57 protein-coding genes (2 of these 57 running past the window's edge) are annotated in these 57,042 nt (G+C 56.8%); 18 read left to right on the top strand and 39 right to left on the bottom strand.

All coding sequences use genetic code 11. The annotated features are described in order from the left end of the window. The 3 genes in view from argS to mnmE are tightly spaced (at most 48 nt apart) and all read right to left on the bottom strand, a layout consistent with a single transcriptional unit that may run on beyond the window. Window positions 1-893: the 5' portion of an arginine--tRNA ligase gene (argS, locus tag BL107_RS02795; RefSeq protein WP_009788750.1), read on the bottom strand. The gene continues 880 nt to the left of window position 1, outside the view; only the first 893 of its 1,773 coding nucleotides appear in the window; its start codon is at window positions 891-893; its stop codon lies off the left edge, out of view. A gap of 48 nt (window positions 894-941) precedes the next feature. Beyond that, window positions 942-1,781, bottom strand: a complete 840-nt coding sequence (nadC, locus tag BL107_RS02790; protein WP_009788749.1) for a carboxylating nicotinate-nucleotide diphosphorylase — start codon at window positions 1,779-1,781, stop codon at window positions 942-944. 25 nt (window positions 1,782-1,806) lie between these two features. After that, a complete protein-coding gene (gene mnmE, locus BL107_RS02785) occupies window positions 1,807-3,162 on the bottom strand; it encodes a tRNA uridine-5-carboxymethylaminomethyl(34) synthesis GTPase MnmE (protein ID WP_009788748.1) in 1,356 nt (451 codons plus the stop codon). A 62-nt stretch (window positions 3,163-3,224) separates the two neighbouring features. Between mnmE and BL107_RS02780 the strand changes: the two genes are divergently transcribed. Continuing rightward, window positions 3,225-3,713: a DUF2062 domain-containing protein gene (locus tag BL107_RS02780; protein WP_050749822.1), complete on the top strand. Its 489-nt coding sequence runs from the start codon at window positions 3,225-3,227 to the stop codon at window positions 3,711-3,713. Here BL107_RS02780 and BL107_RS02775 read toward each other — a convergent pair. After that, window positions 3,671-5,107 carry a YdiU family protein gene (locus BL107_RS02775; protein ID WP_009788746.1) on the bottom strand — a complete coding sequence of 479 codons (1,437 nt, stop codon included), beginning with the start codon at window positions 5,105-5,107 and terminating at the stop codon, window positions 3,671-3,673. The genes BL107_RS02780 and BL107_RS02775 overlap by 43 nt on opposite strands. 10 nt (window positions 5,108-5,117) lie before the next feature. Continuing rightward, window positions 5,118-7,448: a bifunctional (p)ppGpp synthetase/guanosine-3',5'-bis(diphosphate) 3'-pyrophosphohydrolase gene (locus BL107_RS02770; protein WP_009788745.1), complete on the bottom strand. Its 2,331-nt coding sequence runs from the start codon at window positions 7,446-7,448 to the stop codon at window positions 5,118-5,120. Window positions 7,449-7,468: 20 nt separating this feature from the next. Here BL107_RS02770 and BL107_RS02765 point away from each other — a divergent pair, with 20 nt between their 5' ends. Further along, window positions 7,469-9,109: an ABC transporter ATP-binding protein gene (locus tag BL107_RS02765; RefSeq protein ID WP_037987962.1), complete on the top strand. Its 1,641-nt coding sequence runs from the start codon at window positions 7,469-7,471 to the stop codon at window positions 9,107-9,109. A gap of 27 nt (window positions 9,110-9,136) precedes the next feature. Here BL107_RS02765 and BL107_RS02760 read toward each other — a convergent pair whose 3' ends face one another. The 3 genes from BL107_RS02760 to BL107_RS02750 are packed head-to-tail and all read right to left on the bottom strand — an operon-like array spanning window position 9,137 to window position 11,225. After that, a complete protein-coding gene (locus BL107_RS02760; RefSeq protein ID WP_009788743.1) occupies window positions 9,137-10,156 on the bottom strand; it encodes an RluA family pseudouridine synthase in 1,020 nt (339 codons plus the stop codon). Further along, window positions 10,153-11,031, bottom strand: a complete 879-nt coding sequence (gene ylqF, locus BL107_RS02755; protein ID WP_009788742.1) for a ribosome biogenesis GTPase YlqF — start codon at window positions 11,029-11,031, stop codon at window positions 10,153-10,155. Before ylqF ends, BL107_RS02760 begins: the two co-directional genes overlap by 4 nt. Beyond that, the gene (locus tag BL107_RS02750) at window positions 11,028-11,225 is read right to left on the bottom strand and encodes a hypothetical protein (RefSeq protein WP_009788741.1); all 198 of its coding nucleotides are present in this window, start codon (window positions 11,223-11,225) and stop codon (window positions 11,028-11,030) included. Before BL107_RS02750 ends, ylqF begins: the two co-directional genes overlap by 4 nt. A gap of 85 nt (window positions 11,226-11,310) precedes the next feature. Between BL107_RS02750 and pgk the strand changes: the two genes are divergently transcribed. Then, window positions 11,311-12,516 (top strand): phosphoglycerate kinase, encoded by a 1,206-nt coding sequence (gene pgk, locus BL107_RS02745; RefSeq protein ID WP_009788740.1) that lies wholly within the window; start codon window positions 11,311-11,313, stop codon window positions 12,514-12,516. A gap of 97 nt (window positions 12,517-12,613) precedes the next feature. Here pgk and BL107_RS02740 read toward each other — a convergent pair whose 3' ends face one another. Continuing rightward, window positions 12,614-12,955, bottom strand: coding sequence for a hypothetical protein (locus BL107_RS02740; protein WP_009788739.1), 342 nt, complete (start codon window positions 12,953-12,955; stop codon window positions 12,614-12,616). 71 nt (window positions 12,956-13,026) lie between these two features. On the opposite strand from BL107_RS02740, the gene BL107_RS02735 reads away from it, so the two are divergent. After that, on the top strand, window positions 13,027-13,908 hold the full coding sequence (locus tag BL107_RS02735) for an NAD(P)-dependent oxidoreductase (protein WP_009788738.1): 882 nt from the start codon (window positions 13,027-13,029) through the stop codon (window positions 13,906-13,908). A 32-nt stretch (window positions 13,909-13,940) separates the two neighbouring features. Here BL107_RS02735 and BL107_RS02730 read toward each other — a convergent pair whose 3' ends face one another. Further along, window positions 13,941-14,678 (bottom strand): hypothetical protein, encoded by a 738-nt coding sequence (locus BL107_RS02730; RefSeq protein ID WP_009788737.1) that lies wholly within the window; start codon window positions 14,676-14,678, stop codon window positions 13,941-13,943. Window positions 14,679-14,753: 75 nt separating this feature from the next. Here BL107_RS02730 and BL107_RS02725 point away from each other — a divergent pair, with 75 nt between their 5' ends. After that, on the top strand, window positions 14,754-15,830 hold the full coding sequence (locus tag BL107_RS02725; RefSeq protein WP_009788736.1) for a glycosyltransferase: 1,077 nt from the start codon (window positions 14,754-14,756) through the stop codon (window positions 15,828-15,830). A 2-nt stretch (window positions 15,831-15,832) separates the two neighbouring features. Here BL107_RS02725 and BL107_RS02720 read toward each other — a convergent pair whose 3' ends face one another. Then, window positions 15,833-16,906 (bottom strand): aminotransferase class I/II-fold pyridoxal phosphate-dependent enzyme, encoded by a 1,074-nt coding sequence (locus BL107_RS02720; RefSeq protein WP_009788735.1) that lies wholly within the window; start codon window positions 16,904-16,906, stop codon window positions 15,833-15,835. An 86-nt stretch (window positions 16,907-16,992) separates the two neighbouring features. Here BL107_RS02720 and BL107_RS13290 point away from each other — a divergent pair, with 86 nt between their 5' ends. Genes BL107_RS13290 through BL107_RS02695 form a run of 5 tightly spaced genes read left to right on the top strand, consistent with a single transcriptional unit; the run spans window position 16,993 to window position 22,758 of the window. Then, a complete protein-coding gene (locus BL107_RS13290; RefSeq protein WP_304412109.1) occupies window positions 16,993-17,610 on the top strand; it encodes a prepilin-type N-terminal cleavage/methylation domain-containing protein in 618 nt (205 codons plus the stop codon). Window positions 17,611-17,616: 6 nt separating this feature from the next. After that, a complete protein-coding gene (locus tag BL107_RS02710) occupies window positions 17,617-18,879 on the top strand; it encodes a type II secretion system protein (protein ID WP_037987958.1) in 1,263 nt (420 codons plus the stop codon). Beyond that, window positions 18,879-20,525, top strand: a complete 1,647-nt coding sequence (locus BL107_RS02705; protein WP_009788732.1) for a GspE/PulE family protein — start codon at window positions 18,879-18,881, stop codon at window positions 20,523-20,525. Before BL107_RS02710 ends, BL107_RS02705 begins: the two co-directional genes overlap by 1 nt. 23 nt (window positions 20,526-20,548) lie before the next feature. Further along, window positions 20,549-21,595 (top strand): type IV pilus twitching motility protein PilT, encoded by a 1,047-nt coding sequence (locus tag BL107_RS02700; protein WP_009788731.1) that lies wholly within the window; start codon window positions 20,549-20,551, stop codon window positions 21,593-21,595. Between the two features lie 2 nt (window positions 21,596-21,597). Next, window positions 21,598-22,758 (top strand): type II secretion system F family protein, encoded by a 1,161-nt coding sequence (locus BL107_RS02695; RefSeq protein ID WP_232192725.1) that lies wholly within the window; start codon window positions 21,598-21,600, stop codon window positions 22,756-22,758. Between the two features lie 23 nt (window positions 22,759-22,781). Here the strand turns inward: BL107_RS02695 and pilM are convergent, their stop codons facing one another. Genes pilM through BL107_RS02665 form a run of 6 tightly spaced genes read right to left on the bottom strand, consistent with a single transcriptional unit; the run spans window position 22,782 to window position 27,317 of the window. Next, window positions 22,782-24,620, bottom strand: a complete 1,839-nt coding sequence (pilM, locus tag BL107_RS12020) for a type IV pilus biogenesis protein PilM (protein ID WP_083772463.1) — start codon at window positions 24,618-24,620, stop codon at window positions 22,782-22,784. 4 nt (window positions 24,621-24,624) lie between these two features. Then, window positions 24,625-25,119: a hypothetical protein gene (locus BL107_RS02685; RefSeq protein WP_009788728.1), complete on the bottom strand. Its 495-nt coding sequence runs from the start codon at window positions 25,117-25,119 to the stop codon at window positions 24,625-24,627. Between the two features lie 35 nt (window positions 25,120-25,154). After that, entirely contained in the window at window positions 25,155-25,415 is a 261-nt protein-coding gene (locus BL107_RS02680; protein ID WP_037987954.1) for a hypothetical protein, read from the bottom strand. A 5-nt stretch (window positions 25,416-25,420) separates the two neighbouring features. After that, window positions 25,421-25,840 (bottom strand): hypothetical protein, encoded by a 420-nt coding sequence (locus BL107_RS02675; protein ID WP_009788727.1) that lies wholly within the window; start codon window positions 25,838-25,840, stop codon window positions 25,421-25,423. Beyond that, window positions 25,840-26,613: a hypothetical protein gene (locus tag BL107_RS02670; protein WP_009788726.1), complete on the bottom strand. Its 774-nt coding sequence runs from the start codon at window positions 26,611-26,613 to the stop codon at window positions 25,840-25,842. Before BL107_RS02670 ends, BL107_RS02675 begins: the two co-directional genes overlap by 1 nt. After that, on the bottom strand, window positions 26,610-27,317 hold the full coding sequence (locus tag BL107_RS02665) for a PilN domain-containing protein (RefSeq protein ID WP_009788725.1): 708 nt from the start codon (window positions 27,315-27,317) through the stop codon (window positions 26,610-26,612). Before BL107_RS02665 ends, BL107_RS02670 begins: the two co-directional genes overlap by 4 nt. 80 nt (window positions 27,318-27,397) lie before the next feature. Between BL107_RS02665 and BL107_RS02660 the strand changes: the two genes are divergently transcribed. The 3 genes from BL107_RS02660 to BL107_RS02650 are packed head-to-tail and all read left to right on the top strand — an operon-like array spanning window position 27,398 to window position 29,444. After that, complete coding sequence (locus BL107_RS02660) at window positions 27,398-28,126, top strand: thioredoxin domain-containing protein (RefSeq protein WP_009788724.1); 729 nt, start codon at window positions 27,398-27,400, stop codon at window positions 28,124-28,126. 46 nt (window positions 28,127-28,172) lie between these two features. Further along, window positions 28,173-28,589 carry a hypothetical protein gene (locus BL107_RS02655; RefSeq protein ID WP_037987952.1) on the top strand — a complete coding sequence of 139 codons (417 nt, stop codon included), beginning with the start codon at window positions 28,173-28,175 and terminating at the stop codon, window positions 28,587-28,589. Window positions 28,590-28,643: 54 nt separating this feature from the next. Further along, window positions 28,644-29,444: a pentapeptide repeat-containing protein gene (locus BL107_RS02650; RefSeq protein ID WP_009788721.1), complete on the top strand. Its 801-nt coding sequence runs from the start codon at window positions 28,644-28,646 to the stop codon at window positions 29,442-29,444. A gap of 16 nt (window positions 29,445-29,460) precedes the next feature. Here BL107_RS02650 and BL107_RS02645 read toward each other — a convergent pair whose 3' ends face one another. The 6 genes from BL107_RS02645 to BL107_RS02630 form a co-directional block, all read right to left on the bottom strand. Continuing rightward, the gene (locus BL107_RS02645) at window positions 29,461-31,746 is read right to left on the bottom strand and encodes a type II secretion system protein GspD (protein WP_369791563.1); all 2,286 of its coding nucleotides are present in this window, start codon (window positions 31,744-31,746) and stop codon (window positions 29,461-29,463) included. A 13-nt stretch (window positions 31,747-31,759) separates the two neighbouring features. Continuing rightward, the gene (locus tag BL107_RS12550; protein WP_156779371.1) at window positions 31,760-31,900 is read right to left on the bottom strand and encodes a hypothetical protein; all 141 of its coding nucleotides are present in this window, start codon (window positions 31,898-31,900) and stop codon (window positions 31,760-31,762) included. After that, window positions 31,900-32,688 carry a hypothetical protein gene (locus BL107_RS02640; RefSeq protein WP_009788719.1) on the bottom strand — a complete coding sequence of 263 codons (789 nt, stop codon included), beginning with the start codon at window positions 32,686-32,688 and terminating at the stop codon, window positions 31,900-31,902. The genes BL107_RS12550 and BL107_RS02640 overlap by 1 nt, the downstream gene beginning before the upstream one ends. After that, window positions 32,610-32,858, bottom strand: a complete 249-nt coding sequence (locus tag BL107_RS12545; protein ID WP_156779370.1) for a hypothetical protein — start codon at window positions 32,856-32,858, stop codon at window positions 32,610-32,612. Before BL107_RS12545 ends, BL107_RS02640 begins: the two co-directional genes overlap by 79 nt. A gap of 65 nt (window positions 32,859-32,923) precedes the next feature. Next, window positions 32,924-34,105: a quinone-dependent dihydroorotate dehydrogenase gene (locus BL107_RS02635; RefSeq protein WP_009788718.1), complete on the bottom strand. Its 1,182-nt coding sequence runs from the start codon at window positions 34,103-34,105 to the stop codon at window positions 32,924-32,926. 8 nt (window positions 34,106-34,113) lie between these two features. Further along, window positions 34,114-34,857, bottom strand: a complete 744-nt coding sequence (locus BL107_RS02630; protein WP_009788717.1) for a ribonuclease H — start codon at window positions 34,855-34,857, stop codon at window positions 34,114-34,116. Window positions 34,858-34,938: 81 nt separating this feature from the next. Here BL107_RS02630 and BL107_RS02625 point away from each other — a divergent pair, with 81 nt between their 5' ends. Further along, on the top strand, window positions 34,939-35,682 hold the full coding sequence (locus BL107_RS02625; protein WP_009788716.1) for a DUF3747 domain-containing protein: 744 nt from the start codon (window positions 34,939-34,941) through the stop codon (window positions 35,680-35,682). A 270-nt stretch (window positions 35,683-35,952) separates the two neighbouring features. Here BL107_RS02625 and rplL read toward each other — a convergent pair whose 3' ends face one another. The 8 genes from rplL to gloA all read right to left on the bottom strand — a co-directional run bounded on the left by rplL (window position 35,953) and on the right by gloA (window position 42,714). After that, window positions 35,953-36,339 (bottom strand): 50S ribosomal protein L7/L12, encoded by a 387-nt coding sequence (rplL, locus tag BL107_RS02620; protein ID WP_006169762.1) that lies wholly within the window; start codon window positions 36,337-36,339, stop codon window positions 35,953-35,955. Between the two features lie 50 nt (window positions 36,340-36,389). Further along, complete coding sequence (gene rplJ, locus BL107_RS02615; protein ID WP_009788715.1) at window positions 36,390-36,917, bottom strand: 50S ribosomal protein L10; 528 nt, start codon at window positions 36,915-36,917, stop codon at window positions 36,390-36,392. Between the two features lie 236 nt (window positions 36,918-37,153). Continuing rightward, a complete protein-coding gene (rplA, locus tag BL107_RS02610) occupies window positions 37,154-37,861 on the bottom strand; it encodes a 50S ribosomal protein L1 (protein ID WP_009788714.1) in 708 nt (235 codons plus the stop codon). An 84-nt stretch (window positions 37,862-37,945) separates the two neighbouring features. Beyond that, window positions 37,946-38,371 carry a 50S ribosomal protein L11 gene (gene rplK, locus BL107_RS02605; RefSeq protein ID WP_009788713.1) on the bottom strand — a complete coding sequence of 142 codons (426 nt, stop codon included), beginning with the start codon at window positions 38,369-38,371 and terminating at the stop codon, window positions 37,946-37,948. A 109-nt stretch (window positions 38,372-38,480) separates the two neighbouring features. Further along, window positions 38,481-39,149, bottom strand: a complete 669-nt coding sequence (gene nusG, locus BL107_RS02600; protein ID WP_009788712.1) for a transcription termination/antitermination protein NusG — start codon at window positions 39,147-39,149, stop codon at window positions 38,481-38,483. A gap of 19 nt (window positions 39,150-39,168) precedes the next feature. Continuing rightward, window positions 39,169-39,408 carry a preprotein translocase subunit SecE gene (gene secE / locus BL107_RS02595; RefSeq protein ID WP_037988703.1) on the bottom strand — a complete coding sequence of 80 codons (240 nt, stop codon included), beginning with the start codon at window positions 39,406-39,408 and terminating at the stop codon, window positions 39,169-39,171. Window positions 39,409-39,486: 78 nt separating this feature from the next. After that, complete coding sequence (locus tag BL107_RS02590) at window positions 39,487-42,309, bottom strand: ATP-dependent Clp protease ATP-binding subunit (RefSeq protein WP_009788710.1); 2,823 nt, start codon at window positions 42,307-42,309, stop codon at window positions 39,487-39,489. A gap of 6 nt (window positions 42,310-42,315) precedes the next feature. Next, window positions 42,316-42,714 (bottom strand): lactoylglutathione lyase, encoded by a 399-nt coding sequence (gene gloA, locus BL107_RS02585; protein WP_009788709.1) that lies wholly within the window; start codon window positions 42,712-42,714, stop codon window positions 42,316-42,318. Window positions 42,715-42,829: 115 nt separating this feature from the next. Here gloA and eno point away from each other — a divergent pair, with 115 nt between their 5' ends. Next, complete coding sequence (eno, locus tag BL107_RS02580) at window positions 42,830-44,122, top strand: phosphopyruvate hydratase (RefSeq protein ID WP_009788708.1); 1,293 nt, start codon at window positions 42,830-42,832, stop codon at window positions 44,120-44,122. 17 nt (window positions 44,123-44,139) lie between these two features. Here the strand turns inward: eno and BL107_RS02575 are convergent, their stop codons facing one another. The 4 genes from BL107_RS02575 to argJ form a co-directional block, all read right to left on the bottom strand. Beyond that, window positions 44,140-45,819 carry an AarF/ABC1/UbiB kinase family protein gene (locus BL107_RS02575; RefSeq protein ID WP_009788707.1) on the bottom strand — a complete coding sequence of 560 codons (1,680 nt, stop codon included), beginning with the start codon at window positions 45,817-45,819 and terminating at the stop codon, window positions 44,140-44,142. Then, a complete protein-coding gene (locus tag BL107_RS02570) occupies window positions 45,819-46,133 on the bottom strand; it encodes a hypothetical protein (protein WP_009788706.1) in 315 nt (104 codons plus the stop codon). Before BL107_RS02570 ends, BL107_RS02575 begins: the two co-directional genes overlap by 1 nt. A 52-nt stretch (window positions 46,134-46,185) precedes the next feature. Then, window positions 46,186-46,713 (bottom strand): hypothetical protein, encoded by a 528-nt coding sequence (locus BL107_RS02565; protein WP_156779369.1) that lies wholly within the window; start codon window positions 46,711-46,713, stop codon window positions 46,186-46,188. Between the two features lie 228 nt (window positions 46,714-46,941). Then, on the bottom strand, window positions 46,942-48,180 hold the full coding sequence (gene argJ, locus BL107_RS02560; protein WP_009788704.1) for a bifunctional glutamate N-acetyltransferase/amino-acid acetyltransferase ArgJ: 1,239 nt from the start codon (window positions 48,178-48,180) through the stop codon (window positions 46,942-46,944). Between the two features lie 14 nt (window positions 48,181-48,194). Here argJ and coaE point away from each other — a divergent pair, with 14 nt between their 5' ends. Then, window positions 48,195-48,794 (top strand): dephospho-CoA kinase, encoded by a 600-nt coding sequence (coaE, locus tag BL107_RS02555; RefSeq protein ID WP_009788703.1) that lies wholly within the window; start codon window positions 48,195-48,197, stop codon window positions 48,792-48,794. Window positions 48,795-48,936: 142 nt separating this feature from the next. On the opposite strand, the gene BL107_RS02550 is transcribed toward coaE, so the two are convergent. Then, the gene (locus tag BL107_RS02550) at window positions 48,937-49,770 is read right to left on the bottom strand and encodes a 2OG-Fe(II) oxygenase (protein ID WP_009788702.1); all 834 of its coding nucleotides are present in this window, start codon (window positions 49,768-49,770) and stop codon (window positions 48,937-48,939) included. Continuing rightward, window positions 49,767-51,251, bottom strand: a complete 1,485-nt coding sequence (gene gatB, locus BL107_RS02545; protein WP_009788701.1) for an Asp-tRNA(Asn)/Glu-tRNA(Gln) amidotransferase subunit GatB — start codon at window positions 51,249-51,251, stop codon at window positions 49,767-49,769. The genes BL107_RS02550 and gatB overlap by 4 nt, the downstream gene beginning before the upstream one ends. Window positions 51,252-51,422: 171 nt before the next feature. Here gatB and thiO point away from each other — a divergent pair, with 171 nt between their 5' ends. Beyond that, window positions 51,423-52,550, top strand: coding sequence for a glycine oxidase ThiO (thiO, locus tag BL107_RS02540; protein ID WP_009788699.1), 1,128 nt, complete (start codon window positions 51,423-51,425; stop codon window positions 52,548-52,550). A gap of 80 nt (window positions 52,551-52,630) precedes the next feature. On the opposite strand, the gene ndk is transcribed toward thiO, so the two are convergent. Beyond that, window positions 52,631-53,086, bottom strand: coding sequence for a nucleoside-diphosphate kinase (gene ndk / locus BL107_RS02535; RefSeq protein ID WP_009788698.1), 456 nt, complete (start codon window positions 53,084-53,086; stop codon window positions 52,631-52,633). A 123-nt stretch (window positions 53,087-53,209) separates the two neighbouring features. On the opposite strand from ndk, the gene speA reads away from it, so the two are divergent. Beyond that, on the top strand, window positions 53,210-55,138 hold the full coding sequence (gene speA / locus BL107_RS02530) for a biosynthetic arginine decarboxylase (RefSeq protein WP_037988699.1): 1,929 nt from the start codon (window positions 53,210-53,212) through the stop codon (window positions 55,136-55,138). Window positions 55,139-55,201: 63 nt separating this feature from the next. Here speA and alaS read toward each other — a convergent pair whose 3' ends face one another. After that, on the bottom strand, window positions 55,202-57,042 hold the 3' portion of the coding sequence (gene alaS, locus BL107_RS02525; protein ID WP_009788696.1) for an alanine--tRNA ligase. It continues 823 nt past the right edge of the window; the window shows 1,841 of its 2,664 coding nt (coding positions 824-2,664); its start codon lies off the right edge, out of view; its stop codon occupies window positions 55,202-55,204.

The following is a 57,042-nucleotide window of genomic DNA, read 5'->3' as shown; positions in this document are numbered from 1 at the left end:
TCAAGGAACACGCACTGGGCATCGTCGTCGGTCACCAGTAAGTCGACCGCTTTCAGGCCCTCCAGCACCGCCGGCAAATAGGGGTTGTAGAAAGATTCGCCTCGTTCGCTCAAGCGGATATCAAGCCGGTCGTAGAGCTTCTGAAACTCACGACGGGATTGGTCGCACAGCAGGCCCCAAGCCTTCAGCGACACGGGATCCCCCCCCTGCAACTTCACCACCTCGTCGCGGGAGGTGGCCTGAAAAGCATCGTCGTCATCAAAGCGTTTTTTTGCTTCGCGATAAAACGCGACGAGGTCTCCCAAGTCCACCGCATCGGCGGTGTCCAAGGTTTCAGGGGCCACCTGCTTGAGGTGAGTAATCAGCATCCCGAACTGGGTGCCCCAGTCGCCCACATGATTCAGCCGCAACACGGAATGGCCGCGAAACTCCAACACCCGCGCCAGGGAGTCGCCAATGATCGTGGAGCGCAAGTGTCCAACATGCATCTCCTTGGCAATGTTGGGACTGGAAAAATCCACCACGACGGGTGCCGCATTGTCGACGGCGGGAACGCCAAGACGATCGGTGCCTAAGCGTGCGGCAAGCTCCTCCGCCAGCCGCTCCGGGCGAATGGTGAGATTAATGAAGCCTGGACCTGCGATCTGCGGCGCCAAACAAAGCGCATTGAACGCCTCATCGCCGCTGAGCTGGTCCACGATCGCCGTCGCGATCTGACGCGGCGGCTGCTTCAAAGGTTTGGCCAACGGAAGCGCACCGTTGGCCTGAAAATCGCCAAATTCCGGCTTACTTGCTGCTGCAAGTTGCGGATCCAACGTGGCTTCCGCATCCGGAAAAGCCCGTTGCATCGCCGCCCGCAGCTGGGCATCCAGGGTCTGGGACAGGCTGAGCATGTTCAGTGCAGGGCCGGGAGGATCCGGCTCTGATCATCGCCTGCCGTTTCAACTGAAGCGCATGCTCAGATCCAACCAGCGGCTGCGGGTCATCGGGGCACTGGTTGAGATCAGGTCGATCCCAGTGGCGGCAAAGGCACGGAGTTGTTCGGGCTGCACCCCAGACGCCTCCAGCACAACACCGCCCGGAGCCAGCTGGCGCAAGCGCGGCACCAATACCTGCAGCTGCTCGGGGCTGAACTCATCCAGCAACACCCCATCGGCCCCGGCTTGCACCGCTTCACAGGCCTGCTCGCCCGTTTCCGCCTCCACAATCACCCGACATGGCCAGGGCGCCTGATGGCGAACCGCGTCGATGGCAGCAGTCATTCCCCCAGCCCAAGCGAGGTGGTTTTCTTTGAGCATCGCCGCATCATCCAAGCCCATGCGGTGGTTGCTGCCACCACCACAACGGACGGCATATTTCTCGAACATGCGCAGCCCCGGCGTGGTTTTTCGGGTATCGGCCAATCGAACCCCAGTGCCATCCAACTGCGCCACCAACTCCCCGGTCGCCGTCGCGATTCCAGACAGGCGCATCGCCAAATTGAGGGCAGTGCGCTCCCCAGCCACAAGGGCGGTGGCGGGGCCCTCAAGCTCCAGCAGACGCTGCCCAGGCTGTACGGGCTCTCCGTCGGCCACCAGCAACTGAACCTGGCAGGCGGGATCTAAGCGTTCGAAGAGCTTTTGCACTACCGGACCGCCACAGAAGCGGCCCGACTGTTTCGCCAGCCAATGCGCCGCCGCCTGCTGCCCCTGCAGAGCAACCGCTGTTAGATCGCCGCGGCCGATGTCTTCATCCAACCAACGATCCAAAGCACGGCTGATTGCCGGGGCCTGCCAGTCCACAGCTCAATACGTCGGGCCCTTGAGCCTATTTCCCGATACAAAAACGGGAGAAAACGCGCTCCAACACGGCTTCCGTGAGTTCTTCTCCGGTGATTTCACCAAGGCCACGGATCGCCTCACGCAGATCAATGGTCCAAAAATCCCAGGGCAATTGTTGTTGTGCCACCTCGTGACTCCGCGCCAATGCCGCCGCCGCCGCGGACGCCAAATCGCGCTGACGGGTATTCAACGACAGCACAATTGCGGCCGCATCCCCAGCGCCACATCGTTCAAGCAACACCTGAACCAAGGCGTCTTCGCCGGCTCCATTGAGGGCTGAGAACTGCACATCTACCTCTCTCGGCAAGGGTGGACCATCGAGATCGGACTTATTCGCGACAACAACGCGGGGGACGGCGTTGGGAATGCGCGCCAGCAACTGGGCGTCGGTCTCGGTCCAACCGGCGTGACCATCCACGATCAGCAGCACGAGATCAGCCGACATCAACGCTTCCTCACTGCGCGCAATTCCGAGCTGTTCCACGGCATCGTTCGTGGCACGAATCCCGGCCGTGTCCATCAGCGTGATTGGCACCCCATCTAGAACGATTTCGCTCTCCAACAAATCGCGCGTGGTGCCGGGCAGTTCGGTCACAATCGCCCGCTCCCGACGGCTGAGGCGGTTCAACAACGAGCTTTTTCCAACATTGGGTCGCCCCACTAACGCCACCCGTAGGCCATGCCGGAGGGCATCCCCCCGCTCCCCATCCGCCACCAAAGCCAACAGCTCGGTTCGCACCGCTTGCAGTTCGTTCAACAAGGCAGTGCCATCGAGCGGCGGCAGGTCGTCCTCGAAATCAACCCGAGCCTCGAGCTCTGTGAGCTGGTCCAACAACCGCTCCCGCAAGGCCGTGATTCGAGCCTGAATCCCACCGTCGAGTCCGGCCATCGCGAGATCGGCAGCCCGCCGACTTCGCGCCGACACCAACGCACTCACCGCTTCCGCCTGGGTGAGGTCGAGGCGGCCATTCAGCACTGCCCGTTGGCTGAACTCTCCCGGCAAGGCCCGCCGCACCCCGGGCTGCTCCAATACCCGCTCCATCACCTGCTGCACCGCCATCACCCCGCCATGGCAATGGATCTCCACCACATCTTCCCCGGTGAAACTGCGGGGGGCGCGCATCAACAAGAGCAGCACCTCATCCAACCGACGTTGGCCATCAACCGCCATCACATGGCCATAGAGGATCCGATGGCTGCCCCACTCCTGACGACCAGGACATCGGACGACCGCTTGACCAACCTGCTCAGCCACCGGCCCCGACAACCGGATCACGGCAATCCCCCCCTGCCCTGGTGCCACAGCCGTAGCGACCGCAGCAATGGTGTCGAGACGAGGCACAGCGAAGGCAGGGTGTGTAACTCCATACCTAGGATCCGGACCTCTTTTGATTGCAAGTGCTGATGCGCCGGCTGCTGCGAGCCAGTCGCCACCGACTCCGACGGAGTCTTCACTGGCTTTGGGCGCAAGAGGGAACTCCTGGACAACGTGCCCGCGGCCTAGCTGCAGGGGTGTTTTGTGGCTGCTTTCCCTTTTTCGGCTTGCAAATCGTGGTGAGCGTTGGCGTCGCCTCCCTGTTGAAGGGCAACCATTTACTGGCCGCCGCCGGAACATTGGTGAGCAATCCACTCACCTATATCCCGCTGTATTGGTTCAACTACTTGGTGGGAGATCAACTGCTGGGCCCAAGCGCTGGCGCGGACACTCTCAGCTCGATCAACCGCAGCAACCTTTGGCTCCAGGGTTGGGACTTCACCCAACGCATTTTGCTGGGGTCGAGTCTGGTGGGCCTGATCTTGGCGGCCGTGAGTGGCCTGGTGGCCTACAAACTCTTTCAGCGCCGCAGCATTCAGCCATCTCGCCCCATCACGGTGTCTAACCAGTGGCCATAGGGCGCCCAATCGTCATGCTGATCAATGGCCTCCCAGAGGGTTTCGATCAACGGCCGCGTTGGGGGACACGACAGATTCCAGCGCTGTAAGCGCTGGATCACATCCGCTGTCGAGCGTTGTTCGATCCACCAGGCATCTCGCCAGGCCTGCCAGACATCCCGCGGCGGCGCAGGCGCGTCCAGAACAAATGGCTCTAGAGCGTCCGCTTCCTCCGGCAGTCCTTGCGCAACGACACGTCGACACAACGACGCAAAAAAGTCGCCGTACCCCACCGGCCAAGCCGCGAGTAACGCCAAGGCATGGCGCACCACCGCATCATCTCCAGCCTCAGGCAAGCCCAACCGACGCCGTATCCGAGAGCAGTAGTGCTGGCTATAAACCTCGGCAAATCGCTCGAGCCGTTCCTCCATCACCTCCCGGGGGAGCAGCAGGGCGAGGGGCTCTTGCAGCATTTGCAGATTCTTCCGACAAATTGCAGGCTGACGACCGTAGGCGTACAACCCGGTCTGGTCGAAATAGGCCGCAGTGAAGGACGGATCCCAACGGTCGAGGAAGGCAAACGGCCCGTAGTCGAAGCTTTCGCCAACCAACGACATGTTGTCGGTGTTGAGCACCCCATGGACGAAGCCCGCCGCCATCCACTCAGCCGCTAAGCGCGCCACCCGCTCGACAAGCTCGCCGTAAAAGGCCAAGAGTTGACGCTGCAGTCCAGCGCGATCGCCAGCGCCAGCGGGATGGGCTACCGCAATCTCGGGGTAATACACAGCCACCACATGGCACAGCAATCGCTCCAAGCCGGGGGCATCACCCAGATACAGGAGTCGTTCACAGGTGCCAAAACGCAAATGGGTACGCGCCATACGCACCATCACCGCGCTTCGCGTGGGCGAAGGCTCATCACTGCGATACAGATCCTCCCCGGTTTCAATCAAGGAGACGGTTCGACTCGTCGTGACGCCCAGTCGATGCAAGGCTTCCGAGGCGATCACCTCCCGTACACCTCCCTTCAAGGTGAGTCGTCCATCGCCACCCCGGCTCCATGGCGTCGTTCCCGAGCCCTTGGTTCCGAAGTCTTGAAGCTGGCCATGGCGGTCTCGCAGCTGCCCGTAGAGAAAGCCCCGACCATCGCCGAGTTGGGGGTTGTAGTTCCCAAACTGGAAGCCGTGATAGCGCAGGGCCAGGAAGGGAACCCGGCCTTCAAAGCGTCCGAAGGCCTGCTCTAGATCGGTATCCGAAATCTGCTGGGACTCCACCCCCAACTGATGCAGCACAGCATCGTTCCGAAAGCGCAGTTGCGTGCGCGGAAACTGCGCTGCCTCCACCACATCCCAATACGCCGCACCCAACGATTCGATCGAACCCTCAAATGGCAACGCCAGTAAAAGGTTGCTCAAGCAATGCTCCTCAACTCACCCCGATCCGCGCAATATCGATCACATCAGCCATCGAGCGGATCTGGGAGAGAGTGCGACTCAACTGATCAGCACCCTGGAGTTCCACACGTAGATCAATACAGGCCGGCCGACCAGTTGCCGTTTTCACCCGCGCATCACTGACGTTGATCCCCCCGTCGGAGAGGCGCATCAGGATGTCTTTCAAGATGCCCACGCGATCAATCGCCTCGATGCGCAACTGCACCGGAAAGTTCTGGCGGTCGCCATCGGGCTTGGGATTCCAGCGCACCGGCAAGCGCCGTTCCCGCGGGATCGACTCCACATTGGTGCAATCCTGCCGATGAATCGTGATGCCGTGATTGCCAAGGGCAACGGTGCCCACGATCGCCTCACCCGGCAACGGACTGCAGCAACCACCGAGGCGATAGTCCAATCCCTCAATCCCCAAGATGGCCCCCGCTCCACGGCGATGGGGCTGAGCCGACTCCTTGGGTGCCACCAGAGCGAGAGCGACCTCTTCATTGCTGAGGGGCTCCTCCTCCTCTTGCGCCTGCAGCCTGATTTCCTCACGGAAGCGGTTGAGAACCTGCTGCAGCGTCACCGCGCCAAATCCCAACGAAGCCAAGAGGTCTTCCGTGGTGACGACATTGCAGCGCTGGGCTACGCGCACCATGGTGTCGCCGTTCAAAAGAAGATCAAAGCCGTCGCGGCCAAGCTCCCGTTCCAACAGATCTTTCCCCCGCTCAATCGTTTCATCTCGATGGCTGCGCTTGTACCACTGGCGGATCCGATTGCGGGCGGTGGGCGTGGCAACAAAATTGAGCCAATCCAGGCTGGGGTGCGCGGTCTTGCTGGTTAACACTTGAACGAAATCACCGTTTTGCAGCGGGGTCGCCAAGGGACACAGCCGATCATTCACGCGCACACCATTGCAATGGTTGCCCACCTCGGAGTGAATCCGATAGGCAAAATCAACGGCGGTGGCACCTTTGCGCAAACCCACCACATCACCTTTGGGCGTAAACACAAAAACCTCCTCATCGAAGAGGTCTTCTTTGATCGACGAGAGGTAGTCGTTGTGGTCGTCATTGCCACCCTCCTGTTGCCAATCCACCAGCTGCCGCAGCCAGTTGAACCGTTCCGCATCACTGCCGCAACTGGCGGGTGAGCCGCCCTCCTTGTATTTCCAGTGGGCAGCAATCCCAAATTCGGCAACCTGGTGCATCTCCAAGGTTCGAATCTGTACCTCGATCGGTCGATGACGACCAATCACCGCTGTATGCAGCGACTGATAGCCATTCGGCTTCGGCAAACCGATGTAGTCCTTAAACCGTCCAGGAATCGGGCGAAACGTGTCGTGCACCACAGCCAAGGCGCGGTAACAGGTCTCCACGCTGGGCGTCGTGATCCGCAGCGCTGCCACGTCGTAGATCTCGTGGAACGCCTTTTGTTGGCGCTCCATTTTGCTCCAGATGCCATAAAGATGTTTGGGCCGACCACTCACCTCACAACCCTCAAGGCCGGCGCGCTGCAACCGTTCATTTAATAAACCAACGGTGACCCCCAGCCGCTGCTCCCGCTCACTGCGCTTGGTGGCCACCTCTTGCTGAATTTCCCGAAAGGCCTCGGGTTCCAACAACTTGAACGCCAGATCCTCAAGCTCCCATTTGAACCGTCCGATACCAAGACGATTGGCGAGGGGGGCATAGATCTCGCGGGTCTCCCGCGCAATCCGTTGACGCTTTTCCTCCTTGAGGGCACCGATGGTGCGCATGTTGTGAACCCGATCCGCCAACTTCACCAACACAACCCGAATGTCACTGGCCATCGCCATAAACATCCGGCGCAAATTTTCGGCTTGTGCCTCGGTGCGGTCGTTGAAATGAATGCCACCGAGCTTGGTGACCCCCTCCACCAGCTCACGCACTTCCGAGCCGAAATGCGCTTGGATCTCCTCGAGGGATACGTCGGTGTCTTCCACCACATCGTGAAGGAAACCCGCAGCGATCACCGGAGCACTGGCGCCGATATCGCGCAGCAGATCAGCCACCGCCACGGGATGAACGATGTAGGGATCGCCACTCGCCCGGAATTGCCCCTCATGCAGCTGAAAACTGAAGTCGAAAGCCGACACCAGCAACGCCTCTGGATCGGTCGGACAACTTTGACCCGCTCCTGGCGGCACGTTGGCAATGCATTGCCGCAGCCACTCGGGCAAGACGATCTGATAGTCCTCTGGATTTCGAATCGGACGCTGCCTTAATTCCGGCAAACCGCGCGTGAACAATGCCGAGCCCTGACTGGCTCTTTGTTCATCCGGTGTTGAGGCGGCGTGTCGCATCCGGCCCGGCGGGTCATTCCATGGTATGCAGAGCTGGTCCTTCCGTCTCCCCGTCCGTCCGCGATATGGCACGGCCAGTTTTGGAGCTCAATCAGCTGAAGTTGCGGTATCCCGGCAGCGAGAGTTGGACCCTGAATGGACTGGATCTGTGCCTAGAAGCCGGAGAGACCCTGGCGTTAGTGGGGTCGTCTGGATGTGGCAAAAGCACGGTGGCGCGGGCGGTGATGCAGCTGCTTCCCATGGGCACCACCTGCGAAGGGGGGTTGAAACTCACCGGACAAGACCCGCGCCAACTGAATCGCCCCGCCCTGCGTCAGTTGCGCGGACAAGCGGCTGGTTTGGTGTTTCAAGACCCGATGACGCGGCTGAATCCGCTGATGCCCGTGGGAGAGCATCTGCTCGACACCTTGAAAGCGCATCGATCCTCCAGCAGTGCCCAATGGCGCAAAACGCGGGCGCTCGACCTGTTGGAACGCGTTGGCATCGGTGCGCAACGGTTCCGGGCCTATCCGCATGAGCTCAGCGGAGGCATGCGGCAACGCTTAGCCATCGCCCTGGCCATTGCTCTCGAACCGCCGCTGCTCATTGCCGACGAACCCACCACAAGCTTGGACGTGGCCGTGGCTGGTCAGGTGATGGCGGAGCTGAGTGGACTCTGCCGTGAATTAGGCAGTGCCTTGCTGCTGATCAGCCATGACCTCGCCATGGCCTCCCGCTGGTGCGAGCGCATGGCGATGCTCGATGGGGGGCGCCGGGTGGAAGAGGGCCCAAGCCACCAACTGCTCACGCAGCCACAATCCGCGGTGGGGAAGCGACTTGTCGCTGCGGCCCTGGCGCGGGAAGGGGGGCAATCCCCGGAACGTCCAAGCAGCGAACCCGTCCTGCGGGTGGATGCGATGCGCTGCTGGCATGGCATCGGTGGCATGCCTTGGTCGCCGGTGTGGCTCAAAGCTGTCGACGATGTGAGCTTCGAGCTCCTCGCCGGCGAAAGTCTTGGGGTGGTGGGGGCATCGGGATGCGGCAAAAGCACGCTCTGTCGGGCTCTGATGGGGCTGAACAGCATCCGCGGAGGACAAGTTCACCTGCTTGGACAAGATCTACTGCGCTTGCGTGGACCGTCGCTACGGGTTGCTAGACGGGCGATTCAAATGGTGTTTCAAGACCCACTGGCCTGCCTGAATCCAGCCCTGAGCGTGGCGGATGCCATCGCCGATCCGCTGCTGATCCATGGCCTCTGCTCAAAGGCGGCTGCCCGGGAGCGAGCCCGAAGCCTTCTGGAACAAGTGGGTTTAAGCCCGGCTGATCAATTTCAAAACCGCTTGCCAAAACAGCTCTCGGGCGGCCAACAACAACGGGTGGCGATTGCCCGCGCTCTGGCTTTGGAGCCCAAGGTGCTGATCTGCGATGAAAGCGTGAGCATGCTCGACGCCGAAGTTCAAGCGGAAGTGTTGGACCTATTACGGCAGCTTCAACACAAGCTTGGGCTGGCGATGATTTTTGTGACCCACGATCTGAGCGTGGCCAGTGGCTTCTGCCATCGCGTCATCGTCCTCGACCATGGGCACATCGTGGAAGAGGGTCCGGGCGATCGCATCTTTCAGGCGCCCCAGGCGGCGATTAGTCGCACCCTGGTGGACGCCTGCCCTCGACTGCCGCGTTGAACCAATCAGCAGAGGGCGCCGATTGATCTAACCGGCGGATGGCGCCCCGGAGCGTCGACGTAACACCAGCAACAACTTCTCCATCACGGGGGGCAATGGTGCCTCAAACACCATGCGCTCTCCTGTGATCGGATGGTCCAATCCCAACTGCACAGCATGCAAGGCCTGGCCGGGAAGATCCACGGGAAGTTTGCGACAACGGCTGTAGGTGGGATCCCCCACCACGGGATGATTGATGTGGGCACAATGCACCCGTATCTGATGCGTTCGACCCGTATCGAGCTTGAAGCGCAGGAGGGAATAATCGCCAAAACGTTCCACCAAAAACCAGTGGGTGCGGGCATAACGCCCGGATTCATCACTCACCACGGCATATTTTTTTCGGTCGACAGGATGGCGACCCACCGCACCAATAATCGTTCCACTATCGCCATTTGGAACCCCATGAACCACAGCAAAGTATTCCCTTGAAGCCACCCGTTTCTGAATCTGAACCTGCAGTTTTACAAGGGCTTCTTGAGATTTTGCGACAACAATGCAGCCGCTTGTGTCTTTATCCAGCCGGTGCACAATTCCCGGGCGTAATTTCCCACTAATGCCAGGAAGATCGGGGCAATGGTGAAGCAATCCATTCACCAATGTGCCGTCTTTATTACCCGGAGCTGGATGCACTGTGAGCCCAGCCGATTTATTCAGCACGATGATGTGCTCATCCTCAAAGAGCACATCAAGATCCATCGGCTGGGGCCTTAAGTAAGGCAGTGGCTCCGGCGGGGGCATCCACAACTGAACCTGATCACCCTCCCGAAGTGGTGTTTTGGCCTTTCCCTGTTTGCCATTGACGCGCACATAACCAGCATCAATAAATTTTTGAATCCGAGCACGGCTCTGCTCCGTGCGTTGGCTTACCAACCAGCGATCCAGCCGCATCGGAAGCGGCTTCGGGTAGGTGAGCGTCACCAACTCCCCCTCGCCTTCCCCGAACGTGTGCGTAAACACTTCCTCTGGCAGGGGAGGTCGTCCTTGGCCCTGTTCCGACGACGTCAACGGTTGAGAAGCTCCGGCAATTCCAAGGCGATGTTGCCTAGGGCGGATTTACGAAAGTCATCCAAAAGCCGCTGCGCCATGCGGGCGGTGTCGTTCGAGGTGTGTCGCGCCGCAGCCGCCTCGAGCCAATAGAGGGGGTCAAGGGTCTGACCGGCCACAGGAATGCCGTACCGCGTTTCCAACACACTGAGCACCACCCCAGATGCCTTTCGTTCCGACGAATCAATCAACAGCTGCAAAAAGGCCTGAGCCACCAACTCGCCGTTGTAAGCCGCCTGGCCAATGTCATCACAGAGGGCAAGGTGCAAGGCGGCCTGTTGATCATCCAATCGGGGTGGAAGAACACCTGGAGCATCGAGCAGATCCAAGTCCTGGCCCAGCCGCACCCAACGCAGGGTGCGGGTGACGCCCGCCCGCCGGGCACTGGCGACCACCTTTTTTTTCACCAATCGATTGATCAAGGCCGATTTACCAACGTTGGGAAAACCGAGGGTGAGGGCACGCACGGCCCGCGGGCGCATCCCACGATTTCGACGCCGCTCATTCAGCTGATCCCCAGCCCGGATCGCCGCCTGCTGCACTTGCTTCACCCCAGTACCGGCCTTGGCATCACACCAAACCGTGCGCTGACCTTTGGCCTTAAACCACTGCTCCCAGGCCGCCCATGCCTCCTTGGTGACCATGTCGCGCCGGTTGATCACCAACAAATGCTGCTTCCCTTTCAACCAACGGTTGAGATGGGGATGGCCTGTGGCCAAAGGAATACGGGCATCACGCACCTCAATCACCAGGTCAACCTTTTCGAGGTTGCGCTTGAGCTGCTGCTCCGCCTTGGCGATGTGGCCGGGATACCACTGAATCGGAGGTGCACTCACGACATCACCCGAACGACGGTGCACCCACGGTGGCTGTCGAAGTTCACGCCGCGAATGCTCATCAGGATCACCCTCCCATTCAACGCGTCCGCCAGATGCGGCAACACCAAGGCTTGATCAGCGATTTGATTCGGCGGAAGGCTCTGATCCATCAGGAAACGAGCTAGCGCCAACGGAGCTAGCCACAGCTCCATCTGGGCCTACATCGCGTGCTAAGGCGTTCACAACGCGAAACACAGGTTAATCTCTCGTCGATTTCTTACCGCACGAGACAACCCTATGGCGAAGCGTTCCCTGGCCAGCCTCAATGCTGGCGACCTGAGCGGCAAACGCGTCCTCGTGCGGGTTGACTTCAACGTTCCCCTTAATGATGCCGGTGCCATCACCGATGACACCCGCATTCGCGCAGCGCTGCCCACCATCAACGACCTCGTTGGCAAGGGCGCCAAGGTTGTGCTCTCGGCTCACTTTGGTCGCCCCAAGGGTCAGGTGAACGACGCAATGCGCCTCACACCGGTGGCCGCACGCCTGAGCGAGTTGCTCGGCAAAACCGTCACCAAAACCGACAGCTGCATTGGCCCCGACGCCGAAGCCAAGGTGGGTGCGATGGCCAACGGCGACGTGGTGCTGCTTGAAAACGTTCGCTTCTTCGCTGAAGAAGAGAAGAACGATGCAGGCTTCGCCGAGAAGCTGGCTGGCCTCGCCGATGTTTATGTGAACGACGCCTTCGGCGCCGCCCACCGTGCCCATGCCTCCACCGAAGGCGTGACCAAATTCCTCAAGCCGAGCGTGGCCGGCTTCCTGATGGAGAAGGAGCTTCAGTACCTGCAGGGTGCCGTCGACGAACCCAAGCGTCCCCTCGCCGCCATCGTTGGTGGTTCGAAGGTGAGCTCCAAAATCGGTGTTCTCGAAGCCCTGATCGACAAGTGCGACAAGGTGTTGATCGGCGGCGGCATGATCTTCACCTTCTACAAAGCCCGCGGCTTGGCCGTTGGCAAAAGCCTCGTGGAAGAAGACAAGCTGGAACTAGCCAAAGAGCTGGAAGCCAAGGCAAAAGCCAAAGGTGTGGAACTGCTGCTGCCCACCGACGTGGTGCTGGCCGACAACTTCGCCCCAGATGCCAACAGCCAAATCGCCGACGTGACGGCGATCCCCGACGGCTGGATGGGACTGGACATCGGCCCCGATGCCATCAAGGTGTTCCAAGCCGCCTTGGCTGATTGCAAAACCGTGATCTGGAACGGCCCGATGGGCGTGTTCGAGTTCGACAAATTTGCTGCCGGCACCAACGCCATCGCCACAACCCTGGCTGAAATCGGTGGCAAAGGCTGTTGCACGATCATTGGTGGTGGCGACTCCGTCGCCGCTGTGGAGAAAGCAGGGCTCGCCGAGAAGATGTCGCACATCTCAACCGGTGGTGGCGCCAGCCTGGAATTGCTCGAAGGCAAAGTGCTGCCTGGCGTTGCAGCCCTCGACAACGCCTAAGCGATCACCAACAAACGACAAGGCCAGCAATGGCTTTGAGATTGGCCCCCAAATGGGGGCTTTTTTATGTGTTGTCTACGGATGCGAAGCGCGTCTCTCAACGAATCGGCAATCCAGCCTGCTCACGCACCTGATTCATGTAGGCGTGATGCTCCTTCCGAAGGGCGCGACGCGCTGCTTTGCGTTGCTGCCGGCAGGTTTTTAAGTCTTGCTTCGAGTCAGCGGCATCGACGCAAGCCATCGTGCGATCCATCGCACTGCGACGCTTGCTGTAGCTGGTCTTCGACCAGGATCGATGGCCCTGAATCAAGGCTTGCTCCTGCTCAGGCGTGATCGGGGTGCGATTGGCCTTGGCCAAGACGCTCTCGCCAAAAACAGGAACAACGAGCAATCCCAACAGCAGCAGGCCACTGCCGTGGCGACGGATGGAAGACTTCATTCCAAAACAGTGCAAGTACATGCACTTTGGCGCGGCTGCCCGCGAAACTCTGACGCAAACAGCCACCAAGCATGACCAGACGTGACCTGCGGGTGGGAGTGATCGGTCTCGGCGCCCTAGGACTTCCCATGGCCGCCAACCTCAGGCGTGCCGACGTTCCCCTGCGCGTTCACACCCGAAGCCGCAGCCCCGAGCGAGATCCAAGCCTGCAAGGGAGCATCGCCTGCGCCACGCCCGCCGAAGCCGCCGAAGGCGTGGACGTTTTGCTGGTGTGCGTCAGCGACAACGCAGCCGTGGAGGCCGTGCTGTTCGGAGCGAATGGCGCCAGTAGTCAACTGGCAGCGGGCAGCGTGGTGGTGGATTGCTCCACGATCGCGCCAGCAACGGCGATCGCCTTGGCCCAGCGGCTCGCCCGCCAAGGCGTTGATTACGTGGATGCCCCCGTCACCGGCGGAACCGAGGGAGCCAAGGCAGGCTCCTTAACGGTGCTGGTGGGGGGCGAGCCAGCCGCCTTAGAGCGTGCCCGCCCCGTGCTCGAGATCATTGGCGGCAGCATCCATCACTTTGGGCCGGTGGGACGCGGACAGCAGGTGAAAGCGGTGAACCAAGTGCTGGTGGCCGGCAGCTATGCCGCCGTGGCGGAGGCGATGGCCCTTGGCCAACGGCTTGAACTTCCGATGGAGGCAGTGGTAGATGCCTTGCAAGGGGGCGCTGCTGGGTCGTGGGCCCTCAGCCATCGCGCCCATTCGATGCTGATGGCCGAGTACCCCCTGGGTTTTCGGATGGCGTTACATCACAAAGATCTGGGCATTGCCCTGGATGCTGCAGACGACGTGAACCTGGACCTCCCAGTGACGCAACTGGTGGCCAACCTGGAAAACAACCTGATGGAGCGGGGCCATGGCGACGAGGACGTGTCGGCCCTGCATCGCCATTACCACACGAAATCGTGATGATTCAGTGACTATTTAGTGGCGATATCGTGCTAAATCTGGGCTTGATCGTTGAAAGTAGACACGATCTGCACCCGCTTGGTCGCCGTTACAACGCCGTCGGGGTGCACCAGCATCAACGCCCAGGTTTGTGATCCAGGCCGCTGGGGCGCCTGCACGCGTTTGAACAACCCTCCACCTCCCAAGGGGGCCAACCGCAGGTTGGGTTGCGAAAGGGTGGTGAGCTGTTGATCGGTGAGCTCAATCAACCCCCCCGCCACAATTGCCTGACCCAAAGGCTCATCGACAATTAAATCGATGTCGTAACGGCTGCCGGTGAGCACCACATCGGGAATGCCCATACTCACTTGCAACGGTCGCTTACCGCTGCGCAACAACGACTCCTGCGAGATCACATCCTGAGCAACGAGCCGACCTGCATCGGTGCGAATCGCTAGACGCTCCTCAGATTGGAGCCGATAGCTCAACCCCTGCGCGGTGGTGGAGCCATTCACCGTCACCACGAACGTGGAACGGCCATCCGCCAAGGGTTCGGCCGGCTGAACAGCCCAGTTCACTCCTGGAAAATCGTTGCGGAACGCCTGATAGCGACGCGCCAGCGTTGGCAGCAGCTCAGGCGCCACCACGGCTTCAAGGCCCTGTTCCGACCCACTGTTCAAGGCAGTTTGCAAGCGCTGCGCGAACGATCCAGACGCCAAAGCATCCGTGGCCGCCCGTCCCGGGCTATGCAGTGGCAGCCCTCCGATGCACAACGCCGTCACAAGGGCCATTCGCCAAAAACGATGCACAGGCCTGTTACGGGAATCGATCTAGGTTAGGACCGGAGAACGGGGACGTCCGCCGCCATGACTCGGCTACTGATCGCGGCCAGTGGCACCGGCGGCCACTTGTTTCCAGCACTGGCGGTGGCAGACGCCCTCGACGGGCACTGGCAGGTGCGCTGGCTGGGCGTGCCTGATCGCCTCGAAACCGAATTGGTGCCCGCTCGGTTCAAGCTGATCACCGTGAACGCTGGAGGCCTGCAGGGCCGTGGCGTCACCAAACTGGTGCAGCTGATTCGGCTGCTGGCGGCCAGCATCACCGTGCGGCGCCTGATCCGAACCCATCAAATCGAGGCCGTGTTCACCACCGGCGGATACATCGCCGCGCCGGCGATTCTTGGGGCGCGCTGGTGCGGGGTGCCTGCTGTGTTGCATGAATCGAATGCAATCCCCGGCCGGGTGACGCGTCTGCTGGGGCGTTTCTGCTCCGCCGTGGCCGTTGGCTTGCCGGTGGCCGCTGAACGAATTCCGGGCTGCCGCCCCGTGCTCACCGGCACTCCGGTGCGGTCGACTTTTCTCGCCGCGCAGCCCCTGCCGGACTGGGTGCCCTCCGGAGCTGGGCCGTTGCTGGTGGTGATGGGCGGAAGCCAGGGCGCCCTCGGCCTCAACCGCATGGTGCGGGCTGTTCTTCCCGAGCTGCTGGAAAGGGGCTGTCGGGTGGTGCATCTCACGGGGGGCAACGATCCCGACGTGGGTGAGCTGCAGCACCCCCTGCTAGCGGAATGCCGCTTCAGCGACGACATCCCCGGCCTACTGCAACATGCCGACCTGGCGATTAGCCGGGCCGGTGCGGGCAGCCTCAGTGAACTGGCGGTGTGCGGCACGCCCAGCATCCTGGTGCCCTTCCCCCAAGCAGCCGATCAACACCAAGACGCCAATGCCGCCTGTGCCGCCGAGCTGGGTGGTGCTGTGATCGTGCATCAACACGACCCAGACCACCCCGCCCTCGGCAACAGCATTCGCCGCCTACTCGGAGCACGTTTAGGGGACGCAGATTCCCCTCCTGAACTGCTCGAACAGATGCGCATCGGAATGGACGAGCTCGCCGAACGGGATGCCGATACGCAGTTAGCCCGATTGCTCGCCAACTTGGTGCGCTGAGGTCACACCAACGGGGCGCGATCGAGCTCCTGCTTAAGGGCACGAATAATGCGGCGGTTGTTGCGACGACTCTGCAGGCCAATCCGCAACCAACACTCACCCAGACCCTCAAACGAGCGGCAGTCCCGCAACAAAATCCGATGGCGCTGCTCAACCGCTTCCCGCAGCGCAACCAACGACTGCTCCGCATGGATGAGGAGAAAGTTCGCTGCCGACGGCATCGGCGTAATGCCAGGCAACTGAGCCAAGTGTTGCTGCATCCAAGCGCCCTCTTTAGCGACCCAGCTTTGGGCACGGCGGCACCAGCGTTGGTATTTCGCCGGCGACGCCAACAACTGCTCTGCAACAGCAGAGGCAATGCCATTCACGGGCCAAGGATCTCGCCACTGGGCCCAGCGTTGGAGACGTTCGGGTTGTGCGATGGCATAGCCGAGCCGAAGGCCAGCGATGCCATAGAGCTTGGTGAGGCTGCGAATCACCACCAGGTTGGGATGCTCGGAAACCAGAGGGATCAAGGATTGCTGCTCGCCATCGGGCACCAACGACAGAAAGGCCTCATCGCAGATCACCAGCCGATACCGCTGAAGCAATGGCTCCAATGATTCACGACTCCACAGTTGGCCGGTGGGGTTGTGCGGGTTGCATATCCAAAGCACATCCGCTTCTGATGGCGGGGGAAACGGCTGTGGGAAAGCGACATCCCATTGCAACGCCAATGTCTGAGGCAGCGAGCGCCCTTGCCAACAGGCCAAGGCACGGGAATAGTCGGCAAAGCCAGGAGCTGGCAGCGAGCTAATTCCGAGCGCTGCCGCATCCCGACCGGCCCAAGTGAACAACTCAGCGGCACCATTGCCTGGGGCTACAGCACTTGTCTCAAGACCGTGGATCCTGGCGATCAGACCCACCAATTGATGGTGGTGACGATCGGGATAGTCCCGCAGCCCACTGGTTAATGCCCGAGCCGAGAAACGAGGCGTCCAGGGCACCAAAGACGCGCTGGCGTCTAACACCTGAGCCGATGAAACCCCAAGCCTCAAGGCAGCCGACTGAACTTCACCGCCGTGGGCAGAAGCCAAGATGCTTCATGCGTAGAACGCAATTGTGACGGAGGGGGTTGCTGTGCAGGCCCTAGACAACTCAGAATGGAGAGGATATTTCAATGATGAAAATGAACCTTCTCCAGGCCTACCTGCAGAATCCACGCACCCAACGTGCACTCAGCCGTAAACCTGGCGAAAAAGGCTTCTCGCTGATTGAACTGGTTGTTGTGATCGCTGTGCTTGCTGTTCTGACAGCTATCGCATTACCCAACTTCTTGGGAGTCAGTGATGACGCCACAGGTCGTGCTGCACAACAAGCAGCTATTACGGCATTTAAAGAGTGCCAAGTAGCAAAAGCTCGTGGACAAGCAAATGCCAACTCCAAATTTCAGGAACCAGCCATTACTGGGTTCATTATTTTTGCGTCTGATCGAACCGCCGACACTCTCGGTGGAATTACTGGCGTTGTAGGTGGAGCCCCTGCCACCCAAGCAGCAGCTGAAGCCGCCGCTGGAACTAACGCAGCAGATTCAACATCATGCTTTACAGGTACTGGGGCCGCAGCTGGTGCTATTCGAGACGTATTTGCGGTGCCAGTTACCGCAGATTCTTTTCCAACCTATAAGGTGACAACTGCAGGAACAAAATTCTGCGTAAGTGGAACAGTGGCTGCTGGAGCAACCACTTACAACATTGGATGCGCCGGAGCGGCAGGAGCAATAGCAACAGGCTGGCTATAATTGAAAATGCCAGAAAGTGAAAAAAGAAATATCCATTTGACAAAAAATGGGTTCACTCTTATTGAACTCATTGTTGTGCTCGCTGGGCTTGGCATATTGTCAAGCCTGGCAATTCCTAATTATCTAAAATACTTGGACTACGCCAAAGTAGACCAAGCAAAATCAATGCTGAATTCGGCAGCAGCCGATTGCCTGCAAGGTCTAAGAAACGAAGGAACAGCTCGGCTGGGCAAAATCACTGACGAAGCAATACTTTCAAACGAGCTAATGGAAAGCATTAGCTATGAGTTCAAGGCAGATTTGAAAAACTGCGGAAGTGTACTAATCACCACAACCGATAGCACCACGCCTCAAAGGCTTCCAGACCTTGGCTTCAGCATCAGCGAATCCGGGAAAGTATCCAAGCAAGCCGTTGATGCAGGAGGAGAAACAACAGCACCGGCCAAAAGCTGGGCCGGAAGCAATACAAGCAGCGTAGAAGGCCTCGAAGACTTCCTGAATTACAACGCATTGATAGCAGCAGCCCAGGCAACCTGCAAAGAAAATCTTGACAACTGGCTCAAATCAACAGGTAACGGGAAAACCTATTCGTGGAATAGTTCTGCAACCAGTGGCTGCCCAAGCAATCCACCAAAAGCGGAAAGTGCAACATGCACAACGAATGGTTGCAATGCGCCCTATTACGCTCTTGATGGAAAAAAAGTTGGCACTACAGCAGACAGCTATGACGCCGCACTTGCTGCAAAATACGGAAAAATATGCACTGAAAAAACCAAAGCAAAACGAGAAAGTACACCTCCATACACGAATCCGAGCAGCACCTCAATAACAATCACCGAATGTGGAGCCAAGCAGTTCTGGTTTTACGAAGGAGAAGATGCAGGTAGCCAAAAAGCGTGGGAAGTGCTTTATCACAAAGCAAATAATCCCAATGGAGAACAAACACTTAGTGATGGGAGCAAGGTATACCTATGCGAGGGAAAACTATTTGAAGAAAGTGAAAAAAGTGCGTACGAAATATGTGCTCGGAACAGTCAAGAGTTCAAATGCGGAAAACTCGTCGATGAAAAAGCAGAAAGCAACTACAGTGGGGAATTTATTCCAGACATAAATGGACCTGGCGCATGCAAGAAAACCTACTACATGTGTGACGGCAGTACAAAAACATTTACCGAATACGAAGAAAAGTGTAAAAAACAACCCAGAATGAGAGACGAATTTATGTGCAAGTTGACCGGAAATAGTTGGTATTGCGAGATTATTAATTAATGGATATAAAGCACATGCAAACTAGAGCGCTTGTAGACACTTACTTCTCCCTCCAATGGTGCCGAGAAAATATTGTTGTACCGATTGGGGTCGAACAAAATAGTGCGAGTAACTCCCAGAAGCTAACAATCGCAATAGGTAACTTCAGCTACCTAGGAACAATTGGTGATTTCATCAAAGGCAGAGTCTCCAATGCAGGGCTTGAATGTCAATTCATTGAAAAGCCACCAGCAGAGATCCAAAGCCTTTTAGATGAAGCGAGCCAACAACGAATAATCAGCGACAGCAGTCTTGATGAATTTGAATTTAGCGATGATGCTGTACTCGACGCTCTGCAGGGAGCTGATGACGATAATAATCCGCATGGTCTTGACTTCGACTTTGATGACAGCGATGAACAAATTATTGAAGAAGCAGCCCTAGATTTGTCCAGCGAAATGCTAGGCACAAAAATTCAGCAAGCGGCGGCAAAGATCCTCATCAACTCAGCACGTTCAGGCGTTTCAGATATTCACTTAGAACCGAGGCAGGAAGAATACAAAGTTCGAGTGCGCCGCGATGGTGTGATGCAGAGCTATGTGAGCATGCCTCGCTCTGCAGGCATCAAACTGACCGCCTGCTTGAAAAACATGGCGAACATGGATATTGCTGAACGACGTGCCTCCCAAGATGGAAAAATTCGACGCAGCTTTGAAAATCAAATTATGGAATTCCGCTGTGCCACAGCACCCGGAAAATTTGGAGAGAAGATGGTGATGCGCTTCCTCAATAGCAATGACGATATGCTCAGCCTCGATATATTGATTTCGAACGACAATGTCAGACAAGATTTTAGAAAAATTATCGAAGAGGCAAATGGAATCATTATAGTTTCTGGCCCCACAGGCTCAGGCAAATCCACAACACTCGCATCTGCTCTACGCGAAAAAGATACTGGCGAGCTAAATATCGTCACTGCAGAAGATCCCATTGAATACGACCTAGGCGGCAATATTCAACAATTTCCAGTGATTCGTGCCAAGGGGCAATCCTTTGCAAATCTGCTTCGAACATTTTTACGCCAAGACCCCGACGTGATCCTGATTGGTGAAACACGTGACCCAGAAACGGCGGAATCATCGATGGATGCAGCAGAAACAGGCCACCTAGTTTTCACAACGCTTCATGCGAACAGCGCCTCAAGCTCATTAACACGCCTGATGGATATGGAAATTCCCGGCTACAAGCTCAATGCATCATTGCGAGGAGTGTTGGCACAGCGCCTCCTCCGAAAGGTATGCCCGTCATGCAGTGCAGAACGCCCTATCAATGATGCTGAAAGCCAATTCACTGGACTGCCTGTGGGAACCACAGCACGCTTTGCCAATGCACTCAACGCAGAAGAGAAGAAACAACGCAAAGAAGAAGGAAGCCTATGCACGCGTTGCAATGGCACTGGATACCAGGGGCGGATTGGAACCTATGAATTAATGAAAGTAAATAGCAATATCCGCGATGCGATCAAACAACAGAAATCAACCCATGAGATTGAATCCGTTGCCGTTGATGATGGAATGCTGACGCTCAAAACCTATGCTGTGGATCTCATTGCGAAACAACTCACGACGATTTCGGAACTACGGAAGATCTGTAATACTGATCATTAATAAGTGTTGATGGAGAACAGAACATGAGCATCGCACGTCAAATTGTTGGTTTTGCAATTAAAGCCGGGTCATCCGATATCCACCTAGAGGAAGGCTCACCGATCGCGATACGGGTGAACTCCGATATTCGGATTCTTCAGAATGTGATGGGTTCAGAGGATATGACCTCATTACTCAAGGAAATTGCTGGTGAAGAAAAACTCAAGCAATACGAACAAACAGGAGATCTTGATACATCGATCGGACTCGAGGGATTATCACGGATTCGAATCAATGCCTACATGGCCAATGAAAAACGATGTCTAACCCTGAGAATCCTTCCGGATAGCCTGCCGCGCTGGCAAGACCTAGGACTTCCGCAACCATTTATTGATCTCACAGAAAAACATCGTGGAATGGTGCTTTGCACCGGACCAACAGGTTCAGGAAAATCAACCACATTGGCTGCCTTCATCAACTGCATTCTCGAAACACAAAAACGACATATTCTGACCATTGAAGATCCAATCGAATTCGAATTCAATCACTCCAAAACATCGATCATTCACCAACGCGAGGTGAAACGGGATACCCAAACGTTTGCCTCTGCTCTGCGCGCTGCTCTCCGAGAAGATCCAGATGTGATTTACATCGGGGAAATGAGAGATCTAGAAACCATTCAACTCGCCATCACCGCGGCAGAAACTGGCCACCTCGTTCTTGGCACCCTACATACCTCATCAGCCGCGAAAACTGTTGAACGCATTGTGGATGTATTCCCAGGCGATCAACAAGAGCAAGCTCGCCTCCAAGTCTCAACTTCATTGCTCGGTGTGATGACTCAAACTCTCTGCAAGAACACCAAGGGCAAGCGATCCCTAGCCTATGAGTTGATGGTGAATACTCCAGCCATTGCAAACCTCATCCGTGAGCGAAAAGTCAGCCAGATTTACTCACAATTGCAAACGGGCAGCAAGGATGGCATGAATACCCTTGAACAGTGCTTGCAACAACTAGTGGAATCAGGAGATATTACCCAGGAAGAAGCCTTAGGGAAAGCCTCAAATCCAAAAGCACTTCTGGGTCATTAACAATGGCCAGCTACGGGAGCACCACAACAACCAAAACTTCAAATACTGTTCAAAGAAAACCACAAAGCTCAGGATTACTATCTGAATTAATGGGTGGTCAGCCAGCACCCGCGAGACTAAAAGTTCCCCAAAAAGATTTGCTGGTGTTCTTCCGGCAACTTGCAGTCATTCTGCAAAGTGGGGTGCCCCTTGCACAAGGATTAATCTTGATCGCGGAAAATATGACAAATGAAAATCTCAGCCAATGTGTACAACGAATCTCATCACGTTTAAGTGCCGGAGAGGAACTTTCTCTCAGCTTACGTCAGTATCCAAAAGTCTTCGAACCACTGACAATTGGACTGATTGAAGCAGGAGAAGCCGGCGGAATTCTTGAAGATGTTCTCGATCGCATTGCACTTCTTTTAGAAGAACGCGCAAAGATTCGAGGCCAGATCATTGGGGCACTGGTCTATCCAGTGATCGTTATGGTGCTGGCCGTAAGTGTGAGCTTGGCATTACTGATCTTCATCGTTCCAAGATTTAAAGCCATGTTTGATGGCATGGGAGCAGAACTTCCTGCACTCACAAACTTTCTGCTCGAACTATCAAAGTTTGTCACCTCTCCATATTTCACATTTGGCGCGCCTCTAACAGTTCTACTAATCATGTATTTATTTAGAGGGTATTACAGCACGGCGATAGGCAGGCTTAATGTCGACAAGAACATTCTGAAAGTACCTCTTTTTGGTGATCTTCTTCGCAAATCAGAGATGGCCAGCATGTGCGACACACTGGCAACACTAGTTAATTCTGGAATCCCAATTGTTGATGGCATTGAACGCTGTATTTCAGCAAGCTCGAATGAACTCGTTCGCAGAACATTACGAGAATCAATCCTACTTATTCGCCAAGGACAGGAGCTCAACTATTCCATGGGTCGCTCTGGGGTGTTCCCAAAACTCGTAATTTCAATGATCAAAATCGGCGAGGAGACTGGTCAGCTGAGTTTTATGCTCGAAAAACTTGCAATATTTTATAAACGAGAAGTGGAATCGGCCGTGTCGTCATTAACAAAAGCTATGGAACCCGCAGTTGTCTTTGTGGTGGCAGGAATTGTTGGAACTATTGTGATTGCTCTTTACCTGCCCATGTTCAGTTTGATCACAACAATGGGCAAATAAATTAGTTATCCATAGAAGCCGCCTCAATCATCGTCAGAAAAACGCAACTCGCCAAGAGAATCAGAATTACTAGAAGTAGCGTCCAATGATGTCTTGCTAGATTGCTTTTTAGGAGGGCTCGGAGAGTCATTCTCCAAGCCAGGAATTAATAACAATCCATCATCTGAACCGTCTTTCTGCTCAGGTGGATCAGTGACATTAAGGGGTTTTCGATTAGCCCCTTCTACTTCTTTCACTTCACTCACCACCTTCTCCTTCAGTTCCTCTTCTCCAATTGATGGCCACTCCTCTTCCTCTTTAACTTCACTCAACACCTCCTCCTCCTTCAATTCCTCTACACCGATTGATGGCCACTCCTCTTCCTCTTTAACTCCACTCATCACCTCCTCATTCAACTCGTCTACACCGATTGATGGCCACTCCTCTTCCTCTTTAACCTCACTCACCACCTCCTCCTTCAATTGGAGAGGAGAGACCACCTCATCCGTAATGTCAATAACCTCTGTTAATTGAATCTCATCAGCAGTGTCTTGAGCAGGTGAAACAGGAGATGGCAAGTCAATTGGTTGTTGATTAACAGCTTCCAAGGATTTCGCAGGCAAAAACGGCAAGCTAGATGCCGAACTACTAGGAGCCTTAGCAACAATCAACTGATCTATACCAACAGCTGAAAGTTTATTATCAACATTATTTACACTTTTAGATGCATCAAGTGGACACGACAAAAGCTGCTCACGAGATAGCAAACCCAAGCCAAGACCTACCAGACGACCTAAACCAGCTTGAACCAATACATCGTCAAGTGAAAAGCCCGACACACCGAGTGACAAGAGAGGGCGATGCAGCTGGACAGGGAGCCCCAAGCTTTCTTGTAATAAATTCGCTAGTAATGGATGCGCACTGTTGATTCCAGCAAGCTGCAAACAACGAATCTCACAACCTGGGCATAGTTCATAAAAGCGTTGTAGAGACCTCTTAAAATCAGCTACTAAAACTCTTAAGTCCAGCTCAGAAAGTGGCAAATAGCGTTCATCATTCACGACGAACGACTCAGCAGAAAGACCTGAATCGAGTGCCGTTACGACCTGATCCTCATCAAGCTCAGGATCTGGAAAATCCCGTATGGCAGACAATCGTTCAAAAGCCAAAAGGCCTGAACATGTCACCAATAACAAGTCACTACTATTCGGAAGTAGCTCCAATACCAAATCGACCTGATGAGAGGGCAAGACCGTGAAATCCAGTGCCATGGCACGCAACTGGCTTGAGTTCCCCAACTCAAGTAGCTGCAGCTCAAAGTCTGCAATTTGTAATGTCTCAATAATACGATCCACCAAAAGTTGAGGAATCGCCGTCAACAGATAGGGAGAATGATCTCCATGTGAATTTGTATCCCCCGGGAATGGTACTGGTGAAAGATCAAAGTCGGTCTGAGCCAGTGGGAAAGGAATCTGGATGCAATTTTTTGCATCTTGCACATACCCACGCGCTTCATCCGTGGACAATGCTGTAGGTAGTTCAACAATCCGTTGAAATCCAACTTCTGGCGGCAACACCACAGCAACTCGGTGGGCACGAATCTTTTTTTCCGCACAAATCTGTTGAAGCAAACCTGCCATCTTCCTGGGATCAGTAGGAACCCCACGTTCCAAGGCTTCAGGGGGCAACTGGACACGACTAATGTGATTCAGTTGAATGCCATTTGGGGTAATAGAACTCTCGGATAGCCGCAAAAAATCACTACCAAATTCCAATAACAGCACTCGCTTAGAAAGCCGACGAATCCAAGAGCTCCATTGATCTCCTAGCCCACTAATATCAATTCCGAAAAATGTTGACCCAACAACAGAACTATTTGTCATAGGCCTAACAAAACGGACGGGGTCGGCAAAATAAACGCCTTACTGGAAGCCTAGATGGATCGACCGAGCCTTCAGGCAAAGCTTGCAATATGTAGATACCAGGCTTTCCATCATCTAACAAGACAGACCAATCGTCCTCAATGACGGACGTAGTACCAAGACAGAACTGATAACCGAGAGGCGGATAGATTTCAGGGATCGGAAGGACATCCACATTCCCCCATTCTACAGCAGGATTTTTAGTGCACTTAGCAACCATATTGCCAACTATCTCATCCTTACTGATGCCAGGCTGAGATAGCACTTTGGTCAATCGATCCATGCTCAATTGAGCCTCTGCATGATCAATCAGAATGCCATTTCCGGCAGCTTTCTCAGCATTACCAAGAAACCTAAGTGTAAACTCCATCACCATGGCAACTACGCCAGAAAATGTTGCCAACATCAACGAAGCTATCAAAAACTCCAAAAATGTCATGCCAAGCTGAGTGGATTGCATCCTGCAGACCTTCCTCAACGAACCATTACAAACCACTATTCGCATTCTTGGGCCGACATCGCACTCATAGCAGGATCACCATTATCTAAATGAGTTGGCGCATTCCTAAGATTCTGACTCCAAAATATATCTACCTCACCTTCTGACAAGCCCGCACGACTCAAGGTTATTTTCTCGGATTCACTTAGGCAATAACGCCCGGAACTATTCATTGCCCTTTCAGCCACATCGATAGCAAGAAACAAGGATGTCGTTGCTACCACCATAATGACACCACCAACAATCGCATCAACCATATATCCTAGACTTCCTGTTCAAAAGAACATTTTCCATTATCACTCTCAACAAAGCAGCTATAAACGCGATAAGCAAAAACTCCAGAGCTTAATTCTACCAAAATACGGTGATTTGCATTATTGGCGGCACAGGAGCCCTTAAAGAAGCCCGTCTCAAGTAATTTCCAAGAATATCCTTCAGGCTCGAGCAAGTTAGTGCAAGATATCGCAACGGGTGGAGTTGCATTTTTAAAGTCTTTTTCCCATTCGCCATCGTATAAGTTTTGAATGAAACTTTTATCAAGATTTTTCGCGACAATATCCGCAGAGTAAACGTCTTCAGGGGGCCGAAGTAGCGATTGACCGGTAACAGCTAATCCCATCTCAAAAATTGCCATAATTCCCGACAACATCATGGCACCCAATCCAGCGTAGAGATAAACCATTAGGGCAGAGATAAAGGCTGGTCAGTTTCTTTAGGAGGAATATCTGGCTTTTTATTATTGACTGGGTCGTAGCTAACAGTTTGCCGTCCATAGGCTGTGAGTTCGAGAGACATCCTAATTTTCGGGGAAGCCACTTCGTTGTTCTCAGTGCGAGATTGGGCCTCTGACTGAATATCCATTTCACTAACAATCACAAACACCTGTAGTTTCTCGAGAGCACGTAAAAATTCATACACCGGAAGAAAGCCACCTTGAACGGTGAGTCCGGCCGAGCGCTTTTCCAAACCCTTGTTCAAAAGGGCATCACCAGATGGCGCTGAGCCAGCCTCACCCCCCGCCGCCGGGGGTGCACTATCTGTTGTACCCGCTGGAGATGCCTGAGCAATGAAACGCTGCACATCCCCTGGCTCAGTGGTCGTGATCACCACTCCAGTGGCATAGGCCAGGTCGTTGAGTTCAGAAAGAAAAGTATTCAGTTCAGAGGTTCCTGCCACTAGCGCAAGGAGGCGATCCAATTGCTGTTCACGCAGGCGTTGACGAGCAGATAGTTCCGCCAGCTGTTGCCTCAACTGGGGCACCGCGATGCTCTTACTACGGAGTAACTCAACCTCCTCCTTTTTATTGGTCACTCGCTCCGAAAGCGGCCATATCCCGGAGGGAGCAATTAAGGCTGCCATCGCTAAACCAGCCAACACAGGTAAGACAACAACAGCATTCTCTGGTGTCAGCCACTTGAACCGACCCTGACGAAGCTCACCGGAGAGATTGGTCATTCGAGCAGATCCTCTTCTTGCTCAAGCCGCTTCATTCGCTGATCGAGGCCATCAGCTCCAAGCGACAACAATTCAGGGCGAATCGCCTTCACGGCATCGGGTGAAAATTCAGCAATCAAGGAATACATCACACGACCATTGGTCGCTGCAGTCGTCTGATTCCCACTCGAAGCCTGCAGCTGGGCTCGCTTAAGCACTACGCCATCCGGTTGAAACAAGCCCGATTGAGCTAACGACAACATCAAGGCATTGACGGACCGCAAACCATTGGGTTGCGCCGCCACACCTCGTAACTCCAGTTGGTTGCCATCCACCTGGGCCTGGTCCAATTGCATCGCAATCGGCATCAAACGCCGCAGCTCACCAAACAAGGCCGAACTCGAGCGCACATCAGCCATCGAACGGGCCAAATTTTTATTGGTTTGAACCAAAGCTTGCAAAGCATTGGTCTCTTTCAGGATTTGCGCTTGAAGAATGTCGTGTTCTGCGGCGAGGGGCTGCAGATCGTTGGCTTCCTGAACAAGGCGGTGTTCTTGAAACAACAACCAAACGCATGTGAGTACCAGCAGCAGTGGCAAAGCCGCACCAATCGCTGCCCCCCGCAACAGCAGGGTGCGAACAGGCAGGATCTCCGGGCGCTGATCTCCAAAACGCTCGCGCCGTTGCCGCAGAAGATCAAGATCCAGCCAGGCGCCCGAACTCAAAAATGCACCTCAGAATTGATTTCCATTGAATCGGGAAATCAATCAAAACGCCATGATTTAGTCAATGACGGTTGAGAAACATGCGGCTTTTGCATCGGAAGTTCTCCACGCTTGCTTCCTCGATCGCACTGCTGGCCCTGGGACTTGGCCTTGGAACGGGTGGAACCTTGCTCCTGCAGGCCACCACCCCACGTCCCCCCACGAATGAAACTGGGGAACCCCAAACGAGGCTCCAACCCAAGCTCACCACTGATCTCCTAGTGGAGGGCGAACCCAGCCTTGGTACCGCTCGAGCACCACTCACCATCGTGGAATTCAGTGATTTTGAGTGCCGCTACTGCCAACAGTTCCATCAAACCGTGATGCCCAATTTGAAAAAGGAGTACATCGAGACCGGACTCGTGCGCTTCATCCACAAAGATCTCCCCCTGCCCTTCCATCGCCAAGCTCTCCCTGCGGCTGCCGCTGCGCGGTGCGCTGGTGAGCAAAACAAATATTGGACAACGTACGGAGCCTTATTTGATGGACAGAGCTGCTTGCAATGCAAAGGAGTAGTGGCAATTGCCCGCGAACAGGGAGTTGATGCCAACACACTTCAGGCCTGTATGAATCGAGCTGCCACAAAGGCTTTGATCAACGCCAATGTTTCCGAAGCCCAGCTCCACGGCATTCGCGCTACGCCCACCTTTGTGATCGGGCCAACGCGCACCGACAACAGCCATCGCGGGGAGATTGTGGAAGGCGCGATGCCCTGGATTCAGTTCAAGGCGATGCTCGACGAACAACTCACCGCGTTAAGCGCCACCTAAACAAGGCTTGCCATCAACGGCATAATTTTTGAAACCACTTCGATGGATGCATCACGCCGTTCGCGACGATCGCCTCTGGTTTCATCGGCATCCGGCGGCGGTGGTGCGGTTTCGTGCATCAACCCAAGGTGAGTTTGATCCGTTAACGCAACACGGAGAAACACCACCGGCCTTTCGCCCGAGCGGCAGCCGAGCAGGAGCTCCACTTAACTGGGTGGCTGTTGTGGACCTCTTGCAATTGCTGGGAAGCAACAGTGAATGGCCCAACGACCCAGGGGTTCGCCTACGCCTGCAAACACCAGCCATCCCACTCGCAGCACATCAGCGGGCTGCCAAACAAGAATTGATGGACGCCGTAGCGGCAGAGCTGTTGGTGCAAGCGAAGGGCACGGATACCGGAGAACAGCACAAACCAGAAGAACAAGCCACTGGCCGTGAAACGCCAGATGTCATGGCCGCCTAAGACGTTCGACATCCAGAAGAAGCATCGCTACAACAGGCCATTGCGGCGAACCTAATGATGGCTTCCCATCTCCGGCTTTGGCTGACGTTCGCCCTGATCAGTTCCACAGCATCAGCCCCAGCTGCTCCGAGAGGCGATGCAGCCCTGATCCAACTGCTGCAAACACACCAATGTCGGCAATGCCAACTGGCAGATGTGAATCTCGTGCATGCCCAGCTCCAGGATGCCGACCTTGAAGGAGCCAAACTTCAACGGGCCAATCTGAGCCAAGCGCGGCTCGATGGCGCCAATTTGCGTGGCGCTGATTTGAGCTTCACCAGTTTGCGTGGCGCCTCATTGCGAGGAGCCAGTCTGCGAGGCACAACACTAGTGGGCACTGATCTGCGTGAGGTGGACCTAACGGGTGCGGTCCTCGATCCAAATGCCCTTGAGCAAGCCCATTGGCGTGGTGCTGTTGGTCTTCAGCCAACAACGCAAAGTTATGCCGCACTCCACAACGCCGGAGTGACAGCGGCGGAATCGGATCGGTGGAGCGATGCGGAAGAACTCTTCGGGTTAGCGATTCTCAAACTACCCGAATCTGCCGAAAGCTGGGTGGCCCGTGGGATCTCTCGTGAACAACTGGGGAAGCGCCCACTCGCGATTCAAGACTTCAATTATGCAAGCCAGCTTTATGCCGAAAATGGCGCAAATGAGGCTGCTGAGCAGCTCAGCATTGCAGCCCTATCGCTTCAAGACAAACCCAACAATCAGCCCAGTGGAAATGGTGCGGGATCTGCTGTCTTAAATGGTCTACTTTCAACTTCGCAAGCACTCCTCCCCATGGCGATGAAACTCTTTCTACCAGCCTTGTGAAGATCTCAGATTGATCTCAACTTGGGCCCATCAGCTGTCGCGCTTCGCGGGTCGAGGGTCGATAGCCATAGCCATAGGACCCTCCCATTTCATCGTCAACAATCATCGGCGTAACTAAGATAACTAGCTCATTTTTGCTGCGCTGAGAGTCGGTACTACGAAACAGCTGTCCGATCACAGGGAGATCTCCCAAGATCGGCCATTTTCTGGCAATCTCTTTATCTTGATCCTGAATTACACCGGTGAGGATCAATGTTTGACGATCCCGCAAGCGGATCGAACCAGAACTTAGGCTGCGGCCAACAATATTAAAGATCGCGACTCCATTACTTTCACCAGCCGGCTCTGGCACGGAAATTTCCGGATCAATATTGAGTGATACGAAGCCATTATCATCAATTTTGCTGACTTTCACCTTCAATGAAAGACCCGCATTTTCTCGGGAATATTCAAACTGAGTTGAGCCATTGCTAGTGTCAGTTGTTGATACAGACGTAATCACACTTGTGCCAGTCTGAACCTCTGCCTCTTGCCCTTCTTGGACGAGAAGGGTGGGCTGAGCAAGAGTTTTTGCACTAGAACTTTCAATCACCGCCTCGACATAGCTGTAAAAAGAATTTTCTGGATACGAGAACTTATTTGGATCTTTACCCGCTACATAAATAGGCCGTCCTTTTTTATCGAACCGGGGAGTAAGACTCGCCGCGGCCGTGGGATCACTGGAAGGAACAAACACCTCTTGTCCATCGACCAAAACGGGAACCAGCGTTGTTGTTGTTGTTGTACCGCCAGAATTCGAAGACTGATTCGTCACCTCTTTCTGCTTTGCAACGAGAGGAGGATCAAAGACTTTCTGCTGCTGAACTTGACCCAATCCTGCCGAATACTCGCCTGGAGACGTGTACTGAGTGCCGTTATTCAACAAACCAGTACCCTGACGATTTCCAGGCCGATAGGCACCAAAATTCATAAATGCCCGACCACTTTCACTCACAATGAAGGTGTCACCCAACTTTGCAGAGAAGCTCGAATCAATCGATTTATCATTAAGCAAATCAATGTTGAGGATCTGAACTTTTACGGCTACTTGACGTTGACGCAAATCGATCTGCTTGAGATATCCCTCCGCTACAGCGATTAATTGCGAATCACCCACCAACGTGACCGTCTCTAGCCGAGAATCGGTCGTACCGGTTAAGCCTCTGAGTGGCCCCATTGCAGCGCCATAGGTTTCAACATCGGTGAACGTGGCTGAAACAGCCCCGCCACCAGCACTACCAGCGCCACCGCCAGCACCGCCGCCACTATCACCAGTGGTGGTGCCAACAACGGTCACCTTATTGATTTCAGCTCCAAGGCTGGCCAAATAATCAGCTGCAGACGATGCACTGGCTTGATTCAGGCGGTACACCTTCGACATCTGCGGGGCAAAGGTTTTGCCCGACACCGACGTTCCCACCATCAAGGTGCGTCCATCGAGCTTGGCCTGCAGCCCCGATGCCAACAACACAGAATTCAGCGCTCGACCGTAGGTCTGGTCGGCAAACGCCATCGTCACGGTTGTGTCGCCATCACCTCCAGTAGGCGTCGCCGCACTATCCCCTCCCACGAACACAAAGCCATATCCCCCCAACCGAGCCAACGACATCAGCGCGTCCTTGGCGGGGGCGTTGTTCAGCGAGAGCGTTACTGGCGGACCGCTGACATTGACGTAACTGCGGTTCTGCAAAACCATCGTTCCAATCGCCATATCTCCCAATGGCGGTGCAACGGCTCGGGGGCGCAATTGAGGGGCATAGGACGACTGCGGCACCCGTCCCGGACGACGCAAATCCAGCCGACTCATCTGGCGAGGATTGGTGTCAGCCAACACCCCCATAAAACGAAGAATTAACTCCTCACCATTCGCGCTGATCGTCGGGGCGGGCAAAGTCGCACCCAGCGGTCCTTTCACCACCACCTGAAAGCCACTGCCGATAGGAGCCGGCTGAATCGAGGCCCAACCCACACCCGGGATCGACATCTGCCGCGGCCCTGCGCTCAACACTGCATCGGCACCACTGCTCAACCGCCCTGTCCACATCGACCCGTCACTGCTCTGGGTCACCACCCGAGCCGTATCCCCCAGCCCCGATACCACCACGTCCATGTGGCGATTCCGACGCGCCAGCTGAAGCGCGACACCCTCTTGGGTGCGGGCTTGCATCGGAGGCGCTCCATGGATCAGGCCAACGGGCCCGGCCAAACCCATGCCGATCGATAGGGCCAGAGAAAAGAGAGGTTTCGAAGAATGGATCAACACGCCGGTACCACTCTCACGCCGTAGCTATGCGCGGATGGTATCGATGCAATCGAGTCACCACCAGCCCGCGAGCTGGCCGCAGCGGCGGAGGAATGGGAGGAAGTCCCAACTCGAGGCGACGATCGCGGAGTAAATCGGGCCGCTCGTTCTGCATCAGGCCACCGCGTCCCAATTGATGCTGCTTAGAAGGGCGAGATGCTCCAGCGGCTCAAGTGAATGAGCTGGGTCTGAATCGATGGCCTGCTCAAAAGGCGGTAGGTCCTGCGGCAGCAGACATTCGCCGCGGCCCCCATCCACAAGAGGCTTCCAGAGATCCGCCTGATCGTGGGCCACGGACAACCACCAACCCAGTTCAGCCGACGACGGCGACCTCTTTTGCCAGGCGGTGAGCCAAGCCCGAAGCTCACGCTGGCAGCCCTCAAGATCAGAAGCTGGTGTGGTCATCAGCTGGTCCAGCTCAGGTACACCACCTCGCAACAGCACCAAACGACACGATCGGCCGTCTTGGATCAGCCAAGCCAGATTTCCCGACCAGGAATGGGTGAGCTGCAGCAAGCCGCGCAGGGCCGAACTGAGGCACCAATCGACGCGACGCAAAACCAAATCCGCCTGGTCCATCACATCAATCCACGCCTGAAGCTGTAGACGGGTCACCCCAAGGGCCACCGTCACTGAGCTCCCCGTCACTGAGCCATCAGAAGTGCCCATGGAGGTGAGTGCGGTGTAACTCTCCTGGGGCTGCAGCGGCCAAGGCAAATCCGCCAACGCCGGCTTGACCTGCTCGAACTGACCGGGCTCGATCCCATCCAACACACGCCAGTGAACCCCCGACAGGGGAAGCAACAACTCCACCTGGGCGTCGATCAAATCGTGGTCCAGCAATAGGTCGGCCAAGAGTTCGGCCATCGCCTCCGCTGCATCGGCATCCCATCGCGACAACACCCTTCAGGCCAAGATCCTGCAGCGACTTGCCACTCCTCGTTCAACGGCCAAGCGATCCACAGTCCACGTTCCGATGCCAAGACCACCACCGTCTGGGCAGCCCACAAGCGGCGGACTTGGCTTTGCAATGCCTGGAGTTGTGGGATCTCAGCCAGGGATGGCAGAGGCACCGTGCATTCGCCACTCCATCAAAGGTATCGGTTATCGGTGAAACCGCCCTTGAACAGCACAGACGTCAGGGTTGCCAAGGGAGTCCGGATCCGACGGCCTCGCCAATGGAGCGCAGACCATGCCGATCCAACTGCCCTTCCAAGCCCTCCAGAATTCGAGGCACCAAATCTGGACCCTGAAAAATCCAACCGGTGTAGAGCTGCACCAGCGATGCACCGGCCACGATGCGCTCCCAAGCCGTCTCCGGGGAATCGATCCCACCCACTCCCACCAGCGGAAGGGCAGGCCCAGCCCCTGCCCGAAGGCGGCGAATCACCTCAAGCGCTCGTCCGCGTAAGGGCGCACCACTCAATCCCCCCGCTTCCTCCGCCAAGGTGCGACCGGTTTGGGCCAAGCGTCGTTGGGCCAATCCGAGCCGATCGAGGCTGGTATTCACCGCGATCACTCCGGCCAAACCTTCCTGATAGGCAAGACGCGCAATCGAATCGATGGCCTCATCATCGAGATCTGGAGCGATCTTCACCAGCAAGGGCGGGCAGGCCGCCAACCGACGCAGCCGCTCCACCAAGCGCCGCAACTGGACTGAATCCTGTAGATCGCGCAGACCTGGCGTATTGGGGGAACTCACGTTGATGACGGCGTAATCCGCCATGGGAGCCAAGTGCTCCAGGGATGCGGCGTAATCATCGGGCGCCTGATCGAGGGATGTGACCTTCGATTTGCCCACATTGATTCCCAAGACTGCCGGGCGTTGACCCGGCGGCTCTAACCGCTGACGGTCGAGGGTTTTCAACAACGCCTGTGCACCATCGTTGTTGAATCCCATGCGATTCAACGCCGCCTGCTCCTCTGCAAGGCGGAACAAGCGTGGTTTGGGATTCCCCGGCTGACCATGCCAAGTGACGGTGCCAACCTCGGCAAAGCCAAAACCAAAACGATCCCAAATCCCAGCCGCCACTCCGTTTTTGTCGAATCCAGCCGCCAAACCAACGGGATTCGGAAAACGACAACCAAACAACACCTGCTCCAAGCGCAGGTCGCGACGCTGTAGATCGGCCGCCACACCATCGAGAACGGATGACACCCCGGGCCAGCGGCGGCGCAGGCTTGCCTGACCAAGGGCCGTTAATGCCACTTGCGAGAGCTGCTCTGCATCGAGGCCTTCATCGCGAGCGAGGAGAGGCCCCAGCCAACGTTGATAAAAAGCACCGCTGCCAAGCGGACCATCCGAAGAAGACGGTGACATCCGGAGTCTCACGACTCCCCTGATCCTCCCGCGCGACGCTGCAGGCGCCAGCGACCGGTGTCCGCCGGACTGACCAACCAATCACGCCAAATCCAAGGGCCATCCTTGGCGTCCAACTGCTTGATGGGTTGTTCCACCAACTGCGCCAGCTCAATCACCGTCAGGGCAAAGGCCCCTTCCGCCAGCCGGTCTGCGAGCTCCAACCGTGTCAGCAGCTGCTGGAGCGGTGCCGGCGCCAGATCGCTCTGAAGAGGCGCCGGAGCAACCGAAGTCTTCACACCAACGGCTAAATCGGGAGCAGCACCCTGAGAAAACGCCACAGCAATGCGGTCGACTCGCTCATTGTCTGGATCACCGCTGTGGCCCTTCACATGGGTGAGCGGAACGTCGTCGAGGCGAGCCGCATCCAACGACTTCCATAAATCCTGATTGAGCACAGGCTTCCCCGCAGCCGTTCGCCAGCCTTTGCGTTTCCACCCCTTCATCCAGGATCCCAAACCATCGATGAGGTATTTGCTGTCAGTTCTCAAAGTGAGATCGGGATGTCGGGGCAAGTCTTTGAGGCGCTCCAACAACGCCAAAGCTGCCTGGAGCTCCATCCGATTGTTGGTGGTGGCAGGGTGATAACCACCCAACTCTTCAACGCTGCCATCCTCAAACCGCAATAACGCACCCCATCCGCCCGGGCCCGGATTGCCCCGGCAGGCACCATCCGTTGCGGCAGCCACCACACGGCCCCGTCCATCAGCCATTGGTCCCCCCTCGCAACATTCGGTAGAACACGGGTTCTCACGCAGCCGTGTATGAGGCGAACTTACCTCCAAGCCGCAGGCATGGCTGCCACCGGTGTTGCTGCGACGGTTGTTCTGGCCCTGCTGTTGCCCAACACGCTCGCTGCCCGGGGAATCTTCGAGAGCAAGCCCCTCGCTCAAGACCGGTTTGCCGTGCTGGCGCAACCCGTCGGTCGGACCGGCTGGAAACTGCTGGTGCTCGAACAAATCAAACGCAAACCCCTGTGCTGGAGGCCACGCGCCGATGGCCTAGTCGAGCCCACGCTGAACAGCTTTAATTTCGCAGGGATTTGCAGCCGCTATCTCGATAGCAATGGCTATTCCCTCCGCAGCGGCGGTTCAGACCTTGGCAGGCGGTTCCGGTTGCGTGTGATGCAACGCGGATCAACCCTGCAACTGCAAGCCTTCAATCCAGATCAAAAAGCACCGATCGTGGTTGGGCGTGCACCCATCCCCCGCCGACAGCGCAATGGCTTTGTTCGGCTAAAGCTGAATGACGACTGGCAGCTCGAACGACGCGCTTACCAAGGACAAACCCTGAGCCATCTTTATTTCGCCAATCCAGATCCGATTCAGCTGTTGATGGCGCGGGCGATTCGCCAGGCCAGAGGCTCAAGCATGGCCAAGCTCGGACCCTCCAGAGCCCCGAGCATGCCGCCACCAATCCCACCAAGCCCCAAGACATCACGTGGTAGTTCCTTGGCATCACGGCTTAGCAGTGTTCAGCGAGTCGCCAGCGCTGGACCGATCCCGCTGCAAGTGATCCCTTACAAGAGCCAACGCTAGACAGTGGCACAGTGCCAGTTGCTAGAGAGTCCGGCAGAACAACCAATCACAATTTGAGGGCCCTAATTTTTATCTGTGTGAGGAGTGCTGAACGCCTCTTCAGGGTCGAAACAAGGACAGACTCCTGAACGTGTTCCTCAAAAAACCCTGCCTTTGGCGGGGTTTTTTTATTGGCAAGTCCAAGGCACCACAAAAAAGCAACCCTCGAAGGAGGGTTGCTTTTGTTGAAAAGAATGAGATGCGGATCGGCGGAAAGCCGATCCCACAGGATCACTTGACCGTGACCTTGCCACCCACTTCTTCGATGGCCTTCTTGAGGGCCTCGGCATCGTCCTTGGACACACCTTCTTTGACCACCTTGGGAGCGGCCTCGACCATGGCCTTGGCATCGCCCAAGCCCAAGCCGGTCGCTTCGCGAACGGCCTTGAGAACTTTGATCTTGGCGGAAGCTTCGAAGCTTTCCAAGACAACATCGAACTCGGTCTTTTCTTCAGCAGCCTCACCGCCACCAGCAGCGCCAGGAGCAGCCATCACGACGCCAGCTGACGCGGCGGCGGAGACACCAAAAGCCTCTTCGATCTGCTTAACAAGCTCGGAAGCTTCCAGCAGGGAAAGGGATTTCAGCGATTCGAGGATTTCGTCGGTTTTTGCAGACATGGTTGAAAATCAGCAACAGATCAGGAAATAGACGTGGTGGCAGAGCTAACTCAGCTGTCGCCGCCTTCGGCGTGCTGCTTGAGTGCCCTGGCCATACCGGTGGGAACCTCGTTGATGCCAACGGCAACCTTGGTGGCCACAGCGTTGATTGCACCAGCGATCTGAGCCATAAGTTCTTCCCTGGAAGGAAGATCAGCGATGGCCTTGATCTCGTCTTGAGAGAGAAGCTTGCCTTCGAAAAGAGCGCCCTTCGTCTCAGACTTATTGACTTCTTTCTGGAAAGACCGAACGGCCTTAACACCAGCACCAACATCGCCTTTTACAAGAACGAAAGCGTTGGTACCGGTCAGAAGTGAATCGAGGTTGGCCCAGGAGCTGTCACCATCAATGGCACGGCGCATCAAGGTGTTTTTAGTCACCTTGCAGACGCTGTTGGTGACCCGGAGACGATCCCGCAGGTCAGACATTTCCTTGATGGACAGGCCCTTGAAATCAAGAACCAATGCCAGCTCGGTCTCGGCGAGGAGCCCTTTGAGCTCTCCGACGATCTGTTGCTTGTTCTCCAGAGTGCGGCCCATGATGATTGGATCGGATTGAAGGAACAAGCAGGACATGCGGCCGATCGAGTCTCATAAATGAGACGAGGCCGCGTTCCAATCCAATCTCACGGGGGAGAAAAAATGTTGCGCGTTTGCCTCGGCGGGACTTACGAGATCGAGGGACGTTTGAACGTTCCAAGACCCAACCTGCTGTCTCTGGCCGGGCACATGCCCGAATTGGCTTTCGCCAATGGCTCAATATAGATCAAAGGGCGTTAGCCCTCTTGACCAATCTCCTGAAGGGCCGAGAAATCCACTTCGACGGATGGGCCCATCGTGGACGTCACGTACAAGCTTTTCCAATAACGCCCCTTCGCGCCACTGGGCTTGTTGCGATCGATCGTTTCTTGCAGCGTCTTGAGGTTTTCCAGCAAGGCATCAGCGCTGAAGCTGGCCTTGCCAAAACGTACATGGACGATGCCGGTGCGATCGGCACGGAACTCGAGCTTGCCCGCCTTGAAGTCTTTAATCGCAGCGGCGAGATCAGTAGTCACCGTTCCAGCTTTTGGGTTCGGCATCAGGCCACGCGGACCAAGCACGCGGCCGAGTTTGGCCACCTTGGGCATCATGTCCGGAGTGGCAATCAGGAGATCGAAATTCATTTCTCCCTTGCTGATCGCTTCGACTAAATCCTCATCGCCAGCGAGCTCGGCGCCAGCAGCTTTGGCGGCAGCTACCTTTTCACCACTGGTGACGACGGCGATGCGAACGGTCTGACCCGTGCCGTTGGGCAGGGCAACCGTGGTGCGCAGTTGCTGGTCGGTGTACTTGGGATCGATGCCAAGCCGCACGTGGGCTTCCATCGTTTCGTCAAATTTGGCGTTGGCGTTGTCTTTGACGAGAGCAATCGCCTCGAGAGGGCCGTAGGAACGATCCTCGATTTTGCTGACCAAGCCGGCCAAGCGCTTTGAAAGTTTGGGCATATCAGAGTTGGGGTACGGACGACATCAGCGATGTCTCCCCCGGTAATGAGGTTGAGAGTGAAACGTTGAGCGTGAACGAAGCAATCAATCGCTAACGGCAACGCCCATGTTGCGGGCAGTGCCTTCGATGATCCGCATGGCGGAATCAACGCTGGAGCAATTGAGATCGGGGAGCTTGGTCTTTGCGATCTCCTCGAGCTGAGCGCGGCTGATGGAGCCGACACTGCCCTTTGCAGAATCGCCTGATCCTTTCTCGATACCGGCAGCCTTAGTGATCAACACAGATGCTGGAGGTGTCTTCGTAATGAAGGTGAAACTGCGGTCTTCAAAGACCGAAATCTCCACCGGAATCACGAGTCCGGCTTTGTCCTGCGTCCGAGCGTTGTACTCCTTGCAGAACATCATGATGTTCACGCCGTGCTGACCGAGGGCAGGGCCCACGGGCGGCGCCGGGTTGGCTTTGCCGGCCTGAAGGGCCAGCTTGATTACAGCTACGACTTTCTTGGCCATCGACTAAGGGGTTTGGACAACTACGGATCATCAAGCCCGTGGGCCGGATGCGGCGGGATGTAAAACCACCCCAAAGGCCGCCCTCCGCAGGGAGACGGCCGCCATGATGTCAGTTCTGCTTGCTGATCTGGGAGAACTCCAGCTCAACTGGCGTTTCCCGTCCAAAAATGGACAGCAACGCTTTGAGCTTGTTGCGCTCACCAGACACCTCGATCACTTCACCCTGGAAGTCTTTAAACGGACCAGCGGTGACAAGAATCTGATCGCCTTCGGCCAAATCGACCTTAACGACGGTTTTCTTCTCGGCAGCGCGCTTAAAGATGCGATCCACCTCGGAACGGCTAAGCGGACGAGGCTTGATGTGGCCACGGGCTTTCCCGGTAGCGCGTCGATCTTCAGCACCAACGAAATTGATCACGTTGGGTGTACTGCGCACCGCCATCATCGTGTCCTCATCCAGCACCATCCGGACGAGCACATAACCAGGAAACACCTTCTCCTCAGTGGATTGACGGCTGCCGTCTTTTTTAAGCTTGATCGCCGGCGTTTGCGGAATCTCGATCTCAAGAATCCGGTTGCTCACCCCAAGGGTGACCGCCCGTTGTTCCAGGGTGGCTTTCACTTTTTTCTCGCAACTCGAAGCGACCTGAACCGCGTACCACCGAGCAATAGCGGTATTCGCGACAGGCTCCATGGCAAGCGTTCCATCCTCCCCAGCATTCGGGGCCGGCAGATCGATCACCTCAAGGGCGTCCGGTGTGGTCAAGTCGTCGGGCACGGCGAAAGGAAGGAGCGAGTCAGCGGAACACCTGAGATGAAGCCCAACCAAAGAAGCGACTCACGGCAGCGATGGTTGCGGCCGACAGGCTGACCATCAAGATCACAGCGATGGATTCGCTGAAAAGCTGTTGTCGGCTAGGCCAAACCACCAATTTCAACTCTTGAACCGTCTCTGCCAAAAAACCACCCGATCGGGTGGACTCTGTAGAGGGCTCAGGGCCGTTTGGTTTGGTGTCCTCTTGGGTGGGGCTGGTCACTGGGGGGTGGGACCGGAAGTTGACAACGGTGCCAAAAGGCACTTCGCCAAAGATCCACACTAACTGATGCCCTCTTGATCAAAGTTGCGGCTCAAACAGCAGCGGCTCTCCATCGGCGGTTCCAACAGCAACCTTCACACCCGTCGCTCCCGCAAAGCGATCCTCGAGAAGCTGGGTGGCTAATGGGTTCTCCACCTGGCGCCGCAAAACCCGCCGCAGGGGCCTTGCCCCGTACTCGGGTTCATGGCCCTGGCGCGCCAACGCATCAGCAACCCCATCCCCAACCGCCAACGACAGGCCCTGTTCCGCCAGCAGGCTCGTCAACTCCTGGAGCTGCAACTCCACGATCTTCACGAGATCCCACACCTGCAGCGGACGGAATCGAATCACCTCATCAATGCGATTCAAAAACTCCGGTCGGAATTGGCTGGCCAACGCTTCATCCACCTTGCGTTGGAGCGCGGCATCATCAGCATTCTCTTGCCGAGCATGGTCGAGAATTGCCGGGCTGGCCAGGTTGCTCGTCATCACCACAACCGTGTGGCGGAAGTCGACGGTTCGGCCCTGGGAATCCGTGAGGCGACCATCGTCGAGCACCTGCAACAACAGGTTGAACACATCGGGATGGGCCTTCTCCACCTCATCGAGAAGGAGGACGGCGTAAGGACGCCGCCGCACCGCCTCGGTGAGCTGACCACCCTCCTCATATCCGACGTAACCCGGCGGCGCACCGATTAATCGCGCCACGGCGTTGCGCTCCATGAACTCACTCATATCAAGGCGCACCAACGCCTCTTCTTCATCAAACAAGGATGCCGCCAAGGCTTTGGCTAACTCCGTTTTTCCGACACCGGTCGGACCAAGAAACAAAAACGACCCCACCGGTCGTCGCGAATCTTTCATGCCTGCTCGGGCGCGGCGAATCGCCGCTGCCACCGCCGTGACCGCCTCCGCCTGGCCAATCACCCGTTCGCCGAGGTGAGACTCCATTGCCAATAGCTTCCGCCGCTCTCCGGCGAGCAACCGCTGCACGGGAATGCCCGTCCATCGCGCCACAAGATCGGCGATATCCCCAGCCTCCACCTGCTCCCTCAATAACGCGGTGCCGGCGGCCTGCGCCTCAGCCTGACAAGCCTCAAGCTCCTCCCGGCGTTGTTGAAGCGTGTGCAGTTGGTCGTATTGCAAGCGCGCTGCTTCTTCCAGGTCACCGTCGCGCTCCGCCTCAGCGATGGCATGGCGAAGATCTTCGTCCTGACGCAACAACTGGCCGAGTTCGTCCAATTGGTTCCGCTCCTCTTGCCAACGACGACGTAAGTCGTCGAGGCGGGCCGCACCATCGAGACGGTTGCGTTGCAACTGAATTCGCTCAGCTTCCGGGGCCTGTTCTGCCGCCAGCAAGGCCAATTCAACCCGGCGAAGATCAGCCTCTGCCTCCTCCACCACTTGGGGCTTGGAGGTGACTTCCATCTTGAGTTGGGCAGCCGCTTCATCGATCAGATCGATGGCCTTATCGGGCAAACAGCGATCACTGATGTACCGATCCGCCAGTCGGTTCGCGGCTTGCAGCGCCTCATCCGTGATCGACACGCCGTGGTGCAGCTCGTAACGCTCCTTCAAGCCACGCAGAATCTCCAAGCTCAGAGGCAAATCCGGCTCTCGAATCAGCACCTGCTGAAAGCGACGATTCAAGGCTGGGTCCTTCTCCACGGTGCGGCGGTAGTCCTCGGGCGTCGTGGCACCGATACAACGGAGATCACCCCTGGCGAGGGCAGGCTTCAGCAAGCTGCCGGCATCGGTGCTGCTGCGCTCGCTCCCCACCACCGTGTGCAATTCGTCGACAAACAACACCACCCCCGAATCAGGGCGACTCACCTCCTCCAAAACCGAGCGAAGCCGTTCCTCGAATTGACCCCGAAATTTGGCGCCGGCGATGAGGGCTCCGAGGTCGAGGGAAATCAATCGCAGCCCCTGGAGCGATTCCGGCACTTCGCCGGACACAATCCGCTGCGCCAACAATTCGGCAACGGCCGTCTTGCCCACACCTGGTGCTCCGATCAGCACCGGATTGTTTTTGCTGCGGCGCGATAAGACCTTGATCAAATTGCGGATCTCACTATCTCGGCCGATCACCGGATCCAGCCGACCGGCCTCCGCCTCCGCCGTGAGATCACGCCCGAAGGATTGAAGGGCGGTGGGCGGCGCCTCGTGCTCCTCCGGATCCAAGCGCTGGGATTCCGCAGATGGCAACGCTGATTCCAGTGGAGCCACGTCAGCCCCATTCCTGCGAGACACCTGGGGCGGATTCAAAGGCTGTTGCTGCTCACGGGGGGGCTGAGGATCCCGCGCCTGCTGAGATGGACGTGGCAGCCGAGACGACTGGGGGCTCGGCCGAGACACGGATGGCGCGGGCTGTGATGGCGAGGGCTGTGATAGCTGAGTCGCTATGGACGGAGCTTGCAACAGCTCTTCCAACCGGTCGGCGGACAAGCCCAACCCTGCAAACAACTCAGCACCGAGGCGTGGATCAGCCCCAATGGCCATGAGCAGCTGTGGCACATCGATCCGTTCCACTCCCCAGCGTTGGCACACCGCATCCGCAGACTCCAGCAACTGCTCCAAGTCTTCGCCGATGAATAGATCCGTCCCCTGCCCAGAAGGCTGATCAGCCAGCACATCCTCCAGACGGTCCAGCAATTCATCCACCACCAAGGGCAAACCTTCCACCCAATTGCGACTGGCTGGATCCGTGAACAGCACCTGGATCAGATGCTCCACATCGAGTTGTTCATGTCGCCAACGGCGGGCCACATCTTGGGCACTCAGGAGGAGATCCCAAGCTGCATCACTGAAACGGTCGGGTTCGTGGGTGAGGCTGCCGTTGAAGGAAGGGGAACCAGTCATCCAGGGTTAAACAGCGGCTTTGGAGGAGAGCTCGATCAACTCCACTTTGTAACCATCGGGATCTTCGACAAACGCAATCACCGTGGTTCCGTGCTTCATCGGCCCTGGTTCACGCACCACACGGCCACCCTTTCCAGCAATTCCCGCACAGGTGGTTCGAATGTCGTCGACGCCAAGAGCGATGTGGCCATAAGCATCACCAAGGCTGTAAGCGTCGGTATCCCAGTTATGGGTGAGTTCCAACACCGTTTGCTCGGTCTCAGGGCCATAACCAACAAACGCCAAGGTGAACCTGCCGTTGGGATAGTCCTTGCGCCGCAACAGATTCATCCCCAAAACACCCGTATAAAACGCCAACGAACGCTCCAAATCAGTCACCCGGAGCATCGTGTGCAGCATCCGCATGGCGAAGAAACCGGGTGGGTGAACGTGCGCATATTCTGACCGGGGTGATTCACCCACGACAAGGGCTGATGAGGGGCGACCCATAGGATTCATGGGTTAACCACCTCGTCACAACGTGATCGATTCCCTCGACCTCGTCATCGACACCATCGTGGCCCGGGAGGTGCTCGATTCCCGGGGCAATCCAACCGTCGAGGCCGAAGTGCTTCTCGAAGGCGGCGCCATGGGACGCGCCATCGTGCCTAGCGGTGCGAGCACTGGGGCCCATGAAGCCCATGAGCTTCGTGATGGCGGCACGCGATATATGGGGAAAGGTGTCAGCCAGGCCGTCACCCATATCGAAGAGCGCATTGCCCCTGCTCTCTGCGGCTTATCGGCACTCGATCAAGCCGCTGTCGATGCAGCGATGCTTGAGCTAGACGGCAGCGACAACAAATCCAACCTTGGTGCCAACTCAATCCTGGCGGTGAGCATGGCCACGGCACGGGCCGCTGCCAATGGACTGGGCTTGCCCCTCTACCGCTATTTGGGGGGGCCGCTGGCCAATCTTTTGCCGGTGCCATTGATGAACGTGATCAATGGCGGTGCCCATGCCGCGAACAGCCTGGACTTTCAAGAGTTCATGCTGGTGCCCCACGGCGCCCCGAGCTTCCGGGAAGCGCTGCGAATGGGCACCGAAGTGTTCCACACCCTGAAAGGATTGCTCAGCGCCAAAGGCATGAGTACCGCTGTTGGCGATGAAGGCGGCTTTGCACCCGATCTCGGCAACGTGGAAGCCGGGGAAATCCTGGTGGAGGCAATCAGCAAGGCCGGCTACAAACCGGGCGAAGAGATTTCCCTGGCCCTGGATGTGGCCAGCAGCGAGTTTTTCAAAGACGGTCGCTATGCCTTCGATGGCGGCAGCTACACCAGCGCCGAGATGGTGGACCAGCTGGAGCGACTGGTGGAGAAATTCCCGATCGTCTCGATCGAAGACGGTCTGGATGAAGACGACTGGGAAGGTTGGAAGCTGCTGACCGAGCGTCTTGGCAGCAAGGTGCAACTTGTTGGTGACGACCTCTTCGTCACCAACACCAAGCGACTTCAACAAGGAATCGACAACAACACCGCCAATTCGATCCTGATCAAGGTGAACCAGATCGGTTCGCTCACCGAAACCCTGCAAGCCATCGATCTAGCAGGTCGCTCTGGGTACACCAGCGTGATCAGCCACCGCAGCGGCGAAACCGAAGACACCACCATCGCTGACCTGTCGGTTGCCACTCGCGCCGGCCAAATCAAGACCGGTTCCCTGAGCCGCAGCGAGCGGGTCGCCAAGTACAACCAGCTGCTGCGCATCGAAGACGAACTCGGCAGTCAAGCCGTGTATGCGGGTGCTGTGGGCCAGGGCCCGCGCGGCAAAGCCTGATCAACCACCGATAAACCTCAGCGGTTGGAGCCAGGTAACTGTTCCAATCGCTGATCGCGTCGCATTCTCATCTGCATTCGAAACCAGCCCAAGCCCACAGGAAGCGTGGCCGCAGCAGGTAAAAGCGACCAAACGGGGCGAGCACTGGCACCAATAATCGCCGTTGCCAAAGCCAAGCAGCCCAAGAGAACGGCTTGGCCAATCGACTGTTGCGCCACGATCATGCGCCGGAACTGACGGTCCGACTCACCCAGTCGAACTTGGAGTTGCAGATCGCCCTGCTCAAGGCGCTCCAAACTTTCATCCAGGCGCCTGGGAATCCCCACAGCTTTGCTGCTCAAGGCTCCCACCTGGCGCCCCAGCTCATTGAACAGATCATTCGTACCGGATCCACTGGACGTCATCAGAGGGAGTAAGTAGGGCTTGGCAATCGAAACAAGGCTAAAAGCTGGATCGAGGCTGCGGCCAACGCCCTCAAATGTGGAGAGCGCCCGCATCACGAAGATCAACTCAACCGGCAAGCGAAAGGGCTGGCCGTATACAAGGTCGTAGAGATCGCCCGACAGCTTGTCGATCACATTGGAACTGAATGGAGGCGTCAACGCGTCCTGCAGCATCACGCGCACCAACCGTCGGACAGGGCCGACATCAATCTCAGTTCCAATCAATCCCGCCGCCTGCAATTCAGCCACCAAGGCAGCGGAATCTCGGGCTGCGGCAGCGCGCACCATCGATCCCAGTCGGCGACGTAAACCATCCGACAGCACACCCATCATCCCGAAGTCGTAATAGATGAGGGCGCCGTCGCTGGCGACAGCAAGATTTCCAGGATGGGGGTCGGCATGAAAAAAGCCAAACCTCACCAGCTGTTTGAGATAACTCGCTGCACCGATTTCGGCTACATCGGAGGGATTGATGCCCGCCTCAAGCATCGCCTCGCGGTCATTGATTTTGATCCCGGGCAAGTAGTCCAAACAAAGCACCCGACGGGTGCTCAACTCCCAAATCACCCCTGGGATACGAATCTGTTCGTCGTCAAGAAACTGTTGACGAAACCGAGCCGCATATTGCGCTTCAACCCGGAAGTCGAGCTCACGCAACAACACACGGCGACACTCACGGGCCATGGCAGGCCAATCACGACCCCGCCCCCAAGTGGGATGACGCTGCAACACCGCCGCGACCTGCTGCATCACATCGAGGTCGAGGCGAAAACGGCGATCCAGCCCTTGCCGTTGCACTTTGAGCACCACCTGCCGACCACTGCGCAAGCTGGCGCGATGCACTTGGGCAAGAGACGCTGCCCCGAGGGGTTGGGGGTCAAGATCAATCACCTCAGCGCAGCGCTGGCCGAGCTCCTCCTCCAACACCGTCTGAACACGATCGAAACTGAAAGCCGGCACATTGTCCTGAAGGGACGCCAGCTCACTCACCCACCCGGCTGGAAGGATGTCGGGCCTAGAGGACAACAGCTGCCCGAGCTTGATAAACGCCGACCCCAATTGCAACAGCTGACGGGTCAGCCACTGAGCACGTTGTTGCTGACGTTCAGCGCGGCGCTCCCGTGTCGCCCCACCGCGATAGGTCCAAGATTGGCCGTCCCACCACAGCAACAACAAAAGGGTGAGAACGGCACGCCAAATCACCAGTGCACGGATGGCCCGCTGCAAACCAAACGCGATGTTCAAACGACGCATTAAGAACGCGCCTCGATCCGCTGACTGAGGTCAGCAACGCTGGCGCGCAAACGATCAATCACCTGCTGTGGGGATTCAGTCGTTGGTCCCTGAATGGAATCAGCATCAGACGCAACAGGGGAGGAGTCACCGCGTTCCAAGCGCTCGGCTTCTTCGCGCACTTCTTCTTGAAATAGCTCCCATTCCTGGCGAAACCGCTCGGGAGCATCCTTCGCAAAGACTGCCAGCTCAGCAGCCGTATCGGCCAAACCATGGCCGACCCGAGCACTGATCCGATGAACTGCTGCGCGTATCAAGGCGTCCGGGGAGCCCATGGACCATTGGCGTACACAGAAACTGTGGCAGATCCAAGGCGCGTCTGGCCGATCAGGGCTGGGAGGGAGGCATCAACGGTTGCAGTGGGAGCAGCTGTTGGGCGTCGTTCTCCGCAACAAAAGAAGGAGGGAGAACCTCCGGGGGTGGGGCGAGCAGAGCAGATGCGGGGGCTGGCGTTGGGTCCAGGTTGGGAATCAATTCCGTCGACGACGCAGTGGGCACAAGATCGGCATCAGGATCAGACCAAGTTGGGGCCGTCCAGGGCCTCTCCTCATCCAGTGGGAGCTGAGGCGCCAGGCTTGTCTCAAGAGCGGTGGGATCCGACGGCAGAACGGCCGCGTCTGGCTCCGCCGAGGCCGGCTTTCGGGCGGCTAAATCCACCTGAACATGCGCGTCACCCCGGTGGATTGAACGCAGATTCTGCAAGGAATCACCCGGGAAATAAGACGGGGCAAAGCGCTGTGTTTGCACAGGCTTCCTATCGCTCTGCAGGCTCACCACGCGGTTGGTCACACCAAATCCCATGGCAAAACAGCACCCAGCCACCAGTGGACCAACCCAGAAACGTGGCCGTCCCACGACGGTCGATTCAACAGGCTGGGATTGAGCCATCTAGAGAAAGGTTTAATCAGTTTATTTTGCCAGAGATTTCAACGCCAAACCGCATTCAAACGCACAAAAAAGTGACAAAGGACGCACAGTCATCACCAAAGGTCAGGATCATTCTTATTTGCAAAACAGATCTCAAAAAACAAATTCAAATTGATTCCAAGGAGCCAATGCCGATCCTTGCTCCATAGATGTCATCTAAGTTGTGTAATCGGCATTAATACGCACATATTGATCCGACAAATCACATCCCCAAGCACAACCATTTCCAGATCCCTGACCAATACAAAGGCGGATCTGAACGGTTTCCTCGCGAAGGGCATCGCTAGCCGCTGCACGATCAAAAACGACAGGTTGGCCCCGATCCATTAATTGATGGGGACCAATCCAAAGCTCCACAGCTTCGGGGTCGAAAGCAACATCAGCCCGACCTGCAGCAGCCACAATCCGACCCCAGTTCGGATCACGGCCATGCACAGCTGTTTTCACAAGGGAGGAACCACAAATGGTGCGGGCAACGCGCAGGGCCGCAGCCTCATCCACCGCACCGTTCACCTGAACCTCCATCAAGCAGGTGGCTCCTTCGCCATCCCTAGCAATCGCTTGAGCCAATTGCTGCATCACCTCCGTGAGGCCCTCCTCTAAATGGGCATGGTGCTCCACAGCCAATGGCGCACCAGCACTGAAGGCCAACACCGTGTCGTTCGTACTTGTATCGCCGTCCACGGTGATGGCATTGAATGAGCGCTGAACCGCTCGGCGCACCATCCCGCGCCAAATGTCTGCCTCCATGCCGGCATCGCAGCTGAAGAAGCCGAGCATCGTGGCCATGTTCGGATGGATCATTCCGGAGCCCTTGGCCATCCCGCCAATCCGCACCGTTCGCCCCCCAAACTCAGCCTGAACAGCAGCCTGTTTCTCCACAAGATCTGTGGTGAGAATCGCCTGCGCGGCGGCAGGACCACCTCCATCCGACAACGCGGCGATCAGAGACCCCAGGCCAGACAACAGCGTTGACATCGGGATCGGTACGCCGATCACACCGGTGGAACAGATCAGCACGGTTTCCGGATCAAGGCCCAACTGGTCCGCAACGGCTTGCGTCGCTCGCTGACTATCCAACAATCCACGGTCACCAGTGCAAGCGTTCGCCTGGCCTGAGTTGATCAACACGGCTCGCATCCGACCGTCTCGACTGGAGAGCCGCTCCGCGCAGAGATCCACACAGGCGGCACGCACGACGGACGTGGTGAACGTGCCTGCACACACCGCTTCGTCTGGGGCGAGGATCAAGGCAAGATCTGGGCGACCAGAGGGCTTAAGGCCCACCACAACCCCTGCCGCCTCAAAACCGTTCGGCGCCGTGACCCCACCATCGATGGGAGACCAAATAGAAGCCATCGCTTCGGCCGCGTCGGCAAGAGAGACTTCACTCATCTTCCTCCGCCACCATGACGTTTGGCGATTGGCCACCCCAGAGACGCATCGGGCTCACCGGTGGCATTGCCAGCGGGAAAAGCAGTGTTGCGGCGTTACTCAAGAAACGAGGCTGTCCTGTGTTGGATGCAGATCTCTACGCACGAGAGGCACTCACCCCCGGAACATCTGCAAGCAATGCTGTTGTGTCGCGCTATGGCAATCGCGTCATCAAAGATGGAACGTCAGAGATCGACCGCGCTGGCCTGGCCTCGATTGTGTTTAACGATCCCAATGAACGGAGCTGGCTAGAACAGCTCGTTCATCCAATTGTGCAGCGACGTTTTGATGACGCACTTCGAGCCTTGCCAGACGCCCCGATCGTGATTTTGATGATTCCACTCCTGTTTGAAGCCGGCCTCGAGGCGTGGTGCAGCGAGATTTGGGTGGTCCGCTGTACAGCACTGCAACAAAAAGAACGCTTGATGGCACGCAACAACTACACGGATACCGAAGCAACACAACGCATCGCGGCGCAATGGCCGATCGACATCAAAGCGCAACGCGCAGATGCTGTGATCAACAACATTGGCCTGATCGATGACCTCAACGATCAACTCGATGCACTCCTTTAATCAAAGGCAAACGAGCAATGCAATTCATCAATACAGATGAAAAGTGAAAATGTTCGGACGAATGATTCGAGATTGATTAACTCACCAAGTTTTATTGATCAATCCGAATCAATACAGAACCATGAACCATCAATGCCTGTCGCTATCCATTCCGTCCCGTCCGTTCTCGGAACCACTTTGTAATCACCCATTTGCTTCCAACATCAACCGGCATGGCTTCATGCAATGTGTTCCGATTTGGGGTTCCATCTACTTGAAGATTGTTCCAAGCCAAACCCAATCCAGGCCGTGGGGTAAACCGTTGGTCCAGATGCTTAAACCACGTCTCACCACCCAATTGCACGGCATTGAGATACACCATCACCGTCCAAGTTCGCTGCCCACCATTCCTGGTGTTGTGATCAAACTCTTTGGTGCCAGGTGAAAACCAATCGGTGTGTTGCTTGAAATACTCACCCGAGTCATACCGCTGACCCTGAATGGGTTCCGAAAAGCGTGGATCCACATCCAATAACTCCGCAAAGCGTTGATCCAAGCGGCGGGAGAGCAGAGGATGATGATGACGCAAATGGCACGTGCGACTGGTGCGGTAATCGTACGTGCCACGGGTCACCGTGGATGGCAATAACGCCGAGTTGATCGCCTCGATCAACTCTTGGCATTCCAGAGGCGACAGCAAAGACGGCAACTGATACAGCTGGGCGTGGGGTGTTGCCACGCGAACAGCTCGCGGCTGATGCTGCGGATCCGTGATTGGTGCGTTGAACCACTGCGACCAGACCGGCGGCTTCAGCCCATCGGACGAGATCAGTGCAGCTTCGTTCTGAGCAGGGGTATCGAGCACAGCATTGATCGCCACTAGGGGAAATCCCTTGGCGACGGCGCGTTCAACAATCTCTTCACGCGCACAACCACGATCGCGGTTGTGGATGAGCCACTGGCGCCAGGCCTCCGGAATGGCGCTCGTGGCCGTCATCCACCCTTGAGTTTCTGGCTCAAAATTTGATTCGCCAGCTTCGGATCCGCCTTCCCGCCCGTCTTCTTCATCAATTGCCCTACAAAGAAGCCCTGCAGTTTGGTTTTACCGCCGCGGAACGCCTCAACCTCCTCTGGATGGGCGCCCAACAGCTCATCGACAATCGCTTCGATCGCCGCCGGGTCGCTAATCATTCCAAGGCCGCGTTCATCAACAATCGCCTTGGGTGATCCGCCCTTCTCCAACAGCTCGGGCAGGATTTCTTTGGCAATTTTTCCGCTGATCTTGCCGCCATCAATGAGCTGAACCATTTCCGACAACTGCTCCGGACGGAACGGCAATGCCGCAAAACTGAGCCGATTGCTGTTGACGTAAGCCGCAAGATCACCGGTGATCCAATTCGCGGAGAGCTTGGCGTCAGCTCCAGCAGTCACCACCGCCTCGAAGTAATCCGCCATCTGGCGCTCGTCAGTGAGCACCCGGGCGTCGTATTGGGACAAGCCCAAGTCGTCGGCATAACGATGACGTTTTGCCGCAGGCAGCTCAGGCAATTCAGCCCGCCAGCCCTCGCGCTGTTCGGCACTGACTTCAATCGGACCGAGATCGGGGTCGGGGAAATAGCGGTAGTCACTGGCGCCCTCCTTGCTACGCATGCTCTTGGTGAGCTGCTTGCCTTCATCCCACAGCCGGGTTTCTTGCACCACAGGCTCTCCCGCCTCGTAGGCCTTCACCTGGCGTTTGATCTCGTAATCGACAGCCTTCTGAATCGCGGAGAAGGAATTCATATTCTTGATCTCCACTTTTGTGCCAAAGGGAGCATCTGGTCCTCGACGCACCGAAATATTGACGTCGCAGCGAAGGGAGCCCTCCTGCATGTTCCCGTCGCTCACCCCCAAATAGCGCATGATCCGCCGAATTTCAGAGGCGTATTCCGCAGCTTCACGGCCTGTACGCAGATCGGGCTTGCTAACGATTTCGGCCAAGGCCACGCCAGCGCGGTTGTAATCCACCAACGAATGGGTCGAACCGGCCAGGCGATCACTGCCGGCGTGGACAAGCTTGCCCGCGTCCTCCTCCATATGGAGCCGTTCGATCCCAATCGTTTTGAGATAGGTGTCTTTGCCTTTCTCAGCGACTTCCACCTCAATCCAGCCCTCCTCTGCGATCGGTTGATCGAACTGAGAGATCTGATAGTTCTTAGGTAGATCGGGATAAAAATATTGTTTGCGATCAAATTTGCTGTGCTCTGCGATATTCAAATTCAGGGCCATCGCTGCCTTCACGGCGTACTCAAGAACCTTCTGATTCAGCACCGGCAAGGTGCCCGGCAAACCGCAGACAACGGGGTCGATGTGCGTGTTGGGCTCATCGCCAAAGGTGGTCGATGCCGCCGTAAAAATTTTGCTGTCCGTGCCTAACTGCACGTGGGTCTCAAGACCAATAACGGCCTCCCAGGGGAGTTGGGTTGCTGCGTCGGCCATGCGTCCGCGGTATGAAGCTGATGTCTGAATCCTATGGAACCAGGCCCGTCCTTATCAGAATTGACATGGGCCAATGGACAGCATGAAGCCTGCAACAGCTGATGTTTTATCTGCCTTGATCGGTCTGAATCATCTGCTGAACAGCGGTTTCAAAGCGCTGCGCTGCCAACCATGACCACAACACCACCGATCGTCGTACTGGGCGGAGGGCTGATGGGCCTAGCCATCGCCCATCAATTGGCCCGACGTGGTCATGCAGTCCGCGTGATCAGCCGCAATCGGAATGAAGCCGCAGGCTTCGTCGCAGCCGGCATGCTGGCTCCCCACGCAGAGGGGCTCAGCGGCCAATTGCTTACATTGGGGGAGCGGAGTCTTGCGCTGATCCCGCAATGGGTCGCCCAGATCGAACACGACAGCGGACTCACCTGTGGTTTGCGGATGAGTGGAATTGTGGTGCCGTTCGCCACGGAGGATGACAGCAGGCGCCACCCGACGGCCGCCCTCGGACAATCACTCACCCGCAAGGCTCTAGAGCAAGAGGTACCTGGATTAGCCCCCCACTGGCAAGCGGGGTTGCTGTTTGAGCAGGACGGTCAAATCGACAACCGGCGTCAATTGATGCGGGCCCTGGAAAAAGCCTGTGTCTCCCTCGGTGTGCAATTCCTAGAGGGGGCAGAGGTTCAGGCCCTCAGTCGCCATAGCGACAGCCAAGAGCTCCAGCAGATCAGCTTGCGCACCGCTGAAGGAGAGGTGCAGCACCATCCCTGCCGAATGGCGGTTTTATGCAGCGGGGCTTGGAGCCAAAAATTAGTTCCAGAACTCCCGATTTTCCCCGTGAAAGGCCAAATGCTTTCCCTACAAGGGCCTCGCAAAGCGCTGAAGCGTGTGATTTTTGGGCCAGGCACCTATCTGGTGCCGCGGGAAGACGGTTTAATTGTGGTTGGGGCTACCAGTGAGCGAAGCGCCGGGTTTACGGCTGGACTAACTCCGGATGGACAAAGCCAACTGCAAGCCGGGATCCAAGACCTCTTACCCATGGCAGGAAGCTGGCCACCCATGGAGCGCTGGTGGGGATTCAGACCCTGCACTCCCGATGAAGGCCCCTTGCTGGGCCCAGGCCCAATCGGTGGACTCTGGCTGGCCTGCGGACACCATCGAAATGGGGTGCTGTTAGCGGCCATCACAGCTGATTTACTCGCCAATGCGATAACCGATGCCTGGCTTGGGGCCCCTGACGACGACCTCTTAAAGGCATTCCATTGGGGGCGTTTTCAGAAACCCCCACACCACAACGTCTGATCACCGCCAACAGGGTGGTCATGGCACCACCGCCATTCAGGGCGATGCCATAACCATCCAGTCAAAAAGCCATCAGGCCATCAATCTTCAACGCGCCAGGCTTGATCCGAAGGGCTCCAGTCGTTCAGTTCAGAAGGCTGGAACCAAAGACCAATCTCGAACTCTGCGGTTTCTGGAGCATCGGATCCATGGATCACGTTGCGACCAATATTCACGGCCAAATCACCTCGGATGGTGCCGGGCTCGGACTCCAACGGCTTTGTGGCACCAATCAGCTTGCGGGCACTGGCGATCACGCCGTCGCCCTCCCAAACCATGGCAACCACCGGACCCGACGTGATGAAGCCCACCAAACCAGCGAAGAAAGGACGCTCTTTATGAACGCCGTAGTGCTCCTCCGCGAGGGCACGACTGGGGGTGATCTGCTTCAGACCCACCAACTTGAATCCTTTGCGCTCAAAACGACCGAGGATTTCGCCGACCAGGCCGCGTTGGACACCGTCAGGCTTAATGGCGACGAAAGTGCGTTCAGCCATAGAGAGGAGCAGTAATGAAAAACGTCGTCATCGTCCACGGTGGCCCACCCGCTTGGCAAGCACATGCCCTGAACTGGGACGACGAAAGTCCCTAGATTTCTGCAATCCCCCTTGCGCGAAAACGTGGCAGACGGCGAAGGCTGGTCGATTCAGGACAGTACTGAGCTGTATGGCTTGGAGCGATGGGGCGAGCCTTATTTTTCCGTTAATGCCCGCGGCCACATCAGCGTTCAACCGCAGGGTGAGCGGGGCGGAAGCCTGGATCTCCACGACCTTGTTCAGGAGTTGCGCAGTCGCAACCTCAGCCTTCCTCTCCTGATTCGCTTCGACGACATCCTTGAAGACCGGCTCGAACGGCTCCACAGCGCCTTTGAACGCGCGATCGCCCAATACGGCTACAAGGGGCGATATCAGGGTGTATTCCCGGTGAAATGCAACCAGCAGCGCCACGTCGTGGAAGAGCTGGTGAGTTGCGGCAAGCGTTGGAACTTCGGGCTGGAGGCAGGGAGCAAAGCGGAACTGCTCATTGCGCTTTCACTCCTCGACGATCCAGACGCTCTACTGATTTGCAACGGCTACAAAGATCGGCTGTACATCGAAACTGCAATTTTGGCGAGGCGCTTGGGGCGTCGCCCAGTGGTGGTGATCGAACAACCCGATGAAGTAGATCGCATTATCGAGGCGAGCCGCAACTTGGGGGCCGCGCCGTACATCGGCATTCGCGCCAAGCTGGCCAGCCGCAGTACAGGCCGGTGGGGCAGCTCCGTCGGCGACAAAGCCAAATTCGGACTCGCCATCCCCGACCTACTGACGACCGTCGAACGCTTGCGGGAGCACGGCCTACTCGACGATCTACGGCTCCTGCATTTCCACATCGGCAGCCAAATCAACGACATTGCCGTGCTGAAGGACGCGCTCCAGGAAGCCGGACAGATCTATGTGGAACTCACCCGCCTCGGTGCACCGATGGGATTCCTTGATGTGGGTGGCGGCTTAGGGATCGACTACGACGGCAGCCGCACAGCAACGGCAGCCTCCACCAACTACTCACTGCAGAACTACGCCAACGATGTTGTGGCCACGGTGCGGGAATGCTGCGAACCCAATGGGGTAGCCCTGCCAACGCTGGTGAGCGAAAGCGGTCGCGCCATTGCCAGCCATTTCTCCTTGCTGGTGTTCGATGTGCTTGGCAGCAGCCGATTGCCCGCCTCGATCCCCCCCGCAACAGAAGACGAGCCGCTGATTGTTCGCAATCTGCGGACCACGCTCGAGACGATCCACAACCTTGATGGTTCAGACCAAGACGATCTGCCTCCCCTGCAGGAGGCCTGGAACGATGCCTTGAAGTTCAAGCAAGACGCGCTGGCAGCATTCCGGCTGGGATATGCAGGGCTGCCAGAACGGGCGACCGCCGAACAACTCACTTGGGCCTGCGCTGCTGCCATTGCGGAACGCTTGCCAACTGGGCCTTCCGTCCCCGAGGAACTCCAAGCCCTCAAAGCTGCGCTGGCGGAGACGTATTACGCCAACCTCTCGGTGTTCCGATCAGCCCCAGACACCTGGGCGATCGATCAAATCTTTCCAGTGGTTCCGCTCCAACGCCTCGAAGAGCGTCCAACACTTTTGGCCAGCCTGGCTGACCTCACCTGCGATTCCGATGGTCGCCTCAATCGGTTTATCGGGAATGGCCAAGCCAAACCCCTGCTCGAGCTGCATCCACTCATCGAGAATGAGCCCTACTTGATCGGACTCTTTTTAAGTGGTGCTTATCAAGAGGTAATGGGCAATTTGCACAACCTGTTCGGCACGACCAACGCCGTGCATATCCGCCTGAGCCCTGGCGGGAGTTATCGAGTGGATCATGTGGTTCGTGGCGACACCAACGCCGACGTCCTGAAGGCCATGGAACATGATCCAGATCTGTTGTTGGAACGGTTACGGATCGCCGCCGAAGGGGCGATCAGCAACGGGAAACTCAGGATCGAAGAGTCAAGACGTCTGCTTGATCACCTGGAAAGCAGCCTCCGGCAAACCACCTACCTCCAAGACTGAAAACACTCTGAACCCTGTGGAGATGTCTCTAAGAGTGCCCCGATGGGGCGAACACCAGCCTGGTTACTGAAATGTAGCCTCCAACTCCGTTCGTGCTGTCTCCAACGCTCCAGCCAGAGCCGCTCCGTCCCGTCCACCCGCCTGAGCCAGGTTTGGACGTCCGCCGCCGCCGCCGCCGCAGAGCTTGGCGATCGTTCCAATGAATTTGCCGGCCTGTTGCTTGGCAGCGATCACGTCTTTGCCAAACGCCGCCACCAAAATCACCTTTCCTTGATCAGATGGATCGGGCAGGCCGCCGAGCACCACGGCAGCACCATCGCCCAACTGAGCAGCCAGACTCTGGGCAGCTCCCTGCAACCCCGCGCCATCCACCCCATCTAAACGTTCCACCAACAGTTGAAAACTGCCAATGGCAACGGCCTTTGTCGCCAATGCTGCCGACTTGGCAACTGCTAATTCCGCCTGAGCAGCAATCAGAGCCTTGCCGGTGCTCTTCAGCTCGTCCTGCAACGCCACAACCCGCTCAACGATCTCACCGGGCTGCGCCTTGAAGCGATCGCCGAGCTGCTTCACCACAAGCTCACGCTCATTGAGATACCCCAATACTGAGGCCCCAGCCACAGCTTCAATTCTGCGAATTCCGGCGGCAACACCACTCTCGCCAACGATCTTGAACAGACCAATTTCTGCGGTGTTGGCCACATGCGTTCCGCCACACAGTTCCATCGACACCCCAGGCACATCCACAACACGCACCACGTCGGCGTACTTCTCGCCAAACATGGCGACGGCACCAGCCGCCTTCGCCTGGTCAATCGCCATCTCCTCCACCAAGAGGCCATGGGCCTCGGCGATCCAGCCATTGATCAACGTTTCGATCTGCTCTAACTGCTCAGTCGTCACCGCTTGCGGGGCGTGGAAGTCGAATCGCAGGCGATCAAAATCGACAAGAGACCCCGCCTGTCCGATCCCTGGATCCACGACTTGCTTCAGTGCCGCCTGAAGCAGATGGGTTGCGGTGTGATTCGCCTGGGCACGCCGACGACAGGCTCGGTCCACCTGCGCTGTGATCGCATCACCCACCGTTAGCTGGCCGCGTTCAATCCGTCCGGCATGCACGAATACATCGCGACTGCGGCTCACCGACTCAATCGCAACGATGACATCGGCACCAGACAGCACCCCGCGGTCTCCCACCTGGCCGCCACCTTCGCCATAGAACGGGGTTGACTCGAGCACGATTTGCACATGGTCGCCCGCGGAGGCAGAGGTAGCCGGCTCACCGTTGGCCACTAACGCCTGCACGCAGCTGGGTTGTTCCAGAACCTGGTAGCCCTGGAAAGCGGTGGCGTTTTGCGTGGCAACCACCTGATCGATCGCATCCTGCAAGGTGAGATCGATGCTCACCGCCGCGGCCTTGGCCCGTTGACGTTGTTGCTCCATCGCCTCCTCAAAGCCGGCCAAATCAACCTCGAGCCCCTGCTCCTCGGCGATTTCTTGGGTGAGCTCTAAGGGGAAGCCATAGGTGTCGTACAGCTCAAAGGCTTGGGCTCCACTGATCTGCTTCGGCTTGCTGTCCAGCACTTCGGAGAGCAGCTTCTCGCCCCTTTCCAAGGTTTCCAAGAAGCGCGATTCCTCCCGTTGAAGCTCGGCCAAGATCACCTCCTGCCGCTCGAGCACTGAGGGGTGGGCGTCTTTTAGAAGGGCGATCGAAGCCTCACCCATCATCACCAGGAAGGGCCGATTAATCCCGATCAACCGCCCGTGCCTGACGACACGACGCAATAGACGACGCAGAATGTACCCACGTCCCAAATTGCTGGCCGTAACCCCATCACAGATCAGCTGCGTCACGGCACGGCTGTGGTCGCCAATCACCTTGAGAGACGTCTTTCCCGCATCGT

The sequence above is a fragment of the Synechococcus sp. BL107 genome, assembly GCF_000153805.1.
In the GTDB taxonomy this organism is placed as follows: Bacteria; Cyanobacteriota; Cyanobacteriia; order PCC-6307; family Cyanobiaceae; genus Parasynechococcus.
The sequence above is the reverse complement of the archived record's forward strand: the minus strand, read 5'-3'. Positions and strand labels throughout refer to the sequence as shown.

What these genes read in the sequence shown, in the direction of transcription:
- BL107_RS02780 (WP_050749822.1), top strand. Translation starts at nt 3,225, where the DNA reads ATGCGCCGGCTGCTGCGAGCCAGTCGCCACCGACTCCGACGGAGTCTT.
- BL107_RS02770 (WP_009788745.1), bottom strand. Translation starts at nt 7,448, where the DNA reads ATGCGACACGCCGCCTCAACACCGGATGAACAAAGAGCCAGTCAGGGC.
- BL107_RS02765 (WP_037987962.1), top strand. Translation starts at nt 7,469, where the DNA reads ATGGTATGCAGAGCTGGTCCTTCCGTCTCCCCGTCCGTCCGCGATATG.
- BL107_RS02750 (WP_009788741.1), bottom strand. Translation starts at nt 11,225, where the DNA reads ATGGAGCTGTGGCTAGCTCCGTTGGCGCTAGCTCGTTTCCTGATGGAT.
- pgk (WP_009788740.1), top strand. Translation starts at nt 11,311, where the DNA reads ATGGCGAAGCGTTCCCTGGCCAGCCTCAATGCTGGCGACCTGAGCGGC.
- BL107_RS02740 (WP_009788739.1), bottom strand. Translation starts at nt 12,955, where the DNA reads ATGAAGTCTTCCATCCGTCGCCACGGCAGTGGCCTGCTGCTGTTGGGA.
- BL107_RS02735 (WP_009788738.1), top strand. Translation starts at nt 13,027, where the DNA reads ATGACCAGACGTGACCTGCGGGTGGGAGTGATCGGTCTCGGCGCCCTA.
- BL107_RS02730 (WP_009788737.1), bottom strand. Translation starts at nt 14,678, where the DNA reads ATGGCCCTTGTGACGGCGTTGTGCATCGGAGGGCTGCCACTGCATAGC.
- BL107_RS02725 (WP_009788736.1), top strand. Translation starts at nt 14,754, where the DNA reads ATGACTCGGCTACTGATCGCGGCCAGTGGCACCGGCGGCCACTTGTTT.
- BL107_RS13290 (WP_304412109.1), top strand. Translation starts at nt 16,993, where the DNA reads ATGAAAATGAACCTTCTCCAGGCCTACCTGCAGAATCCACGCACCCAA.
- BL107_RS02710 (WP_037987958.1), top strand. Translation starts at nt 17,617, where the DNA reads ATGCCAGAAAGTGAAAAAAGAAATATCCATTTGACAAAAAATGGGTTC.
- BL107_RS02705 (WP_009788732.1), top strand. Translation starts at nt 18,879, where the DNA reads ATGGATATAAAGCACATGCAAACTAGAGCGCTTGTAGACACTTACTTC.
- BL107_RS02700 (WP_009788731.1), top strand. Translation starts at nt 20,549, where the DNA reads ATGAGCATCGCACGTCAAATTGTTGGTTTTGCAATTAAAGCCGGGTCA.
- BL107_RS02695 (WP_232192725.1), top strand. Translation starts at nt 21,598, where the DNA reads ATGGCCAGCTACGGGAGCACCACAACAACCAAAACTTCAAATACTGTT.
- pilM (WP_083772463.1), bottom strand. Translation starts at nt 24,620, where the DNA reads ATGACAAATAGTTCTGTTGTTGGGTCAACATTTTTCGGAATTGATATT.
- BL107_RS02685 (WP_009788728.1), bottom strand. Translation starts at nt 25,119, where the DNA reads ATGCAATCCACTCAGCTTGGCATGACATTTTTGGAGTTTTTGATAGCT.
- BL107_RS02680 (WP_037987954.1), bottom strand. Translation starts at nt 25,415, where the DNA reads ATGGTTGATGCGATTGTTGGTGGTGTCATTATGGTGGTAGCAACGACA.
- BL107_RS02675 (WP_009788727.1), bottom strand. Translation starts at nt 25,840, where the DNA reads ATGGTTTATCTCTACGCTGGATTGGGTGCCATGATGTTGTCGGGAATT.
- BL107_RS02670 (WP_009788726.1), bottom strand. Translation starts at nt 26,613, where the DNA reads ATGACCAATCTCTCCGGTGAGCTTCGTCAGGGTCGGTTCAAGTGGCTG.
- BL107_RS02660 (WP_009788724.1), top strand. Translation starts at nt 27,398, where the DNA reads ATGCGGCTTTTGCATCGGAAGTTCTCCACGCTTGCTTCCTCGATCGCA.
- BL107_RS02655 (WP_037987952.1), top strand. Translation starts at nt 28,173, where the DNA reads ATGCATCACGCCGTTCGCGACGATCGCCTCTGGTTTCATCGGCATCCG.
- BL107_RS02650 (WP_009788721.1), top strand. Translation starts at nt 28,644, where the DNA reads ATGATGGCTTCCCATCTCCGGCTTTGGCTGACGTTCGCCCTGATCAGT.
- BL107_RS12550 (WP_156779371.1), bottom strand. Translation starts at nt 31,900, where the DNA reads ATGCAGAACGAGCGGCCCGATTTACTCCGCGATCGTCGCCTCGAGTTG.
- BL107_RS02635 (WP_009788718.1), bottom strand. Translation starts at nt 34,105, where the DNA reads ATGTCACCGTCTTCTTCGGATGGTCCGCTTGGCAGCGGTGCTTTTTAT.
- BL107_RS02630 (WP_009788717.1), bottom strand. Translation starts at nt 34,857, where the DNA reads ATGGCTGATGGACGGGGCCGTGTGGTGGCTGCCGCAACGGATGGTGCC.
- BL107_RS02625 (WP_009788716.1), top strand. Translation starts at nt 34,939, where the DNA reads ATGGCTGCCACCGGTGTTGCTGCGACGGTTGTTCTGGCCCTGCTGTTG.
- rplL (WP_006169762.1), bottom strand. Translation starts at nt 36,339, where the DNA reads ATGTCTGCAAAAACCGACGAAATCCTCGAATCGCTGAAATCCCTTTCC.
- rplJ (WP_009788715.1), bottom strand. Translation starts at nt 36,917, where the DNA reads ATGGGCCGCACTCTGGAGAACAAGCAACAGATCGTCGGAGAGCTCAAA.
- rplA (WP_009788714.1), bottom strand. Translation starts at nt 37,861, where the DNA reads ATGCCCAAACTTTCAAAGCGCTTGGCCGGCTTGGTCAGCAAAATCGAG.
- rplK (WP_009788713.1), bottom strand. Translation starts at nt 38,371, where the DNA reads ATGGCCAAGAAAGTCGTAGCTGTAATCAAGCTGGCCCTTCAGGCCGGC.
- BL107_RS02590 (WP_009788710.1), bottom strand. Translation starts at nt 42,309, where the DNA reads ATGACTGGTTCCCCTTCCTTCAACGGCAGCCTCACCCACGAACCCGAC.
- gloA (WP_009788709.1), bottom strand. Translation starts at nt 42,714, where the DNA reads ATGCGGATGCTGCACACGATGCTCCGGGTGACTGATTTGGAGCGTTCG.
- BL107_RS02575 (WP_009788707.1), bottom strand. Translation starts at nt 45,819, where the DNA reads ATGCGTCGTTTGAACATCGCGTTTGGTTTGCAGCGGGCCATCCGTGCA.
- BL107_RS02570 (WP_009788706.1), bottom strand. Translation starts at nt 46,133, where the DNA reads ATGGGCTCCCCGGACGCCTTGATACGCGCAGCAGTTCATCGGATCAGT.
- argJ (WP_009788704.1), bottom strand. Translation starts at nt 48,180, where the DNA reads ATGAGTGAAGTCTCTCTTGCCGACGCGGCCGAAGCGATGGCTTCTATT.
- coaE (WP_009788703.1), top strand. Translation starts at nt 48,195, where the DNA reads ATGACGTTTGGCGATTGGCCACCCCAGAGACGCATCGGGCTCACCGGT.
- BL107_RS02550 (WP_009788702.1), bottom strand. Translation starts at nt 49,770, where the DNA reads ATGACGGCCACGAGCGCCATTCCGGAGGCCTGGCGCCAGTGGCTCATC.
- gatB (WP_009788701.1), bottom strand. Translation starts at nt 51,251, where the DNA reads ATGGCCGACGCAGCAACCCAACTCCCCTGGGAGGCCGTTATTGGTCTT.
- thiO (WP_009788699.1), top strand. Translation starts at nt 51,423, where the DNA reads ATGACCACAACACCACCGATCGTCGTACTGGGCGGAGGGCTGATGGGC.
- ndk (WP_009788698.1), bottom strand. Translation starts at nt 53,086, where the DNA reads ATGGCTGAACGCACTTTCGTCGCCATTAAGCCTGACGGTGTCCAACGC.